Source organism: Rhizobium ruizarguesonis (assembly GCF_012349115.1).
Taxonomy (GTDB): Bacteria; Pseudomonadota; Alphaproteobacteria; order Rhizobiales; family Rhizobiaceae; genus Rhizobium; species Rhizobium ruizarguesonis.
In genome coordinates this window covers 1-54,844 of sequence record NZ_PQIG01000086.1, presented here as the reverse complement: position 1 = coordinate 54,844, position 54,844 = coordinate 1, and the positions used below count along the sequence as shown (strand labels likewise).

The following is a 54,844-nucleotide window of genomic DNA, read 5'->3' as shown; positions in this document are numbered from 1 at the left end:
CCGACTATCCCGTCACCGAGTTCTGGCAGGTTTTGACGGGACAGGCGACCGGCCGCCGCGATGCCGATCAGATCACCCTGTTCGACAGCGTCGGTTTCGCGATCGAGGATTTTTCCGCTCTTCGTTATGTCCGTGACAAGCTTAGGGGGACCGGGCTTTACCAGGACCTCGATATCATCGCCGATCCGGACGATCCGCGCGACCTGTTTGGCATGCTGCAGCGAGCAAAGCAGGCATAGGAGCACGATGATGCCAAGACACGTCACATATTCCGTCCAGGCGCCCTCTGCAGTCGTCATGGTCCGGCCGCACCACTTCACCGTGAATACCGAGACAGCCATCGACAACCTTTTCCAGTCCAGCCCGGATACGACGGAAGACCTTTCACTGGCGGCCTACGACGAAATCACCCGGGCGGCCGATGTGCTCAGAAGCCATGGCGTGAACGTGCATCTTTTCGACGACACCGGTACCGAGACACCGGATTCGGTCTTTCCCAACAACTGGTTTTCCACCCATGCCGGCGGTCATGTGGCGATCTATCCGATGAAGGCCGTCAGTCGCCGGCGCGAGCGGCGCAGCGACGTCATCGAAATGCTGAAGAGCCAGTATCGGGTGCAGGAGGTGATCGACTATTCCGGCCTCGAGCCGGACCGACTGTTTCTCGAGGGCACCGGCGCCATGGTTCTCGATCACATCGATCGGGTGGCCTATGCCGTCCGCTCCGACCGCACCGATCCAATCGCGCTGGAACGCTTCTCGACTCACTTCAACTTCGAGCCGATGGTATTCGACGCGCGGGATGGAAACGGCGTCGCCGTTTATCACACCAATGTCCTGATGTGCATCGCCACCGACTTCGCCATGATCGGACTGGAGATGATGACCGATGCAGCAAGACGGCGGGAGGTCGTTCTAAGACTGGAGCGCTCCGGCCGCGGCGTCATCGCACTCACCAACGATCAGATCGCCTCTTTCGTCGGCAACGCTCTCGAACTCCAGGGAAATGCGGGGCGTATCCTTGCGCTCTCGACCACGGCGTTTGCATCCCTGAGCCGGGATCAACGCAACACGATCGAAGAAAGCGCCGAACTGGTCGCGCTTGATATCCCGACGATCGAGCGCGCCGGTGGATCGGTCCGCTGCACGCTCGCAGGCATCCATCTGACGCCGCGATGATTGCGTGATGGCGGTGGAATTTTGCGACTGCCGTTTGACACTCTCATGAAACTCAGCGAGGCATCTTGTATGAAGTCGACATCCTTTCGATAACGGGCGCGCGGCCAAGTTTTTTGACCTCGCAAATGGGGGAGGAAAAATTGGGGGGAACAAGCATGGAGCAAACCAGCCGCCGACAAGGAACCCGCAAAATTGCAAGCCTCGGCTTGGCGGCGTGGGTGCTGCTCCTGCCGATCGCACTGGTCTCTTTCGGGATTTGGCAGACACAGCGTGCAGCCGAAACGCTTGAACATGCGCGCCGTTCTTCGGTCGAACTCTCGACGACCCTGGCTCAGGTGAAAAACATCGCGGCATCCAATCCAACAGCCATTCTGACCTTCCAGGGAGCGGGCGAGCCCACCTCCCTTGCTGCCCTGGTCGCCGTTTCGCAAATCGAGGAAGCCCTTTCTCAAGCCAACGAGGAGCTGGAAATCTCGCAGATCCGCCGGCCATTGGTTTGGGGAACGATCGGCGGAGCCGTGCTTGCGTTTTTCGGCGGTGCGGTGGGACTGATGGCGGCCGGCATTTCCGGGATCCGCGCGCGCGCCTCCCAACGCCAACTGATCACGAGCTTTCAACGTCTGCGGTCGCTCCTTCCGTTCATTCTTGCGACCGTTGTGATCGGGTTTTCTATCGGCGTCATTTCGGCGACTCTCTTCGAAGCAGTCAGCATGGGCCTATGGGCAGATTTTACCACGGGCAGTGCCAAGCTTTTCGCGGTCGCCGTCGTCCTCGCCGTCATCGCAGCCTACAGCGCCTTCATGGCGCTGCGTGGCTTAAAGGATGTCTTTGCCCTGTTCACACCCGAACCGCTTGTCGCGGCGGGACGAGTCATCGAAGAAACGCAGGCTCCTGAACTTTGGCGTTTCGTGCGCAGCCTGGCCGGGCGGCAACACGCTTTGTTGCCCGACACGATCATCGTCGGCCTCGGCCAGGGCTTTTTCGTAACGGAGAGCCAGCTGCGTCTCTGGCCTGAGGACAGACTGGTGACCGGACGGTCGCTCTATCTGCCTGCGGCCTATCTTGATCTTCTCGACCAGGCCGAAATCGCGGCAATCATCGGCCATGAGCTCGCCCATTTTTCTGGCGAAGACACCACCTATAGCCAGCAATTCACGCCGATTTATGCGGGCCTCTGGCGTGCTCTTGCAGCTCTTGGACGCGCCGACGGTGGTCGCTTCGTCCTGTATCCAGCGGTGAAGCTCGGCTTTCACGCCATGCAGCGGTTCGATCATGCCGTCGCACACTGGAGCCGGCTGCGAGAATTCGATGCTGACCGTAGCGGCAGCCTGCTGGCGACGCCGGCAGACGCCGCCTCGGCTCTCATCCGTACGGGGATTATCGCTCCCGCCGTCGCCTATGTTCTTCAGCGCGCATATGCCGGATCTGATGATACCGCTTCCGATGATGCCTGGCCTGACCTCGTCGCGCAGACGACGGAACTGGTCACCACCAATGGATGGAGCGATCCGATGCCCCTTTTGGGAGATCGGCAACCGCATCCGACCGACAGCCATCCGCCGACGATCCAGCGGATATCGGCCCTCGGTGTGGAAATTGGCGATGACCTCCTGAGACGAGCGATGCGTCAGCCGCAGCCGGGAGCTCGCTCTTTTGCGGACGATCTGTTTTCGGATTGGGCCGGACTATGCCGTCTGTTGAGCAAGGATTTCATCGACGACGCGCGCATGATGCGTGACCGCCGTCGCGAAGTGCTTGAAAAGGTGGTTGCCGGGGCCTCACAGGAGACCGTTGTCTACGACAACGTCAAGCCGATGATCTGGACGATGGTGATCGTCGCCATGATTTTCGCCGGATTTGGCCTGACGGTCGTCTTCCTCAGTGGCCAATTGGGCCTCGGCTACGATGAATTCGCGCAGTCGCTGATCGCCGCGATCACCGCCGTGGGTGCTGTTACCTCCCTTCTCTATGCGGCCTTTCTCTATCGAGGCGCAGCACGACCGCTCATGGTTCTGACCCCGGATGGATTGCTTGCCTCCAGATTGGACAGGCCGATTGCCTGGACGGGTGTTGCCGGCTACGCGGTCTATGCATCGAGCCGTTTTTCCCTGCGCCTCTGGCTCAATCAGGACGCATCACTGCCCAAAAAAGATTGGCGTGCGATCTATAGTAAAATCGATCGCCGGCAGCGCATTGTCACGCTGGGTGCCCTGGGGATCAAGGGAATGAAGGCTGCTGACTTCAGCGCACTCGTCGGCCGGTATCACGAAGCCGCCTACGCCCGAGAGGAACTCGCCGCCGCTATGCCGCACCCGCTGCCCCGCGACACGTCCGCAGGCGAGATAGATGGAAAACCCTGAGCAGCAATGAGCTCAAACCGATGGCCTCTCTGGGCTAAGAAGGAATCGTTAAGCATTTCAGGCCATCTAAGACCATTGCCGGGGCCGGCATCGGACCTCGGTCCGATGTGCAACGCGCGATCACCGTCTAACCTCTCGTATCTGTTCAAGCCGTGTATCTGCATGGCGCTTGATCCGACTCGGAGGAAAACAATGCGGATAGCAACCTTAGCGTCCCTGGCCGCGCTTTCGCTGGCTCTTGCAGCAAGCCCGGCAACGATTGCCGGAATCGACATGACCGCACAGGCAAAGAGCGGTGGAAACGGTGGCGGCAACGGTGGGGGCAATGGCGGCGGTCACGGCGGCGGCAGTGGAAACAGCGGCAACCATGGCAGCAGCCAGGGTAGCGGTTCAACCCATGGCAACTCCAAATCTCAAGGCGTGAAAGGCAAGTCCACCGAGGCGGCAAGCAAGTCCAAGTCCGTTAAGGCAGACGAGACCAAAGAAAAGAACCTGTCGGCGCAACTTGCGGGCCTGAACTCCTTGAAGCGAAACTACAAGGCGTTGATGCATACGTCGGACCCACGCATGACGGCCATCGCGGCCTATGCCGTGGCTTATGCCCAGTATGAACTCGACAATGGAATCGAGCCCGCGGCTGATGACCCTCTGTTGGGGGATCAGGCGCTGGAGGACGCATTGGCTTCAGCGACGAAAACCGGTGAAGTCAGCCCGGCGGTTTTGGATGAAGCCAAAACCATCTTGGGGGTTGGCGACGCAAACGGGAAGATCGATCAAATCCGTACCTCTCTGGAGGACGCTGCGCCGGCGACATCAGACGAATAACCGATAAATCAGTTGCGAGCGGTGTGGAGCCGACAAGTATGGCTCCGCACTAAACTACGAAGAGCATTTCCGTTTTGTTTGAGTACGGAGATGCTCTTTTTTTATCAATTTCAGACGCAGAACCCTTTGCTCGAATTGCTCCAAGATGTCGGTCGATCACCCACCACCTCAAAGTCCCTGTGTCGTGATGAGCCTTCGAGCGTGCCGAATTCGTTTCACGTCGGCAGTCATGTTTGTCGACGTCCCGACCAGATCGTAGCCATCGACCGATCCCGTTTGCGGACAACGGTGTCGCCGCATTGAAAACCATCGATCGTTCGCGAACCCGCCTTGATCGGACAGAGGCCGGTCTGCGGCCCCTGCCTTGCACGTGAAAGCCGCGTCACTCCGCAAGCTCGATGATCGCGCAGTCGTAGCCTTCGAGATCGAGCCTGCCGGCAACCGCCTTTTCGTCATCGAGAAGGTCGCGGCCAGCGGGAACGCCGCCGATGGCGGCCGGCTGGTCGGTGTAGTTCTGGATGAACAGCAGCCGGCGCTCGTCGTTCATCCGCATGGTCACCTCGACGCCCTCGGGAAGCTCTCCGATCAGCGGCTCGATGCCGACGGGTGCAAACAGCCGCTCGGCAAGCGCTGCCGTCAGATCCGGGGTGAGATAGGTGCCGACATAGACCACCTGCCCCTTGCCGAATTTGCGCGACGTCGCCATCGGCTGGCCCTCGGCATAGCGGTTGGACCAGGCCGCGACCACGTCGACATCGCTTGCGATCGCCAGGTTTTCATAGAAATAACCGCCGACCAGTTCGCGGTTGCCGATCTTGAAGCGGCGCTCACGCCGGTGCGATTCCGCCGGCTTGTTCGGTGGAATGACAAGCCCGCCGGAACGTTCCATCACGTCGAAGAGCCCGTTGGCGCCGGGGGCGGCGAGACGGCCGAAATCCTCGACGCGCACGCCCGTGAGCTGCGACAGCGACGTGCCGGGAGCGGTCTCGCGGATGACGTGGTTGTCTTCGTCGCGGGTACCGGTGCGCGCGCCGATGACGACGGTGCCGCCCTGCTCGGCGAAGGATTTCAGCCTTTCGGTCCATTCGTCCTTCCACATCACCCAGTGGGGCACATAGAGCAGCTTCAGCTTCGAAAGATCGTCCTCGGGATGAATGAAGCCGCAGGCAATGCCGCGGTCGTAGCAATATTGGTGCAGCAGGATCGCATCGTCCTGCGGGCTCGGCAGGCCGATCGGATAGGTCTTGTGAGCTTCCTGATTATCGAAGTCGGATCCGGCAATGCCGACATCCATGCGCACATAGGTGCCGAGGATCTTGGGCGCTAGCGCGGTCATCTCGGTTGCGAAGCGTTTCGCCTCGTCATAGCGATGGCGGGCGACGTCGTCGTGGTCGATGATGCCCATCCAATAGATCTCGGCGCCGAAATGCGCAGGGCGCCAGCGGAAGAACATCAACCCGTCAGCGCCATGGGCGACCGAGGAAAGCGCCATGCGACGAAGTTCGCCCGGCTCCGGCGTCAGCGTGCAGAAACCCGGCTGACTGCCGAAGCCCGATTGCTGCTCGGGAACGATATAGTTGCCGGAAAAACCGCGGCAGATATCGAGGTGCAGCGCCTGGACCTTGGCGTGGTTTCCGAGCCGTTGGAACTCGTCGTAGAGCATCGGATAGATGTCGTAGCCGACGAAATCGAGATCGGTGGTGAACTGGCCGCGAAAGTCGATATCCCTAAGGCCCCCGAGATTGTGGAAGACGAACCACGAGGGTTGGACGGCGCGCAGGATTTCCACTTGGTCGTGCTGGAAGCGCGCCGTCGAAAAGGCCAGGAAACGATGATAATCCTGGAGGTGGCCGGGGCTCGGGAAGGTCGGGCCAAACTCGATCGGCAGCACGACCTGGTCGAAGCTGTCATAGGCCGTCGCCCAGAAATCGCCGCCCCACGCCGTGTTGAGCTTGTCGATCTCGCCATATCTGCCGGCGAGAAAGGCCTGGAATTCGGTGAGCGTCGCCTTCGAAAAGCTCTCCGGCATGCTGGTGTTCAACTCGTTATCGGTCTGCCAGCCGACGACAAAAGGATTGTCGCGATAGTGCTCGGCCATCGCTTTGGTGATACGCCGGCTGTGCTCGCGAAAGACCGGGCTTGCCGTGTCGCAATGCTGGCGCGAGCCATGGCTCATTGGCCGACCCTTGCCGTCGACCCTCAGAATCTCTGGATGCGCCACGGTCAGCCAGCGCGGCGGCGTTGCCGTCGGCGTGCACATGATCGTGTCGATGCCGTAGCGCCCGAGCATGGCGATGGCGCGGTCGAACAGATCGAAATCGAAGGTGCCGAGCTTCGGCTCGAGAATATGCCAGGCGAATTCGGCCATTCTGACCACGTTGAAGCCGGCCTTCGCCATGCGCTCGGCGTCGCGTTCCCAATAGCTTTCATCGACATGTTCGGGATAGTGCGGCGCGCCGACGAGAAAGCGGTCGGTCTTGACGGGGTTCCATACGGAGAGGGTCTTGTCGGACACGGTGGTCTTTCCTGTGTTTATCTGTCGAGGATGGTCTTGCGGGTGCTGATCGTGCGTCCGCCGTCGGACGAAAAGAGATAGAGTTCACTGGCGTCGAGCTTCAGCGCCACGTTCTGGTCGGTGGCAAAAGGCGCGACGTAGCTGAGCTGCACCGTGATGTTGCCGGTGCCGCTTTCCGAGGCGATGGTCCTCAGGTTGCCAGCGTCGACATAGAGAATGGTTTCGCGCCCGAGATGCTCGACCAGCCGGACCTGACCGTTGATCGCTCCGCCCTGCGCCCCGTCGGCGACCATCGATATGTTTTCCGGCCTCACACCGAGAGTCAGGCTGGCGCCCTTCGCCAGCACCGTCGTCTCCGCCAGTTCCACCGTCACCGGCACGAGGCCAGGTGCGGAGACCGTGACATTGCGGCCGGAAACATCGTCGACGGTAACGCCCAGGAAGTTCATCCGCGGGGCGCCGAGAAAGCCTGCGACGAAGAGATTGTCTGGGTTGCGGTAGAGTTCGAGCGGCGAGCCGACCTGCTCGATCACCCCCTGGTTCAAGACGACGATCCGGCTTGCCATGGTCATGGCCTCCACCTGGTCGTGGGTGACATAGACCATGGTGGCGCCGAGCTCGGCGTGCAGGCTGCTAAGTTCGACACGCATCTGGGTCCGAAGTGCCGCATCGAGGTTCGACAGCGGCTCGTCGAACAGGAAGACGTCGGGCGAACGGGTGATTGCCCGGCCGATAGCCACGCGTTGCCGCTGACCGCCGGAAAGCTGCTTCGGCCGCTTTTCCAGCTGATCGGTGATCCTCAGGATCTTGGCGGCGCGCGCCACGGCCGCCTCGATCTCTGCTTTCGGGCGCTTGGCCATGCGCAAACCGAAGCCCATGTTCTCCGCCACCGTCATATGCGGATAGAGCGCGTAGGACTGGAACACCATGGCGATGCCGCGGTCCCCAGGCTCCTGTTTGCTGACGTCGCGGCCGTTGATCAGGATCTGTCCGGAGGAGATCTCCTCCAGGCCGGCGATCGACTTCAAAAGCGTGGACTTGCCGCAGCCGGAGGGGCCGACCATGACGATGAACTCGCCCTGCGCTACGGAAAGATCGATGCCGCGCAGCGCGTGATAGGCGCCGTAGTTCTTGTTGATCTGTCGGAGTTCGAGACTGGTCATGCGTCCTGGCTCTCTGCTGTTGAATGGAGGTAGAGGAGATTGCTCATCCCTTCACCGCTCCCATCGTCAGACCGGCGATGAAGTGCCGTTGCATCAGGAAGAACATGACGACGGGCGGCACGGCGACGACGATGGTCCCGGCGGAAATCAGGTTCCAGGCCGAGACCCATTCACCGCGGAGATTGGCAAGGCCGGCAGTCACAGGCTTGACGGAGTCGCTGACGGTCAGCACCACGGCCCAGAAGTAGTCGTTCCAGATGAAGGTGAAGATGAGGATGGCGAGTGCGGCAAGCGCCGGCCGCACCAGCGGGATCGCCACATGCCATAACGTCTGGAAGGGAGACGCCCCCTCGGCGCGCGCCGCCTGGAACAGCTCGTCGGGCAGTGCGGCGATGAAATTGCGCATGAACAGCGTCGCAAAGCCGGTCTGGAAGGCCACATGGAAGATGATCAGCGCCGCCGTGGTATCGATCAGGTCGAGCCGGACCATCAGGTCGCGCACCGGGATCATCATGATCTGGTGCGGCAGGAAATTGCCGCCGACGAACAGCGCGAAGATCAGCATGTTGCCGGGAAAGCGGTAGCGCGACAGCACGTAGCCGGCGAGCGTGGAGAGCACCAGCACGCCGATCACCGAGGGAACGGTGATCGTCAGGCTGTTGAGGAAGTAGCGGGCCATCGGCGTCTGCGTGAAGACATCAGTATAGTTGTCGATGACGCCGATCCCGGTCGGCCATCCCCACAGATTGCCGCCCATGACATCCTCGGTCGAGCGGAAGGAGGTGAGGATGATCGCAAACAGCGGGCAGAGCCAGAGCAGAAGGACGATGACGACGGCGAGCACATAGAGGCGGCGCTGCCAGATGGCGGCATCGGGAATGGGACGAGGATACATCAGCCTCCCCTTTCTTCGGTATGGATGATGCGGCTGAGGTACCAGACGATGAAGGCGGCCATGATCACGAACAGCACCGAGGCGATAGCCGCGCCGTAACCGAAGCGGTAGGAGAAGATCGACTGTTCGAACATCTGGTAAGCGAGAACCGAGGACGAACCGAAAGGGCCGCCGTTCGTCATCACCGACACCATGTCGAAGGACCTGAGTGCCCCGACGACGGTGACGGCAATGGCGATGAAGGTGACCTGGGTCAGCTGCGGCAGCACGATGTGCCACAACATGTTCCAGCCCCTCGCCCCATCGACGCGCCCTGCCCCGATCAGCTCTTCGCTCAAATTGTTGAGGCCGGCGAGATAAAGCACCATGCAGAAGGTGATCTGTGGCCAGAGTGCTGCAATCACGATCGCGAAAGTGACGAAATGCTCGTCGGAGAGAACCGCCGGCGCCGTCGCCCCGAATGCCCTGAAGATCAGCGCGAGCAACCCGAACTCCGGCGTATAGACCCAGGTGAAGACGACGCCGACCGTCACCGAGGCGAGCACCAGCGGAATGAAGAACAGCGACTTCAGGAAGCGCATGCCGCGGATTTTCTGGTTGACCAGCAGCGCAATGGCGAGCCCGATCGGCGGTGCCGCCATGAACATCACCAGCCAGATCAGGTTGTTCTTCAACGACACGTAGAATTGCGGGTCGTCGTAGAGTTCGACGTAATTGCCGAAGCCGATCCACACCATCGGGCCGAAGCCGTCCCAGTCGTGCAGGCTGATCCAGAGGCTCCTGACGGCCGACAGCAGGATGACGGTGAAGAACAGCAATATCGCCGGCGCGATGAGTAAAGTCGGGGTGAGCCACCAGCGCTGGCGGCGCCATAACATCAACATCTCAAGAACCTCATTAATACAGGAGCAGACTTATGCGTGCTCCGGGAGCAGAGGCGCACCTCCCCCAAGGGGTGGAGGCATACAGCCTCCACCCCTTGGAAGCAGCGGTTCGCCGCCGCCCCTGGGAGAGCTGCTAGATCTTGTAGATGCGCTTGCGCGTGCCCTCGAGGCGCGTCAGGATGGCCCTGCGCCGGTCGGGTTTGGCCATGAACTCCTGGAAACCGACGAGGCCGGCCTGCGCCATATCGGGATCGCTGTCGCGGTCGTAATATTGCGACGTGCCCTGCACCGTCTTCATCGTCTCGACAGCGACGTTGACCAGCGGGTCTTTGCTTGGCGGCAGGTCGTGGCGCGGCGGAACGTTGCCGCCCGGCTCCAGATAGGCCGCCAGATTCTCGGGCTTGTAGAAGTAGGCGAGGAATTCGCGCGCGCCCTGCTTGTTCTTAGCCTTGGCGGGAATGTGGATCGAATTGACCGAGAACTCCTCGAAGTGGCCGACCTTGGCATCGAGCACCGGGAAGGTCGCATAGGAGAGCTGCGGTAGATCTTCGGCGGTGAAGGCCGAGCGCAGGAAAGCGCCGAGGTTCATCATGCCGGCCTTCTTCTGCGCCAGGAGCGCCGCGGCCTCCTGCCAGCCGAAAGACGTGTGATTCTCCGTGAAGAACCCCTTCGAAATCATTGCCTCCCACTGGTCGAAAACCGCCGTCAGCGAGGGATCGAGATAGCTCATCTCGCCGTTCATCAGCGCCATATGCTTGTCGAGGCCGTTGATGCGAAGGTTCATCTGGTCGAACCAGCCGGCCGCCGGCCATAATTCCTTGGTGCCGATCGCGACCGGCGTGATGCCCGCGGCCTTGCACTTGTCGCCGTAGGCCATGAACTCTTCGGCCGTCTTCGGCACGGTCAGGCCATGCTGCTCGAACACATCCTTGCGATAGAACATGCCCCAGAGCGTGCCGCCTGTGGGAAGGCCGTATTGCTTGCCGTCTTCGGTGACGGCCCCTGCCGTCGCGCCGAGCACGTCCTTATATTTCTCTTTCTCGAAAAGGTCGGAGATATCGTCGAACAGGCCGCGCTTGACGAAGGCGCGCATGCGGTTGCCCGAAAACCAGGAGCAGACGTCAGGCGCGCCGGCGACGAGATAGTTGCGAATGGCCGTCTTGTGGGCCTCGTGGTCCATATTGTTGATGACGACGTTGACGCCGGCTTCCTTGCTGAAGCTCGCGGCGATCGCCTTCAGCGCTTCGAGCGCAGCGCCATTGTTTTCGGCCGAGATCATCGTGACCTCCTGGGCCTGCGCGATCGCCGGGATCGGAAAGCTGCCGGTAGCCGCTGCGGCAGAAACCAGCCCCGCGCCCTTCAGGAAGCGTCTGCGGGTGGTCGATGGAAATTGCTTCAAAAATGTCATTGAATTCCTCCCAGTTGATCGATCAACATCTCCCGACCGTCGCCTCCTCCATGAAACGACCGACCAGGCATTCAACGCTGCGATCCGCTCGGCGATTCCAGCGATAATCCGCTTGGCTGAGTTGATCCGCGGCCGAACTTATGCATAGATCTTAGCAGCTCGCAATAATTAATTTACAAAATTAAGGAATGACTCGTGAAGTTAAAAGGCGACCAGACCACGGCGAGAGCCATGAACCGACGCCTCATCCTCAACCTTCTGCGGCGGGAGGGGCCGAGGAGTCGTGCCGACATCGCCACCGTCATCGGCTTGAGCCCGGCCGCCGTCACCTTCGTCGTCGCCGACCTTCTGGAGGAAGGCATCGTCATCGAAGGGAAGACCGTGCCCGGCCTCACCGGCCGCCGCCCGATCCCGGTGGATATCAATTACGAACACGCGCTTGCCGTCGGCTTTAAGCTGATGGTCGATTCGGTAGAGTGCGTGGCGACCGACCTTGCCACCAACCCCGTCGCCGCCATGCGGGTAAGCCTCGACGGCCATGACCCGGATAAGGTGGCCGACCTGCTGGCGGGCACCGTTCCCGAACTGGTGAAGCTCGCCGGCCGGCCCGACGCCAAGCTCGCCGGCATCGGCATCTCCATGCCGGGCGTCATCAACCACGAACAGACGGCCTGCGTGCGCAGCTACCGATTCAAATGGGACAATGTCCCCCTCGCCTCGCTCGTCGCCAGCCGCGTCCATGTCCCGGTCTGGCTGGAAGACGACACCAACGCCTATGCCATTGCCCAGCAGCTCTTCGGGCTCGGTCGCCAGCATCGTAACATGGCCGTTCTCGCCGTCGGCGTCGGCATCAGCTGCGCGCTTGTCATCGACGGCAAGCTCTATCGCGGCGCCAATGGTGCTGCCGGCAAATTCGGCCACACTCTCTATGAGGAGAATGGCCGGCTCTGCGAATGCGGCAAGCGCGGCTGTCTGATGGCCTATCACTCCCAAATCTCGATGCTCCGGCGCTGGCGGGAGGCGACCGGCCGCGAGGAACTCGGTCTGCCGGAATTGTCGGGCGCGCTCGCATCAGGCGATGCCACCGCCCTCGCCCTCGTTGCCGATTCCGGCCGCGCCCTCGGCACCGCCCTTGCCAATCTCGTCAACATTACCGATCCCGAAGTCATCGTCGCCGGCGGCGAAGCCGTCTCGCTCGGCGACCCTTTCCTGACGCCGCTGCGCGAAGCGCTTTCCGCCCGGACCTTCCGAACCGCCCCGCCCCTCTTGCCCGACTGGGAGGACAATTCCTGGGCCCGGGGTGCCGCCGCCCTGGTGACCCAAAAAATCTTCGACTTCGAATCCTCCGGCGGCATCACGGACATCGCCAGTCTCGTCGGCGTCAGAACCGCGGGCTCATCATCGGCGGCCTAATTCAGTCAATGGCATCGCCCACGTTTCCTCACCTGTGCTTGTCACAGGAATCCAGCCGCGGCGCGTCCGCGCCGTGATTGACTCTGTAAGAACAAGTCTCCCACGCCCAGGGACCTGGGCGCACTGGATCTCTGTGACGAGCACAGAGATGAGGGAGATTGGGTTGGCGGTCTCGCTAACCCCGCGCCGCCCTCCAAATAGGACCACGTCAAAGCAGCCTCACGACCGATCGTGCCGCAGATACACTGGCTTACAAAAATGCGGGTTTGCCGACACATCCCTGGTTCAATCATCGACTTAAATCCCGATACGGCCAACCGGTCGGAAATGGTCAATTCAGGAAGGATGACGACATGAAAATGATCCAGGCTATCGCGCTCGCCCTTGTTCTCGGCGGCGCAGCCGCAGCACACGCAGAACAGCCGCTGCAGCGCACCGATCTCATCAAGAACGATATCGATGTGCCCGGCCACGAGGCCGTTCAGGTGCGCGTCGATTTTGCGCCCGGCGTTCTCGCCCCCAGTCACACGCATCCCGGCGAGGAGATCGCCTTCGTCATCGAAGGAACGCTGGAATACCAGCTCGAAGGCAGACAGCCGGTTACCCTTAAGGCCGGCCAATCACTGTTCATTCCGTCGGGCATCGTTCACTCGGCGAAGAACGTCGGCAGCGGCAAGGCGTCGGAACTGGCAACCTACATCGTCCGCAAAGGGGCGCCGCTCGTCGTGCCTGCGAAGTGACACTTCGTAGAACCCCTCGCCGGATCGGGAGCGGCCCGCTGCACGAAGCGCTCCCCCCCGAACCTTCATCGCGGCTCGCTGCGGCGTACCTGTCGCACTTGCCCAACAACACCAATAACCAGCCCTACGGTATCGTCGGATGGAAGCTACAGCCATTTCGGCACCTCGACGCGTGCATAGCTGCGCAGCTTGTCGATCAGGACGCTCGCATCCGTATCGACTGAAATCGAGTGCCGGTGCGCCGCCGGCAGGAACTTCGTTTCGACCATATGGTCGATGAGGCCGAGGAAGGCGTCGAAGAAACCGGCGGAGTTCAAGAGCCCGACGGGTTTGTCGATCTCCGAGAGCTGGTTCATGGTCCAGACCTCCATCAGTTCCTCGATCGTGCCGATGCCGCCCGGCAGCGCGATGAAGGCATCGGAAAGCGCGACCATTCGTTCCTTGCGGCTGCGCAGCGTCTCGACGATCTCATGCCTGGTCAGGCCGGCATGCGATTGGCCGCGCTGATGCAGGCTTTCGGTAATGACGCCATGGACGCTGCCGCCGGCCGCAAGGGCGGCGTCGGCGACGACGCCCATCAGGCCCTTGACCGTTCCGCCATAGACGATGGCTATCCCCGCCTCCCCCAGTGCCCGGCCGAGGGCGCGGGCGCCGTCGGCAAAGGCCTCCGATGCGCCGAAATTGGAGCCGCAGAACACCGCGACGGACTTGATTGAACGTATCGTCATCTGAACCTTCTATCTCCAACAGGCATTCGCATCCATCTATCCGATTCCAAGCTGGAGATGAGCGCAGGGCGAAGAGAAATGCTCCTCCAGCGCCCGACGTGTACTGATTCTGGTTTCCGCTGTGGCATCGGGGCCGGCACCTGTGCCCTGCACCGAGAAGAAGGTCAGGTCATGCAGCCCGATCGTGGCGAGGATGGCTTTCAGATAAGGCGTCAGGAAATCCGGCTGGCGGGCGCGCTCCCCGGAAAACCGCCCGCCCGAGGCGATGGCGATGAAGACGGGGCGGTCGCGTAGCGTGCCGACCTTTCCGGCCGGGCCGATCGTGAAGGTTCGCCGCGCCCGCACGACATGATCGATCCAGGCCTTCAGCGCCGAGGGGACGGTCAGATTGTGCATGGGCGTTCCGATGACCACGAAGTCCGCAGCCTCCAGCTCGCGGATCAGTTCCTCGGACTGGGCCATCGAGCCCTCGCGCGAGACATCCGCCGCCGATGCCTGGGAGATCGCATAGGCCGCGTCGACATGGGCAATCGTGCCATTGCCGATCACCCTCTCGACGACGGTCGCCCCCGGCTCCCTCTGCAGGAGAAAGCCGATAATCGCTTGGGAGAGCCTGTAGCTCTCGGCCGCCTGCCCGCGCGGGCTGCAGCTCACATGCAAGATTGTCTTCATTGACCCACTCCGAGGTTCTGTCCAAATCCCTTCGCCGCGTTGAAAGAGCGCGATCCGATTTGAAGCGTGGAATTGGCAATGGTTTACGAATCTTATGGTCTATCCCCAAGGTCCATGAAGAGAGTTTGCAACTGAGCCATTGATTGTGCCGACCGGGCCGATATGGCATCATCATCCGTCCATCCATGTGAGAGGTTGACCAGTCCATGACCGGCGCAAGGCCTGGCAATATCCCGCCGCTGGATCCAGCGGCGGCCACACCGTTTTACCGGCAGATCTACGATCGCTTCCGCGGCGCCATCGCCAGCGGTGTGCTGAAGCCCGGCGACCGGATACCTTCGGCACGGGCGCTGACCAAGGAGTTGGGTCTCGCCCGGGGCACCATCGAGGCCGCCTATTCCCTGCTTGCCGCCGAGGGTTATATCCAGGCCCGCGGCCAGGCCGGCACCATCGTCACGCCGGATCTCAAACCGCAAATGCCGGCTCCGCGCCCGATCCCGCCGGCCGATAGCGGCATCGCGCCGACGAGTTTTCGTCCCGACTCGATCCTGCCGTTCCAGATGGGCCTACCCGCACTCGATGCCTTTCCCCGCAAGATCTGGGCGCGGCTCGGCGCGCGTTGTGTACGGGCCATGCTGCCGGCTGACATGGTTCACCCTGCCGTTTCCGGCCTGCCGGCCCTTCGCGCCGAGATCGCCGCCTATCTGCAGGTCTCGCGCGGCATCGACTGTTCGCCATCCCAGGTGTTCGTCACCTCAGGTTATCGCCACACCATCGCGCTGATCGTGCACGCCTTGCTGAAGGCTGGCGATCGGGTCTGGCTTGAAAACCCCGGATATCCGCCGACCCGGGAGCTGTTCCGGCATATGCACATCGAGAGCATTCCCGTGCCGGTCGATCGCAACGGTTTGGTCGTCTCCGACGGCATCAGGCAGGCGCCTGGGGCCCGTGCGGCGGTGGTGACGCCGGCGCACCAGAGCCCGCTCTGCGTCTCGCTCTCCCTGCCCCGGCGCCAGGCGCTGCTGGATTGGGCTGCCGGCAACGAGGCATGGATCATCGAGGATGATTACGACGGCGAATACCGCTATGTCAGCCGTCCCCTGCCGGCCTTGAAGAGCCTGGATCGAGAGGGCCGCGTGCTCTACGCCGGCACCTTCAGCAAGGTGCTGTTTCCAAGCCTCCGGCTTGCCTATCTCGTCGTGCCGGAAGCCGAGGTGGCGCGGTTCGAAGAGATGACCGAGGCGATGGCCGCCGGTAGTCCCGAGCTGACGCAGGCAATCGTCACCGCCTTCATCACCGAGGGTCACTTCGCCAGGCATATCCAGCGCATGCGCAGGCTCTATGCCGAGCGCCGCGAGATGACGGCAGCGGGCCTGGAAAGCGTCCTCGCCGGCCATATGCGCATCGATTCACAGCCCGGCGGCATGCACCTGATCCTGCGGCTGTTAGGCGAGCATTCGGACCGCGAGCTCGTGGCGCGTATGCTCAGAGAAGGCCTCTATGCGGAAGCACTGACCGACTGGATGATCGAGGGCGAAGCCGCCCCGGCCCTGCTGCTCAACTTCACCAATATCGACTCTCAGCGCACAGCCGAAACGCTGGCAAGGCGGATTTTAAAACTGCTGTAACCCGACATCATGGCCTAACGTAGAATGCCATTCATGGACCTTCTGATGTAGGCCAAGATGCACGACGATGAAGTCCTTCAATCAGAAAGGAACAATCGTCATGACCAATCGCATCGACTACGCAAAGGTTTCTCCCGAGGGATACAAAGCTTTTGGCGGCGTCTACGTCACCGTCCAGAAAAGCGGCCTGCCGAAGGAGCTGATCAACCTCGTCTATCTCCGGGTGTCTGAGATCAACGGCTGCGCCTTCTGCATCGACATGCATTCTCGCGATCTGCTGAAATCAGGCCTGACGGTGGACAAGCTGGTATTGGTCGCGGTCTGGCGCGATGCCGGCAACCTGTTCAGCCCCCGCGAACGCGCAGCCCTTGCCTGGGCGGAAACGGTCACGCGCGTCGCCGAAACCGGTATTCCCGATGCGGATTATGCCGCCGCTGCTGCCGAATTCGACGACAAGGAACTTGCCGATCTCACCTATGCGATCGGCCTGATGAACGCCTTCAACCGCTTCGGCATCGCCTTCCGCTCGACACCGGCGGCTGTCGCCAAGGCCTGAAGATGTCAGGCGGGCGCTCACATATGCGGGCGCCTGCTCCCCTCAGAATAAAGCTCGCCGGCCGCAAGGTTCGGCCCATCAAGGGATTCACAACTATGGCTTGGACGCTCCTCAGCATCGCCGGCATCCTCGAAATCGGCTTTGCCTTCTTCATGAAATCATCGCTAGGCTTTACCCGGCTGATCCCCACTTTGCTGACCGTCGCAACCGGCCTGTCGAGCGTCTTTCTCCTGTCGATGTCGCTCCGCACCCTGCCTGTCGGCACCGGCTACGCGGTCTGGACCGGCATCGGCGCGGCCGGCACCGCGATCCTCGGCATGGTCGCGCTGGGCGACGCCGCTTCACCGATGCGACTCTTCTGCATCACTCTCATCCTGGCCGGCGTGATCGGCCTCAGGCTGGTCTCGGGTAGCTGATTGTCGTGCCGGGCCGAAACCGATCCGAGCGGGCGCGATATCGTAGGGATCGCCGTCGCAAGCTTTAGCTCTTGCTGCATCATCGAAGATGTAGCTTCCGGACGTTTGGTCCGAGCAGCGGTCGATTTGGTCGTTTGCGATGAACCCCGACCATACGATGAGGCCGAGACCGGCGACAAAGACCAGTCCGGCCGCAATTCCCAGCGCCTCGAGAACCCGTCGCACCATCCCGCCTGATACCTTCGCTCACTCTTCCACCGACCCGACCCGCCAGGCGCCGGTAGCGGCACCTTCACTGTCGAGCCGGGCTGTCGGATTGATGAACAAGCATATGTAGGAGCGACGACGATTACGTGGGCCATTGCCTTTATCTGGAATGCTCCATGTATTGAATTCCTCTTCAAATTTATCGCCCAAATTCGTGAGGGTAACGTCGACGATGAAGACCGCCATCATATTCGACTGTGAATTTCTTTGCCTGGAAGGCTCGCAACGCAGATTTTGGTGCGCGGCCCACGATCCCGATCCTGTCATTGCGCAGATCGGAGCCGTCAAGCTTGGCCTCGAAGACGAGTTTCCGATCCTCGATACGTACAAGTCCTATGTTCGACCCATCGATCGCTTCGGTAAGCAGTATCCGCTCGATCCTTATTTCACCAATCTGACCGGCATCACCGAGGAGGATATCGACACCCATGGCATGGCGTTGGAGGATGCCCTTTCCGGCGTCGACAGCTTCTCGGGCGGCGCCCGGTTTTGGTCCTGGGGCAAGGACGAGCTGAACATGTTGGCCATCAGCTGCTATGTCGCCGGCATTCAGCCTTCCATCCCGGCCCGCCGCTTCGACAACGCCGTCAAGCTTCTCGTCGCTGCGGGCATGCCGATCGAGGATTTGGCAAAGACACCCAGCAACAAACTGGTCGACTATTACCAGGTCGAACATCCTCCATTGCGAGGGCATGACGGGCTCGACGACGCTCTGTCGATATCATACACGCTGCAGCATCTGATGAAGATCGGGAAATTGCAGCCCGAGGTTTTCGACCGAACCTGAGGACAGAGAGAGCGTCATGATCCTCCCTACCGCGCAAACTTGCGGGCGCCGGCCACACACAGGATGACGGCAACAGTCACGGCGAGCATGGCCCAGGTCACGGGCTCGTGCAGCAGGGTTGCGGCAAGCGCCAGGCCGAAGAACGGCTGGAGCAGCTGCAATTGCCCGACGGCGGCGATGCCGCCCTGCGACAGGCCACAATACCAGAAGATGAAGCCGATCAGCATCGAAAACAGCGAGACATAGGCAAGGCCGAGCAGCGCCGGCGCTTCGATGCCGGAGAAGGTTGCCGGCCGATGGAAAAGCGCGACCGCGACCGTCACCGGCAGCGACAGCACGAGCGCCCAGGAAATCACCTGCCATCCGCCGAGCGTGCGTGAAAGCCTGCCGCCTTCGGCATAGCCGAGGCCGCAGACGATGACCGCCGCCAGCATCAGCAGATCGCCGATCGGCGAGGCCGTTAGCCCCTGCGTCAATGCGAATCCCGCCACCAGCGCGCTGCCGAGAACGGAAAAGGCCCAGAATGCCGGCTTCGGCCGTTCTCCGCCACAGATCACGCCGAAGATCGCCGTTGCGAGCGGCAGCAGGCCGATGAAGACGATTGAATGGGCTGACGTGACATGCTGCAGCGCCAGCGCCGTCAGCAGGGGGAAGCCGACAACGACGCCGAGCGCGACGACCGCCAGGGAGAGGATATCACCTCGGCTCGGCCGCTTCTCTCTGAAAGCGATCAGCAGGCCAAGCGCGAGAAAGCCGGCGATCGCCGCGCGCGCGACAGTGAGGAAAACCGGATCGAACTGCATCACCGCCACGCGCGTGGCCGGCAGCGATCCGCTGAAGATCACCACCCCGATAAAACCATTGATCCATCCCGATGCCATACGGTCCATGATGTGCTGCACTCCTTCATTCTCTCACTCTTATCGGCCAACACGGATGGTCACGACAGTGACAATCTGATACGATTTTGCGAAACTGTAATGGTTCAGAAAGCAATACAGATGAACGAGGGACGCACACGCGTGGAGATGGTCGCCGCGACGATCAGGCAGCGCATCGCCGGGCGCAGCCTGACGCCGGGCGCAAAGCTACCCTCTGTTCGAGGGCTGGCCGCAACGTTGAAGCTGTCGACTTCGACCGTCGTCGACGCTTATGAGCGGTTGGTCGCGGAAGGCGCGATCCTGGCAAGGCCGGGCTCGGGATTCTACGTCGCCAACCAGGCAGCGCCCTTTGCGCTTGCCGAGGTCGGGCCGAAGCTCGACCGCGCGGTCGATCCGTTCTGGATATCGCGGCAGTCGCTGGAGGCCGGCGAAGCCGACCTGAAGCCCGGCTGCGGCTGGCTGCCGCCCTCCTGGCTACCGGGGGACGGCATGCGCCGCGGGCTGAGAACGCTTGCCCGCGCCGACGGGCCGGCGCTCGCCGATTACGGCTCGCCGCTCGGCTTGCCACAACTGCGCCAGCTGATTTCCCGCCGCATGGGTGAACGCGGGATCGAAGCCTCTCCCGACCAAATCATGCTGGCCGATTCCGGCACGCAGGCAATCGATCTGCTCTGCCGTTTCTTGCTGGAACCCGGCGACACCGTGCTGGTCGACGATCCCTGCTATTTCAATTTCCATGCGCTGCTGCGCGCCCATCGGGCAAAGATTGTCAGCGTGCCCTACACCGCGTCCGGTCCCGATATCGAACTGTTTGCGCAAGTCGTCGCCGATGAGCGTCCACGGCTCTACATCACCAACTCCGCCATCCACAATCCGACCGGCGCAACGTTGTCTCCCGTTACGGCTCACCGGGTTCTAAAACTCGCCGACCAGTTCGATCTGACCATCATCGAGGACGATATCTTCGCCGATTTCGAGCACACGCCGGCGCCCCGCCTTGCCGCCTTCGACGGGCTCGACCGGGTCATCCACATCGGCAGCTTCTCGAAGACCCTGTCGGCCTCGGCCCGCTGCGGCTTCGTCGTGGCGAAACCGGAATGGATCGACGGACTGACAGACCTGAAGATCGCCACCTCCTTCGGCGGCGGCCGGCTGACGGCGGAACTGGTGCTGAACGTCTTGAGCGACGGCAGCTATCGCAAACACATGGAGACGCTGAGACACCGGCTCTCCCGGGCGATGAGCGAGGTCTCGGCCAGACTGAAGCACCTCGGCATAACGCCCTGGCTGGAGCCTCAGGCCGGAATGTTCCTCTGGTGCCGGCTGCCCGACGGCATCGATGCGGCTGATGTGGCGCGCGCTGCGCTGGAAAAGAGGATCGTTTTGGCTCCCGGAAACGCATTCAGCCTGTCGCAATCGGCAACGAATTTCATGCGCTTCAACGTGTCCCAGACACTCGATCCGCAGGTGTTCGAGGCGCTGGGCGACATCCTGCCGAAAGAGAGGCACTAGACACAAGGGTCCTCTTCGGCGGCAACCGTCCTCGTACTCGTGGCTATCCGCGGAAGACGCAGGGAACACCGCCGCCTGCCCGTTATGCCTCATACATATATTCATTTTTCTTTAAATGCAGAGAGTTAGAATCCGCACACGCCAAACGATCACCAAGTCTAGAACTTTGGCCTGATCATTGCTCCGAAGAAGGTATTGCATGCGCAAGCCAAACGTTCGAACCTCGCTGACAATTATCAATGTAACGTTTGCATTCATCTTCCTGAGCTTTGGGCTGTTTTCCCTCAGGAGCGTGCAGCAGGTTAACCAGGACACGACGGCAATCGCCAAGAACTGGCTGCCGAGTGTTTCGGTAGCCCGCAATATCGGCTTCCAGTTGGAACGCATGAAGTTTGACTACGCCAACCATATCATGTCGATCAGTGACCAGGCCATCGCCGCCGCAGAAGCAAAGATTACCTCTCAGCGCACTGAGCTTGACAACGCGATTGCAGCCTATCGGCCGCTTATATCCTCGCCGCGCGAAGGCCAATTGCTGCAGCAGATCGAGGAGCAGGCCGTCAGTTACCAGAAATCGTCCGAGCCTATGCTGGAAAAGTCCCGCAAGAACGACAACGAAGTTGCCAAGACGATCTTCTATTCCGACATGGAGCCATTGGTCGACCGCGCGGAAGAATTGGCCAATGAATTGCTGACGATAAACGTCAATGGCTCCGAGGCGTCCTACGAAAACAGTCAATCCACGTACTTGGACATTCTCTGGACGACTTGGGCGTTCACGGCACTCGTGCTTGCAATCGTTGCTGGCGCGATCTCCTATGTGGCAATCCAGATCTCGCGTCCGATCAAGAAGATCACGCAATCGATGACCGGCCTGGCCGCTGGCGACACCGGCACGCAGATTCCCTATTCCAGCCGCACGGACGAAATCGGTGCGATGGCGGCAGCGGTTGAGGTCTTTCGGCAGACGGCGCTTGCCAAAATCAGAGCCGATGAAAATATTGAAACGAATCGGGTGCTGACGGAATCCGAGCGGCAGCGCCGCGAGCAAACCGAGCGCGCGCGGGCTGCGGCTATGGCGCAAGCCACGAACGGATTGGCAGAGAGCCTGAAGCAACTTGCCGGCGGCGATCTCACCGTTCAGATCAGCGAGCCTTTCGATGCAGATTTCGAGGGCCTGCGCCAGGATTTCAACGACGCCGTCGCAAAGCTCTGCCAGACCCTCGTCGAAGTGGCGGGATCGGCCGTCAATATCGACGGCGGCTCGAATGAAATCGCCAATAGTGCAAACGACCTGGCGAAACGAACCGAACAACAGGCAGCGGCGCTCGAGCAGACAGCCGCGGCTCTCGATGAAATCACAGCCAATGTCGCATCCGCCTCCAAGCGTGCCGAGGAGGCGCGTGAGGTAGCCGCGCAAGCGAATGCCGGTGCGACGACATCAGGTGAAATCGTCAGCCAAGCGGTCCAGGCCATGAGCCGGATCGAGCAGTCCTCCAGCCAGATTTCCAAAATCATCGGGGTGATCGACGAGATCGCGTTCCAAACCAACTTGCTGGCCCTCAATGCCGGTGTCGAGGCGGCGCGGGCCGGCGAGGCAGGCAAGGGATTTGCAGTAGTGGCCCAGGAAGTCCGCGAATTGGCGCAACGCTCCGCGCAGGCCGCCAAGGAAATCAAAACGCTGATCCAGGCATCAGCGGGAGAAGTCGCGGCCGGCGTCGGATTGGTCTCGAAAACCGGCGAGGCGTTGAAAACCATTGGCGAGCTGATCGTTGCCATCAACCGCCATGTCGAGGCCATCGCCGTCTCCGCCCGGGAACAATCCGCCGGGTTGGCGGAAATCAACACGGCTGTCAACAGCCTCGACCAAACCACGCAGCAGAACGCCGCCATGGTCGAAGAGGCGAGCGCCGCTTCCGCATCGCTTGCCGACGAAGGCGCCACGCTTCGCCAGTTGATCAGGCAATTCAATCTGAACGATATCGTGCAGGACAGCGCTTACGCGCGTCGCAGAACGGCTTGAGCCGGAGGACGATCGCATCGCGAAGCACGGAGTCTACCGGCTTCGCGAACAGGAATGCGGGCCGCTGCCTCCCTGCGCGACCTTCGATGCTGGTCCTAGCTGACGTTACTGAGCAGGCGGGCTGTCGCGATAGCGTCGCGAGAGAACAAAGTGATATCGTTCGACATTCGCGTATTTAGGGAATTTGAAAATGTCTGATTTCGATCTCGAAACCATTCTGGGCGAACTCCTGCAGAGGGAGCCGATATTCCATCGGCATGCCTTCGGCACGAGCCGTAACGATTTGGAAGCCATGACGACGGAGGATTTCTTCGAGATCGGCGCAAGTGGCAAGATCTACCGGCGCGACTTCGTCATCGCCAACCTGTTGGAGCGCTATGAGCAGCCGGAGCCTCACGACTGGCCCTGCCGGGACTTCTCGATCCGCCGACTCGCCGAAAACCTCTATCTGCTGAACTACACGCTGGATGAACCCGGCAGGACGACGCTCAGAACGACCATCTGGCAAAGCTCTGGCGGGAGCTGGAAGATCGTCTTCCATCAGGGAACCATTGCCGGCTGAGCCGGCAATGTCAAAATCGCGCGAGGCGTGGAATTGAGCGTAGCCGGCACCCCTAACCCCGCCGTCGATCATCAAAACGACCGGTGGACCGCCTTGTCATTGGCAAGACGGGTCACGCAGCCTTCGAGCTTGGCGAGCAGCAGATCGAAGTCGAGCGGCTTCGTCAGATAGTCCGCCGCTCCGCCGCGCAGGCCGGCTAGCGTGTTTTCCCGGTCGGTCAGTGCCGTCAGCAGGATGAAGGGAATGTTGGAGAGCTCGGGATGATTGATCTGAATTTCCGCCAGAAGCTGGTGCCCATCCATAACAGGCATCGAAATATCGCTGATGACGATATCGGGCCATTTCGACAGGATCATTTCCAGTCCCTCGGCGCCGTTCGAGGCCTCGAGTGTCTTGTAGCCGGCTTCGCTCAATTCTTCGACGAGCAGGTTCCGGATCTCGACTTCGTCTTCTATGCACAGGACTGTAACCATGAGCTCTTCCTTAAGCTGCGACTTGTTGATCCGACAATAGAAACTCTATTGGCAGAAGAATGGTGAATGTTGTGCCTTTTCCGAGCTCGCTCGTCACCTCGACGGTGCCGCCATGCAGTTCGACGACCTGCTTGACGACGTTGAGGCCGATGCCCGTTCCGGCAATGCCCGTCGCGCTGCGGGCGCGATAATAGGGCTGGAATAGCTTCGGCAGATCCTCCGCATCCATACCGATGCCGCTGTCGGAGATGGCGATCTCCACCGTTTTCTCGTCGGCCCGGGCGCGAACATGAATGTCAGGCGCGTTGGGCGAATATTTGACGGCGTTCGAAATCAGGTTGGTGAAGACCTGTTCCATCGCGCTGCGGTCGAACGTCAATACATCCGGTATGGGCTCGAGATCGAGATGGAACACATGCGAGCGGCTGAGATGGCGCTGTCTGTCGCAGCAGCTGACGAGCAGGGCTTTCAGATCGCCTTCGCTGCGCTTCAGTATGATCTTTCCGGTTTCGAGCCGGCCGCTGGCGAGAATACTCTCCATCAGATCGACCATGCGCACGACCGCGCTGCGGATCACGCCGGCTTTTTCATGAACGTAGTCACCGCTGACGTTGGTCGTCGAGCGGCAGAGCCGCTGGGCAGCGGCGTCGATGATGGCGAGCGGCGTGCGAAACTCGTGCGAGGCCATGGCGACGAACTGGCGCTGAAGCGCATTCACCTGCCGTTCGTGCACCAGCAGGCGGTCCAGTTCCTCTCTCTGCCTTTCGATCTCGGCCGTTCGATCGGCCACCATCTCTTCCAGATGGTTGCGGTGGTGGGTGAGCTGCGCCTGGCTGTCCAGCAGGGTCAGCGAGGTACGATGCAGACCTCGTCCGAGCCAGAACACCACGGTGATCAGCAGCGCTAGACAACCGAGCCCCGCCGGCGCGATCTGCTGAAGCAGCATGTATCCGGGCCGGATGGGAGGCCACACGAAATAGCCGATCGTGCCGCCGTCATGGGACGATACCGGCACTTGCGCCCGCTCGTCCTCGCCTTTCGAAGGCGCGAAATGCAATCCTTCGAGCAGCGCATGTTGGGCGATACTTTCAGCAGCCTTTCCATCGATGAACTTGACCGAGATGGCGATGAATTCCTGGCCCGCCTCGATCTGCATCCTGGCCGAACTCGGCAGAATGGGACGCGCGCTTGTTATCGCCGGCCTGTTGCCGATCATGATCGTCCGAACCGTGGCCAGTTGACCAAGCGCTTCGGCGCCGGGTTTTGCAGCCCGCTCGACGAGAGCGGCGCGCATCTCTCCAGCAAGAGCGGTCATTTCATGGCCGTCGTCGTCACCGAGCCGCGGCGGCATGGCATCCGCGCCGTCGCGGAACGCAAACATCAGGCGATTGGTATCGTCGAAGATATAGGTTCTGTCGTGCCCGAAATACTGGCTCGTCCACCGACCGACATTGTCGAGCAGCCATTCATGGTTTCGCTGCTTGGCATAGAGGAAGGCATCATCCCATTTGGTGACGCTTTCCTGCTCCCGGGGAAGTGCCGCGATCTGCTCTTCCAGTCCCTGCCGAACGAAGTCGGCCTGCCGACGGAGCGAGAGATCATCGACCTTCATGGCGGCGAGCCACGCAAATCCGCACAGCAACACAGCCGCCGCGCAGGTGAGCGTCACCAGGACGAATGTAATGTGGGATGTGAGCCCGACCTTCAATACCTGCAACCTTTTGATGGCGCCCGCTGCCGAGAAATTGACACGCAAAGGTTGACGGACCGTGAATTATGCGCTCCCGTGCGGGTCTGCGGCAGGTCTCCCATAGGCATCGCAATCGTTGAAGGAGAAGCACATGGATGCAGCAGCATCGTCGGATACATCAGGCATCAGGATCGAGCCGATCGCTGCCGCCCATATCGACAGCTTTCATGATGCGCTCGACGTGGTCGCGCGGGAGAAAAAATACCTGTCCATGCTGGAAGCAACTCCCCTGCCGCAGACGCGTGAGTTCGTGATGGGCATGATTGCAAAAGGCAATCCGCAATTCGTTGCCACCGCTCAAGACCAGGTCGTCGGCTGGTGCGACATCAGCCGGCATTTTTTCCCGTCGCACGCCCATCGCGGAAAACTCGGAATGGGGATCCTTTCCGCCTATCGAAGCAAGGGTCTCGGACGCATGCTCATCGAGACCACATTGAGAGCTGCGCAGAAAAGCGGTTTTGCCAGGGTTGAACTCGATGTTTATGAAGACAACGCCCGTGCTATCGCTCTCTACGAAAAGATGGGATTTGCCCGCGAAGGCATCGTCCGACGTGCGGCACGCATCGACGGTCGGTTCATCGATGCGATCAGCATGGCGCTTTTGTTCGACGAGCGCGGTGCGGCATAGTCCTGGTATCGCCGAGATTTTTTGAACGAGTCCAGTTGCCTCCCGTCCCCTGGACGCCCATCATTTCCACCGGGAGTTGGAACAAATGCTCTTTCACGCGATTAGTCCGATGCGAATACGCCGCCATGCATCGGGCTCAGCGAGGAGGCAGCCATGCACATCACCCGCCGGCAATTTGCAGCCCTTGCAGCCTTGCTTTTCCTGGCGGGGATGCCGAAAGCGGCAGACGAGGAGAACGCCGTCGTCTGGCGCGCCAAGTCCCCCGCGAACGACCATGTGCTTTTCGGCTATGTGCGCATCCGCGCCGACACTTTTCCTGACATCGTCGCCGAGGGAAAACGCCTGATCGATCAATCGAAAACGGTTCTGATCGATGTCAATCCCAGCCTTACCCTGTCGACCGCCAAGTTCAAGAACAGCGATCTCAAGCCCGTCTTCGCAGGTTTGACGCCATCCGATCAGGACGAGTTCAAGACCATCCTCTCAAAATCCCCGGCAAAGGGAGCAATCGAAAAACTTTCCGGTTTCGAGGCGAGCCTGCTTCTCATCGGCGAAGGGCAGCACGCCTTCGGCCCCGACGCGCCGAGCATCGGCCTGGCGCTTGCGAAGTACGGCGCATCGATCGGGCGCGATGTGAAGACGCTTGCCGCCGACGGCGAGATGCGGGCCATGCAGAAGCCGCTGACCCTGGAGACGGTCAATTCCGTCGGCCCGGACTCGATCACCTACCTTCTTGATCTGCGCCGCCGGATCGGACCGATCGGCGCCTATTTCGACGAACTCTACAAGGCTCGAAAGAGCGCAGAGATCGCAAGCCTCGGAGAGGAAATCACCGCCAAGGGCATCGTGACGCCCACCGATCTCATCGATGCGGACAGGCTACGCGCGCTCCTCATCGAGCGGATCGCAAACCTGCCGGCAGGCAAGAACGCTTTCATCATCCTGCCGATCGGGCTTTTGAACGGTCCTTACAGCATTCTCGGCGAACTCCGCTCCCGCGGAGCCGAGGTGTCGGCAATCGGCTGAACCGCGTCTTGGGCAATTCCAGATGTCGTGCTCATCCAATCAAGTGAAGATTATCCAATGTGGTCTTCGTGGCGTGTATCGCCACTGAGATGATGAGAACCACATGATCGCGGTTCGCTGATTGATCTAAGGATAGCGTCAAGCTGTCCGGAACGTCTTTTCGAATGAATCTTTCTGTCGCCAGAAGTCGATCTGTTGTCACACTCACTGATGAGATCAAGCTATCTTTCTCCAGCAAAACGAAAAAGGGATCTTCGTCAGATGCTGGAGTTTCAGGCAATTGCGATTGACTCGTTGGAATTTGGAGAGCGTCAAAAAGCGTCTTGAGCCTGTTGTCTATGTCCGTATCGATAATGAGGCCGCCAACTTTGCCAGGCCGCAACATTAGAACGTCTATAGAACAGTGGGTAAAGGTCTCATCGCTTACAAGCGGCACCCAATGGTAGCCCAATTTACCATGGCGATCGGCAATCCGCTGAAACTCAGGGACAGCCTTATGGGCCGCGTAGTCCATCCATTCATTTAGATTTCCGTCCACTCGCCAAAGTTCTCGGAATTGCTTGTGGAACTCGCGGCGAATGTCGTGCTTGTGGCCTGGCCGCTTCGAATTATTACCAGAGGAATGCAACTCGCCTTCATAAAACAACCTAAATCTCACTTACCAGCCCTCCCATTCTATTTATCTTTCTTGAGGCACAACCACCTGGGACGGAGCCGCAAACGCTGATTTCGAATGCTGATATAGTGCGGGGCCTCTTTCGCCCGGCCACTCCCCTATCGGGCGAAAGCCTCGAACGGATTGTCGTGGGTCAGGCGCATCAGGGTCCCGTCGTCTGTGCCGCGCCGTTTCAGCTCGGGCAGCAACACCGTGGAAAGATGGGTGTACGGCTTGGGTATCCCGCCCATCGGCAGCGCCGGATCGAACCAGCCGCGGTCATGGCTTAACAACAGGCGATCGCCGCAGCCCGCCTCCAGCGCCTTGATCACCAGATCCGCTACCTCGTTGTCTCCGCCCCGGCCGACATGGTCATATTCGATCCAGGCGCCTCGCTCAGCGACGGCAACATTATAGGCGAAGTCGTTTTCTTCCTGCGTATGGATCGAGATGAACCTGTCGGCCCTGTAGCCTTCCGCCTCGATGACATCGAGCTGATCCATGACGACCCGTCCCCTGATCGTATGACTGCCGATGACGGCGTCTGTCTGCGCTGCGGCGCGCGCAGCTGCCCGCAGGATTTTCGTCTCGAGCGCCGTCATGCCGTCATCGCCGGCGCTGAGCTTGATCCAGCCCGCCTGGAACCCGGTCTCGTCGATCTGCTCCGTCAGCTCGCGAAGCATCCACGCCTCCAGTTCCTTCTCGGAAGCATGGCGGACCCATTCGGGAATCCAGGGTTCACGGTAATTGCCGGTGGGAACGACGATCGGAAAATCCGTCGCGAGCGACACGGCAAGATCGATATCCGCACGGCGTCCCACGCCGCCCGTCGAGCATTCGACCAGTGCCGTGACCCCGAGCTTCTTGATCCGCTCGATTTCGGGGGCCATCAGCCGGACGACGTCCTTGATGTCTGCCTCGGCATAACCGGGCTGGTCCGGCGTCCTGAGGTCGACGAAAACGTGCTCATGCGGGAGGATCATCCCAAGTTCGGATTTGCTCTTAGGCCCGAGCGTCGTGCGCAGATGTTTCAAAGTCTCTCCCCCTACCGTCGCACCGGCTTGGTGCACAGCCCCCTCGACCGACACCGAAGCCTCGACACTGCCCGCGAAAGTAGATCGTCACGTGACGAAATCAATCGCTCACTCGATCGAAGTTCCCACATCTTGACCCTTGATGTCGGCTTCCCACTTGGCGTCCAGATTGCTGGCGAGCTGACTGTCGCTTGGGAGAGATATGCCGCACGGCTACTTTCCTTCCCATCCTTGCCTCTCCCGGCCCTTCGCATAGCTCAGGGCGTTCGGCCCTGCGATCGATCCACTGGATCGATCACTCCCGCTTTGCGGGACCGGGCCTCACCCCGGCCGGCGCACCGCACGGACCTTGCCGCTGGCGCCGCCACCGCAGAAGAAGCAGTCGGCGCCGTCGGATTCGAGGCCGGAGACGCCGGTGCCCTCGGGCATCTCCAGCCGCTCCAGCACCTCGCCGGTTTCGGGGTCGATGCGTCTGATATCGCTGTCGTCGCCTTCCCAGGTGCCGTGCCAGAGCTGGCCGTCGACCCAGGTGACGCCTGTCACGACGCGGTTGGATTCGATGGTGCGGAGGATCTTGCCGGTTTCCGGGTCGATCTGATGGATCCTGCGGCCGCGGTGCTGGCCGACCCAGAGCGAGCCTTCGGCCCAGGCAAGGCCGGAATCGCCACCATTGCCCGGCGCCGGGATGGTGGAAAGGATACGGCCGGTCTTCGGGTCGAGTTTGTGAATGACATCCTCGGCGATCTGATAGAGGAACTCGCCATCGAAGGCCGTGCCGGCATGGGATGCGACCTCGATCGAGCGCACCACCTCGCCGCTTGCGGGATCGAGCGCATTCAGCCTGTCGCCCGAGGCGAACCAGACGTGCTCACCGTCGAAGGTGACGCCGTTGACGCGCTCGGCACCGGGAAAGGGTCCATATTCGCGGATGATAGTCGCCGCCGATTTTTTCATCTCTTCCATCCTGTTCGCCCGTAGGGCCATCCTCATCGGTCAGGCCATACTAATCGCTTGGCAACGGTCCCGGGAGTAACAAGATCGTCGGGAAACCGGGTAGCGGCGGGCTCATCCAGCGCCGCGCCCGCCCGCGCCCGAAGGATTGCACCTTGCCGTCCCCGGCAAGTGAATCCAACGCCCGCTGCACGGTGCGCGGGCTGGCGCCGAGCGCGATCGCCAACGCCGAGCTCGACCACGCCTCGCCATCGGCGAGAAAGGCAAGCACCGCCCCATGCTGGCCTTCGACGAGCGGCGCCAGCACGGCGGTCTCTTCGGCACGCCGCGGCGAAAGCGCAAAGCCGCGTTTCGTCGCCGAGACCTCCGCCAGTCCCCGCATTTCGGCACGCAGCCGGCCGATCTCGACGCGCAGCCGGGCACGATGCGATTCATCGGCATGTTTGCCGCGAAAGGCGCGCGCGATGAGTGTGCCGCGTGCCACATCCGCCGGCCAAGCTTCGGCAAGCGTCCGGGCGAGCGTGAAGAGCACCGGCCGCGTTGCCAGCGACACCGAAAGCTGATCGTCGCGCACGACATGGCGGCAGGCATCGACGACGAGCGTGCCCGAACCTAGCAGCTCTTCCACCTCCTCGAGCAGCAGCGGGCTTTCCCGCCAGCGCGAGATCAGCCGCGCCACCGGCGCGCTGAGCACGTGGGCGGCATTTTCCACCTCCGCCGCCAATACGGGCATACCGGCCTCGCGCGCCGCCTGCCTCGCTCGGTCGAGAGCCTCGTGCGCCGATTTCGTCTGCAGGCGCCGGATCGCGATGCCCGCGACCACCAGCTCATGAGCGGCCCTTGCCGCCGGCGGCAGCGGCGTCGGGTCGAGTGTTTCGAGCGCCCTCTCGGCCTCGTCGAGCCGGCCGATCAGCACCAGCCGGCGAAGCTCGACATTCCTGGCATGGGCGGCATTGACCCTGTCGCCATGCGCTTCGAGCACCTTGCGCGCCGCTTCCAGCGCCTTGGGTGGCCAGGTGAGATCGCGCGAAACGAGCGCGATCTCGGCCTCGGCGACCACGCAGCGGGCCCGCGCCATCGCCTCCCGCGGGCCGAAGGCGCGCGCCGCGCTCTTCAGCAGCGCCTTGGCGCGGACGAGATCGCCGAGCTGCGCCATCGCGATGCCGCGCAGCGCCAGCGCCGGCGCATCGTCGCGAAGCGCCACCCGCTTCAGCGCGCCGAGCGCATCTCCCACTGCCAGCGCCCGCGCCGCTGCCGTGATCAGCGAGTCCATTCAAATCCCGTCACACTTGTCACTCCCACCATTTCCCCACCTGGCCTTAGATTTATCGTCGACCGGCAAGCAAGCCTGCGCCGGATGCTACGACGAGACACAGGCAAAGGAGAAGACCCATGACGGCACAGCTGAACGCAACACGCCAGCAGTGGCTGGCAGCAAGGCTCGATCTGCTCGAGGAGGAGAAGGAACTGACCCGGCAGAGCGACGCGCTGGCGATGAAGCGCCAGCAATTGCCGCGTGTGAGGATCGACAAGCCATATCGCTTCGACACTGACGGCGGCAACGTCTCGCTGAAGGATCTCTTCGGCGGCCGCTCGCAGCTGCTCGTCTATCACTTCATGTTCGGGCCGGATTATACCGCGGGATGCCCGTCCTGCTCGTCGATCGCCGATGGCTTTAACGGCTTCTTCGTTCACCTGGAGAACCACGACGTCGCCTTTTGGGCGGTCTCCCGGGCGCCGTTGTCAAAGCTCGAAGCATTCAAGCGACGAATGGACTGGAGCTTTCCTTGGGCCTCCTCCTTCGGCAGCGACTTCAACGGCGATTTCAGCGTCTGGTTCTCTGCCGAGCAGCAGCACCAAGGCGATGTAGACTATAATTACCGCCGCGAACCGCCCGCCCCCAGGACTGTCCAGGAGTGGCAGCCCCGCGGCAACGAGGCCCCTATCACCCAGATCGCCGCCATGACCGGCACCGATGTCCCCACCTATACCCGCGACCGCCCGGGTGTCAGCGCCTTCGAGCTCATCGACGGCGCCGTCTACCACAGCTATTCCAGCTATGCGCGCGGGCTGGACGGGTTATGGGGCATGTACCAGTGGCTCGACCGCGCCCCCAAGGGCCGCAACGAAACCGGCATCTGGTGGCGCCACCACGACCGGTACGGCAAGGAGTGACGCCGATGCTGCTCTCCGCCCACACTCCAAGCAGAGGCGACGGCAACGCCGCTCTCAACGCCGCCGAATGGCTCTCGCTGGCTGCCGCCGCAGACGGATCATCTGGTAATCCGAGCGGTGGCATGGCTAACCCAGGCGGCCGGATCGTCGCCCACGCCGCCGATTGGCTGTCGCTCGCCGCCGCTCCGACATTCGCGATCATGGCGCTGTTGACGGCCATGACCGACAGCGTCGACATGATCTGCACGACAACGCCGGATGCCTTCCCGATCGGCGGAATGGTGCCCATGTACCTGCTGATGAGCGGCTTCCACCTGGCGCCCTGGCTGCGGCTCGCCGCCGGCTGGCGGGGCATAAGCCCCCGATAACGCTCCGCGACGCCACCGGTACCTCTTCTCCCCAGCCGGGAGAAGAGGGAGCAAGCGGCACTTCCGCTCGACCGCGTCCGGCCTTACCTCCTTATCGGCGCGATCAAGTTCATGCCCTCACCTCGATAAAGTCGATCGGCCCGCCGGCAATCTCGTCATCGAAGACCGCGCAGGAAAGCTTGCCGCCGAAGACGCAGCCGCTGTCAATGTTGGTGCGGTTTCCTGTCGTCACCGGGTTGGATAGCGACGGTGTATGGCCGTGGACCAGGTGCTTGCCCCAATAGTCGCTGGACTCACCGGGAGGGAACCGTAACCAGAGAAGATCGTGCTCGCTCTGCTGCTCCAGCGGAAATGCTGGATCGACGCCCGCATGGACGAAAATGCGATATCGATCGACATGCATGAGGGGACGATCGGCCGCCCATTGCAGATGCTGGGGCAGAACTCTGCCGCCATAGGACATTTCGGTTTCAAGTCCGCCGATGCCGCTGCCGATCCACACGTCTCTGCTATCGCTATCGCTATCGGCATAGGCAGCGACCATCAGGTCCTCATGATTGCCTTTCAGGGAGATCCATCGCCACGAGTCCGATGGACCGGCAATGATCCGGTCGAGGACGCTTTTGCTGTCAGGCCCGCGATCGACATAGTCGCCAAGGAAGACGACCGTCCCTCGTGGCGCATAGGCCGCGATCCGATCGATCATCCTGTTCAGCGGATCGATACAGCCATGGATATCACCTATGGCGAACGTGTAGCACATGCTTCGACCCTCTCGGCTGCAGTGCGACGGCGCGCGGCCAAGACGAGAAGACGCGCCAGGGCATTATGCCGAGGCTCACGCCCCACGCCGTCCACCGCATCATAACAAACGAAAGCCCGCAGCCATCGGGAAAACCGACTCAATCTCCGGTATTTATGGCGGTTGGCTCTCCTTCCGCTTGAGGCAATCGCCACAACACTTACGCCTGCTCAGTGGGGTAGAGCGTCAGGATATTGACATTGACCCTGCGCGGCTGCGTCACCGCATAGAGAATGGCCGCGGCGATGTCCGCGGCCTCCAGTTGCTCCATGTCGCCAAGCCTTTGTTCCACCGCCTCGCGGACACTGGCGCGCATGTGGGAGGTAAACTCGGTCCTGACGGCGCCAGGCTCGATGCAGGTGACGCGAATGCCATCCCGGCCAATCTCCCGCCGCAGCGATTCCGCCATAGCGCTCGCCGCATGCTTGGTGCCGGAATAGACCGTCGAGGGATGAATGTACCGGCCGGTGCCGGAGGAGACGATGACGATATGGCCGGCCCCCTGCCGCTGCATCGTCGGCAACGCCGCATGGATCGGGTAGAGCAGCCCGAGGAAATTGACCTCGACCATCTCCCGATACTCGGCGGTGGTCGTGTTCCGGAACGGCGCGGCAACGCCGACGCCGGCGACGCAGAGCAGCATGTCGAGCCTGCCGAAATCGCCGATTGCCCGCTGCACCATCGCCGCAGCCTGTGCCTCGTCGGACACGTCGGCCTCGATCGGTAGGACCTCACCGCCGCGCTCGCGGATGCGCTCCGCCAACGCCTCGAGGCGCGGCATGCGGCGCGCGGCGATCGCCACGCTTGCCCCTTCCTCCACCAGCGCCAGAGCGGTCGCCGCACCTATGCCAGACGAAGCGCCGGCAATGAGGGCGACCCTGCCACTGAGCTTTTTGTCTGTCTGCATACCGGCTCTCCCGTCTTTTGGTTCAGGGCTGGCGAAATTATCGGCAATTTAGGCTGCGATGATCATGACAACAATGCTATATAAATCGAACAGACTATGTGGACTTGGAGGCATAATGCGCGGCAGCGACTATGCGGAGCTCAAGGCGTTCGTGACCATCGTCGCCCACGGCAATTTCGCGCGCGCCGCAGCCGAGCTCGGAATGTCGGCATCGACGCTCAGCCAGACGATCCGCGCGCTGGAAGCCCGCCTGGGGCTTCGCCTATTGAACCGCACGACGCGCAGCATATCGCTCACCGACGCCGGCGAACGGCTGCATGCACGCTTCAGGCCGGCCATGATCGAGATGGAGGCGGCGGTCCGCAATGTCGTCGACGCACGCGACACGCCGGCGGGAACGCTCCGGGTGCATCTGCCGAGTGTCGCCGCCGCAACCTTCCTCGAGCCAACCCTCGGCCGCTTCCACGCCGCCTATCCCGATATCGTCCTTGACGTGACGATCGATGATGCAGTCACCGACATCGTCGAAGCCGGTTATGATGTCGGCGCACGGCTGGGTGAGTTTCTCGAAGCCGATATGATCGCCGTCCAGCTCGGCGGCGAGCAGCGCCAGCTGGCCGTCGCTTCGCCGGAGTACATCGTCCGGCACGGCCGCCCAAATGTGCCGGGCGACCTGCTCCAGCACCATTGCATCAACTGGCGCCGGCCGGGCGGTAAAGGTCTCTACAAGTGGGAATTCCTCAAAGAAAACACATGGTTCTCCGTCGCGGTCAACGGCCCGCTGATCGTCTCGCACCGCGAGATGGCCCTTGCCGCCGCCGTCCAGGGCGTCGGCATTGCCTTCTGGGCCGAAGACCTCGTGCGTCCGCTGATCGAGGACGGCAAGCTCGTGCCGCTGCTTGAGGAGTGGTGCGGCACCTTCCCTGGCTGGTTCCTCTGTTATCCCTCACAACGCTACACACCGCCGAGCCTACGCGCCTTCGTCGATTTCCTCAGGCGCGATTCGGGGGCAGCAGAGACCGCTCGACGAAACCGCAATGGATCGTAGGATGACAACTAGACAGGGCACCCGTCGGCGATCGCCGTGACAGTCGCCGAAGATGCCGATCCACGAACGATTGTCGCATCAATAAAAGCCAGGCGTTACGTACCATCAAGGGCAGCTTGTCGCCCGAAGGCGACCTTGCATTGTGCGATCGTCAACGGCTATGCCTTCATCCCATGAAAAAATACGGACGAACCTATCACCTGCCGATTTCGCCCGGAGCGACAAGCGACGACAAGGTCATGACGAAGCTTGACGGGCTGATGATCGCCGATCTTGTCATCACCGAGAAAATGGATGGTGAGAACACGACCATTCATCGGGGTGGGTCTCACGCCCGCAGTCCCGACAGCCGTTACCATTCGTCGCGCGATTGGCTTAAAGCCTTTGCCGCCGGGATCAGCCCGCAACTGGCAGACGGCGAACGCATCGTGGGCGAGAACCTCTATGCCCGGCACTCGATCGGTTATGATGATCTGCCGTCATACTTCCTCGGCTTTGCATGGATTATCGAAGGCGAAGTTCAATCCTGGGATCTGACTCTGGCTCGGTTCGAAGAACTGAGCATCGTTCCCGTGTCGACTCTGTATCGGGGACCATACAATGCCGGCCTGTTCGAGGATACTGCGGCCTCGCTGGATAGGACCAAGCAGGAGGGATTTGTCGTTCGGATCGCTGATGCGTTCCCAGAAACCGAAATGCCAGTTCGCATGGGCAAGTATGTGCGGGACAACCACGTTCAAAGTGAAACGCATTGGATGCGGTCGGAACTCATTCCCAATTGCTTGGCAAGTTCCTGATAGTCGCTCGTCTCTCCTCCGTCCTGTGCTTGTCACAGGAATCCAGCCACGCCGTCCGCGGGCCTCACACATCGCCCGCGGGGTCTTGCCCTGCCGCGCCTGACTTATCATACTGCCCGGGATGAGCGGAAATGAGAGCCCTATCGAGTTCTACACGCGACCCGGCCGGATGACCTCGGCCGGGTCGCATGCGCCTGCCCTTGCCGCGCTTCAGGGCGTCGGCGCCGTTGCCGCCGCCGTGCACGGCACGCTGCTGCATGATGCCTGGGCGCAACACTACGATCAGGTGCTGACCCCGGAGCGAAGGGCGCAATCGCACACGCGGCCGGCGGGCGAGATACTCGATACGATCATGGCGATCGATCCCGCGCCCCTCGACATCACGCGCCCGCCTGACAAGCGCAGCATCGGCACATGCCGCAATTTCACCGTGCTTGCCTGCGCAGCACTCAAGGCCCAGAGCCTGCCGGCACGCGCCCGATGCGGCTTCGGAATGTATTTCGAGGCCGGCAAGGGCATCGATCACTGGATCGTGGAATATTGGGACGGAGAGCGCTGGGTGTCTGCGGACTTCCAGATCGACGATCTCCAGCGTGCTGCCTTGAAACTCGATTTCGATCCTCTCGACCAGCCTTCGGGCAAATTCCTGAGCGCTGGCGAAGCCTGGCAGCGCTGCCGCGCCGGCACCGCCGACCCCGGAAAATTCGGCATCTTCGACGAGTCCGGCTTCTGGTTCATCGCCATGAACCTCGTCCGCGACTTCGCCGCCCTCAATAACATGGAGATGCTTCCCTGGGACAATTGGGGATCGATGCCGGAACCCGAAGAAGAGATGTCTGCGGATGGTCTCGCCCGCTTCGATCGCCTCGCTGCCCTGACGATGGCAGCGGACGAACGCTTCGGGGAGTTGCGGGCGCTCTATGAGGACGATGCCGCGCTGCGCGTGCCGGCGCAGGTCTTCAACGGCGTGCGCCAGCAGATGGAGGATGTGGGCAGCGCGTGATTTATGGAATGGCTGAGATCGCCGCTTGTTCCCTCTTCTCCCCGCCGGGGAGAAGGTGGCCTGAAGGGTCGGATGAGGGGGTTACACGGCACACCATTCATTGCCCCTTCGTTTGCGCTCAGCGCATTCGCTCCTGTCGTCGCTCACCCCCTCATCCGCCTGCAGGCACATTCTCCCCACCGGGGAGAAGAGATACGCGGCGGCGCCTTGGTTTCCCTCTCCTCGACTATGGCGAGAGAGGTAAGGCGAGTATGCCGCAACGCCTCTGTCTGCCACCCACCCCAAATGTCCACTCTTCTCAGATCGGCTTGATTTCGCCCCAGACAATCCTGGTGCACACGACAAAGCTCAACCGATCATCATTCGAATAGGAGCGCAACAGCTCCGAGAGTTCCGCATCAAACCTTGCGATGCGGTCGCCCAGTTTTGAAGGCGCAAATGTATCCCGCGAATGCTGGCAGGATACGAAGTCTTCGACGTTCTGCTCGAAGGGACGCTCTGATACGAAGTGTTCGCTGCCATGGAGGTTGAGATAGCTCTGATAGCTTCGCATGCCCTCGGACCTTTTATCGTGATCGAAAGGCTGGCCTGTCACCTCCGGAACCCACTTCCCCAGGAAAGAATGCCAATCCGATTGCCATGGAGGTTCGAACGGGTCGTCTCCGGAAATGACGGCCATGACATGGCCTGGCGCGGCGTTTGCCAGAAGATGCGGAAACAGCCTGCTATGATCCATCCAGTGGATGCTTGCCGCAGCGACCGTCAGATCGAAAGGTCCACCGTTGGCCGGGAAATCCTCGGCGAAACTTTCTATCCACCGGATATTCCCCGCGTTACCGCCCGGCAGCGATCTGCCGAGAGCGATCATATGCTCAGAGGGGTCAACTGCCGTAACACTTGTAAACGCACCCGCCAGAGCGCACGAGATTTTTCCAGGTCCGCAACCGATATCCAGGAGATGCTCCGACCGTGGCGCAATTGCCAGAAGCTTTCGAAATACGGCATCGGGGTAAGGCGGGCGATACCGGTAATTTGCGACAACGTCGGTTTCCGAAAAGGAGGAGCCCCTGCGCTGATCCATCAAAACTCCATGCTCTCGCGGCCTAAGCAGACGCTGTAACACAAGTTTATGTCAATGGGTTTTCATCGGTTCGGCCATCCGGTTCCGATTGTCTTCCGGGCCGAAACTGTGCCATGACCGATCGACCCCAGATACAACAGATCAAGGTGCGGCATCGGCATGAAGAAGATCGGTTTCCTCTCATTCGGGCACTGGACGCCCTCGTCCCAATCGCAGACGCGCTCGGCCGGCGACGCGCTGCTGCAGTCGATCGACCTTGCCGTCGCGGCCGAGGAGCTCGGCGCCGACGGAGCGTATTTTCGCGTTCATCATTTTGCCCGCCAGCTGGCCGCACCCTTCCCGCTGCTATCAGCCGTCGGCGCTAGAACCAACAGGATCGAGATCGGCACCGCGGTCATCGACATGCGCTACGAGAACCCGCTCTATATGGCTGAAGATGCCGGCGCGGCTGACCTCATCGCCGGCGGCCGCCTGCAGCTCGGCATCAGCCGTGGTTCGCCCGAACAGGTGATCGATGGCTGGCGCCATTTCGGTTATGCCCCGCCCGAAGGCCAGAGCGAGGCCGACATGGCCCGCCACCACGCCGAAGTCTTCCTCGAAGTGCTGCGCGGCGAGGGTTTTGCCAAACCGAACCCGCGGCCGATGTTTCCGAACCCGCCCGGTCTCCTGCGCCTCGAGCCGCATTCCGAGGGCCTGCGTGAGCGGATCTGGTGGGGCGCAAGCTCGAATGCCACCGCCGTCTGGGCGGCCAAGCTCGGCATGAACCTGCAGAGCTCGACGCTGAAGGACGATGAGACGGGCGAGCCCTTCCACGTCCAGCAGGCCGACCAGATCCGCGCATACCGCGAGGCCTGGAAAGAAGCCGGCCACACGCGCCAGCCGCGCGTCTCGGTCAGCCGCAGCATCTTTGCGCTGGTCGACGACCGCGACCGCGCCTATTTCGGCTATGGCAATGACGGTGAGGACAAGATCGGCTTCATCGACGAGAAGACCCGGGCGATCTTCGGTCGCAGCTACGCCGCCGAGCCCGACTCCCTGATCAAGCAGCTCGCCGAAGACCAAGCCATCGCCGAAGCCGACACCCTGCTGCTGACCGTCCCCAACCAGCTTGGCGTCGACTACAACGCCCATGTCATTGAAGCGATCCTCACCCACGTCGCGCCTGCGATGGGTTGGCGCTGAGGCCCCTTCCCGGCAGGCGATCTTCGTCGACCAGGCTGCGGCACACTATGGCTCATGCGCGGTTTGATTTGCCGCAGCCAATTTCCCCATGGCCTGCTGGATGGCCGAGAAGAAAAGCGCCGTCGTGATCCCGAACATCATCAGCCCATTGGCTGCCTGCAGCGGCGCTAGCAGCCGGATACGGCCATCCAGCACGACATCGCCATAACCGAGCGACGTGAAAGTGACGCCCGAAAAATACATTGCCGTTTCGAAGTCTTCGAAGGCACCGAGCACGCGATATAACACTGCCCAAAAAGCGACCTGGAAGATATTGCCCAGCATGAGCACGATCATCAGGACCGAGAATTGCACGAAGATCGTCCGCCAGGGCTTTCGGCCTACGGGTTGCGTGCGCGCGTGAGCAAAATAACGCGCAGCCAGCACCGAAGCCAGCGCCTGGAGTGCGAGGCAGATCGCCATCGCAAGCAGGCCGAGACCAATGACTTTGATCATGGGGCCGGACCTTCGATCTGGGGGCCGTCCTCGACCGGGCGCTGATGCAACCATTCCATCAGCAAAACGAAGCCGACGGCCAGCAGCACGGGGCCGACAAATATACCGAGAAGGCCGTCAGCTATCATCCCTCCGATGACACCGACCAGGATGACCGGCATCGGCACATCAGATCCGCGGCCGAGCATCAATGGTTTGAGAAAATTGTCGCTCAGCCCGGCGATGAAAGACCATATGGCGAAGATGATTGCTGGTGTTGTCGCTTCCGTGACAAAGACATAGGCCATGACAGGCAGCGTCAGCAGCAGCGGCGGTATCTGCACGACTGCCAATAGAAACGTGACGAGCGTCAGGGCACCGGCCGCCGGAACCCCGATGGCGAAGAAGCCAATGCCAACGAGCATCGACTGGATTGCCGCCACACCGACCACGCCGACAGCAACTCCCCGGATCGTTGTGGCGGTCAGGTGGACAAGCCGGGCACCCCGCGCCCTGCTGTTGGTGACGAGTTCCAGCAGACTGAGGGCAAAAGCCGCAGCACCCTTGGCGTAAGCGACAAGCACGGCGGCGATCGCGATGGAAAGAACGAAGGACAGGCCGCCAGAGGCCAGGCCGCCGGCGAAGGATGCGAGCCACGCAGCAGGCTTGCTCAGCATCTCGCCGTATTGACGCAATGCCGAGGGCAGGTTGGCTGCAGCGAGCGACCAGCCGTCCGAGATCTTCGCTCCGACCACCGGCAGGTCGGCAAGCCACGTTGGAGGCGGCGGAATTGTCAGGCTTTGGTTCTGCAAACCGGACACAAGCCAGTAAATGGATGACCCAAGCGACGTGATCACGACGAACATCGGCACCAGCACGACGGCAACGCCGACGATCCCTATGAGCGATGCCGACCAGCGATTGCCGATCCGATCGGACAGGCGCAGATGTAACGGATGAAGCATGACCGCCAGGATCACTGACCAAAGCAGAATGCCGAGGAACGGCGACATGATCCTGGCGCAGACATAGACCAGAAGCGCGACGACTCCCAATTGAACCGCTGCATGGATGATGGACGGTCTCGACGGCGCGAGATCGACATTCGATGCGCTGGACGTCATTTTCCCCTCCCGGCCCGACCTCCGCCAACGAGCGAAGCCGGACGCTCACGCATCGGACAGCGAAACCTTCCACCCGGTATCGGACCTGCGCGGCGAAGATTTTGCCGACGCCGTGAAAGATCGTCTCCAACGCCCCATCATCATACACGACTTCGTGAAAACGGGATACGGCCACTGCTGCCGGGCTCTCAACCCCTGGTGTACCTGGCGCGAAATTCGCGAGGACTGCAGCCCTCGCGTTCGTGAAAGACACGCGAAAAATAAAACGGGTCATCCAGGCCGACCATGGCGGCGATGGTTTCGATCTTCTCGTCGGTGGTTGCCAAGAGCTGTTTGGCGTGGTCAATGCGCGCACGAAGCTGGAATGCCTTGGGCGGCAGCCCGGTTTTGAGCGTGAACCGCCTGCGCAGCGTCGCCGGCGACATCCCGTGCTCGGCGGCGAAGGCTGTAAGGTCCAGCGGTTGCATTGCGCGTTGCCGCAGCGTTTCGACGATTTCGGCCATGTCGGGCCTGTCTCGGCGGTGATCGGCAGCAACACTTACCTGTTTTGCCGCTGATATGACGATGCGATGCAGCATCAAGGCCGCCGATGCCTGCCCGAGGTTGGTATCGTCGAGCAGGTCGGCATGCAGGGTGCCGAATAGCCGCGCCATCTCATCTACGTGATGCAAGGCCACGACGGGCTGTCGCTCGGTCATGAGCCTCAGCCGGACGAAGTCTCGCGTGAACGATCCTTCGAAAAGCGCCCAGCGCTCGTCCCAGCCGCCTTCATCGGGGCCATAGGAATGCGCGCGGTTCGGAAACAGCCAGAAGAGGATCGGCCCGGTGAGGCTCAGGCGGCCGCTGGCCGCGGTGTCCAGCCAGCCCTGCCCGCGCTCTACCAGCACGACGGCGAAACTCGGCAGTTTCCGGTCCGTCACCGCACGGCGGGCCTGCTGCTTGCCGCTGCCGGTAACAGCAAGTCCGCCGGCAGCGGCAAGCGGCGCCCTATAGATGGCCTCTGGGTCTCTCATGGTGAGCGAAAAGTCCAGCTATGAATTTCCTCTATGTCGGTTGGCGCGCCGGATCAGGTAATTGATGGCAAGCCAACTCAAGCGACGGAGGAGTGAAATGTCAATTGCCGCGGAGGCCGAGCAGATCTGCAGGCCGGAATTTCCCCTTGCCGCCCATGGCAAAACCTTGCCTGCGGAGCGGACGGGCTGGCTCATGCCGACCGATCCCGTCATCGGCGTCGACGCCATCCGCCGCCGCTACCAGCACGATGGCTATGTCTGGCTTAAAGGCCTTCTGCCGCGGGCCGATGTCATCGATTTCCGCCACTGGGTCTTCGAGCGCCTTGCCGAAACCGGACTGGTCGAGCCGGGCAGCGATTTTTCTCTGGGGATCGCGTCTGCCGGTGGCTTCGACAGAAGCCTGGCGGACCGGCGCCTGATGTCGCTCGTCCGCTCCGCCGCCTATGAAGGCTTCTGTGCGCAACCACTGCTCGTCCGCTTCATGGACGATTTCCTGCAGGGCATCTCCTATCTGCACAAGCGCAAGATCATGCGCTTCGTCCAGCCGGGATCGCTGACAGCCACGCCCGCCCACTACGATCTCGTCTATCTCCGAGGCGGCACCAGCCGCCTGGTGACGACCTGGATACCGATCGGCGACACCCCCGCCGAGATGGGCGGCTTGGTCTATCTCGAAGGCTCGCATGCTCTGGGCACCAAGATGGAGGCCGAATTCAGGGCGGCAAGCGGCGATCTTTCTCCGGAAGAGCAGATCAGTGCCTATAACAGCCACATGAGCGAAGGCGGCTGGGTCTCGAAGGATCCCCCCGACATGGCAGAGCGTTTCGACACCCGCTGGCTCGCCGCCGATTATGAGGCCGGCGACGTGGTGCTCCACTCGCCCTACATGATCCACGCTTCGACCATCAACCAGGACCGCAGCCGGCGGCTGCGCCTCTCCACCGACATAAGATATCAGAATGTCGACGACGAGATCGACGTCCGGTGGAACAACCACTGGAGCCTCGGCGATATGCTGTAGCCCGGCTTCCAGTGCCCATCTTTGACCGGCGATCCGGTGCTATGGCTGCCATAAAAGGTTGATTGGAGAAGAGACGTCGACACAGAAGCGGAGCGTCGGGACCTTACTGCCGCGGTAGCCGTTGATGGTGCGAACCTTGAATCGATCCCATGACTGACCGACTTATTGATGTAGCCGAACCGCTCGAGTTGCCTCATGCCGCGTACGAACCTGAACGATATCATGATCTTCATGGCCGTCGTCGATGCCGGAAGCTTTATCGCCGGCGGCCAGGCCATGGGCCTGTCCCGTTCCGCGGCAGGAAAGGCCGTCATCCGCCTGGAAGACCGGCTCGGCGCGCGCCTGCTCAACCGCACGACAAGGACACTGAGCCTAACCGACGAAGGCCGGATGTTTTACGAGCGCGGGCTGCAGATCCTCGCATCGGTCGACGAGGCGGAAGCGAGCGTGGCAGGGCAGAACAGCACGCCGCGAGGTGTTCTCAGGCTCACCGTTCCAGATGCCTTCGGGCGGCTCGTCGTGCTGCCCCTGCTTGAAAAATATCTGCGGGCCTGGCCCGACATCCAGGTCGAAGTGAGCTTCACCGATCGTTTGGCCGACATCGTCGAGGAAGGCTTCGATCTGGCGATCCGGATCGGCGCGACGGCGACGGCGTCGGACATCCGCCTCGTCTCGCACGTGATCGCCACCTATAAGGCGCGGCTCTGCGCCTCGCCGTCCTATCTCGCCGAGCGCGGTGAGCCGGGCGACATCGACGATCTCGCAGCCCACGACTGCCTGATCTTCGCCGGCCGCAATCAAAGGCAGGGCTGGCGCTTTCGCGGTGAAGGCGGTCCCTGGGTCAAAGCGCAAGGGCGCAGCCGCCTGAGGCTCGACAGCGCCGAGGCAATCCGCGACGCCGCCCTGGCGGGGCTGGGCATCGCGTTGCTTCCCGATTTTCTCGTCGCCGACGATCTCGTCACCGGCCGCCTCCGGCAGATCCTGACCGACCTCGAAACCGACGACGCAAAGATCGTCACGCTCTATCTCGACAAGCGCCTGCTGGAACCACGTGTCCGACGCTTCGTCGATCTGATAGTTGAAGAGCTTGGGCGCCGGGGGCAAAGCACGGGGCCGCGACGCTAAAACAGTAGACGCACGCTTTCATGCGCCGGCATCGGCGACCGCCTTGTCGAAGCCGCGGAAGCTTTTCAGCGCCAGGGGAAAGAGCGTTGCGGCGAGATAGGCGAGCCCGGTGAGCGAGAGCGCCGCGGCAAGGCCGATCGTACTGATCAACGCGCCGCCGACGAGGCCGCCGAAGGGGATGAGGACAAAGCAGAGGGCGGCGTTCATCGCGGTGACGCGGCCGGTCAACGGCTTGGGGATGCGCTCGAAGATCACCGCAGACAGGATCGGATTGAGGAAGCCCGAGGCAAATCCTGCGATTGCCAGGGTGATGAAGATGAGGGCGAGCGGCGCATCCAGCGCAACAACGAGAAAACGCGGAAACCCGGTCAGCAGGAACGCCACGGTATAGACCATCAGGCGCGGCATCCGCTCGCCGATCGCAGCGGCAATCGCGGCACCCGCGATCGAGGCGCCGGTGAAGGCCGAAAACATCGCCCCCAACAATTCCGGGCCATGGCCTGAGCTCTGCGTCCAGACGGGCAGCAGTACGGCGTGATAAGCCTGGTCCAGCAGGTTGGTGGTCGCCACCATGGTGACGATGCTGACGAGCACCGCGTCGCCGCGCAGAAAGCGCCAGCCTTCCCGGAGATCGCTGAAATAGGAGGACATCCCGCCCGGCCGAGCCTCAGGCGCGCCGCGCGGTTCGGGCATGCCGCGTGGCTCGGGGACGCGCCGCAGCCCAGGAATGCCTACTCCCACAATCAGCGCAGCGGCGGCGAAGGTGACGGCATTAACGACGAGCGCCTGGCCCGGGCCGATCAGGCCGATCAGCGCGCCGGCGCCGGCTGCCCCCGCCGTCGAGGCCAGCCGCTCGATAGCACCGACGACGCCGGTGACCCGTTCGAGCGGCATGGCCGCCAGCGTGGCGATATCAGGCACCATCGCCTGTTTGGCGGCATCGGAAGGGCCGCGCAGCACGCCCATGGCAAAGACAACAGGCAGTAGCAGCGGCATGGTCAGCAGGCCAAAGAGATCGAGCAGCGGCACCAGCCCCACCACAGCCACCGAGGCGGTATCGCAGACGACGGCGATGCGCTTCGGGCCGACGCGGTCGATCAGCGGCCCACTGAGCGCCTTGGCGGCGACATAGGGCAGCATTTCCATCATAGCCGTCAGCCCGGTCAGAACCGGGCTGCCCGTCGTGCTCAGCACCAGCCAGGGAATGGCGATGGTCGACAGCCGCGTGCCGGAAAGCGAAAGCGTCTCGGCTGCGGCAAGCGCCAGGAAAGGTCCACCTCTTCTCATGGCCCACCATCCCCATCGCGGTGCGGGAGCCGGCCCGGGTAGGGAAAGGCGTGCAGCATGATCGAGAAGGGAACCATATCCGGGGGTGCCAGCTCCCCCAAAGGCGGAGCTACCCGCATCGCTTCGAGAATGATATCGGTCAGCCGCTTGGTCAGGGCTTCGGCCTGTTCCGCCGTCATCGGGATGATGATGTCGCTGGCCGTGCTCGCCTTGCGCCATTCCGCCGGCAGCTCGGTATATTCCTCCAGCGCCTGCTGCATCTGACCGACCTGCAGCGAGAGCGCCGCCTGGTTGAAGGCAAGATCGAGATCCAACGCTTCGCCCTCAGCCTCGCTCGCCGGCACCGAGGTGAGTTCGTGGCTTGCGCGCCACCAGCGATCGCGCCGCGAGGGATGCGGTGCTTCCTCGATAAAGCCATATTGGGCAAGCTGGCGCAGGTGATAGCTGGTAGCGCCGCTGTTCAACCCGAGCCGCACCGCCAGCTGCGTCGCCGTAGCGGGTCCCTCGACCCTGAGCATGCCGAGCATGCGCAACCGGACTGGATGCGCCAGCGCCTTCAGCGCGGTCGGATCGGGCACCACGCGGCTGATGGTGCGGGGTGCGGTGACGGATTGAGCAGGCTGCGGGCGCGGTGTTTTCATGCCGCAAGCCTACTATTGCAAACATATCTTTGCAAATCTTACTTTGCAAAACTGCGTCATCCCTGCCCGCAGCTCAATCCGTCGGCAGGGCAAAGACAGCGCAAGGGTCGGCGATGCCGCGCAAGGTGTGCTCCCCGAGCGGCGTCAGCGCCGTCGCCGTATTCGCTGCCACCGCGCCCGAGATCAGCACGCTTCGGCCGAGCGGCTTGCAGAGCCCTTCCAGCCGGCTGACCAGATTGACGGCGGGGCCGATGGCGGTAAAATCCAGCCGGTCGGCCGCGCCGATATTGCCCCACAGGATTTCGCCGAAATGAAGTGCTGCGCCGAAGGGCAGCGGTGCCAGTCCCTGCGCCTGGCGCAGTTGATCGAGATGGGCCATGCCGGCACGGCTGGCGGCGACCGCCCGAAGTGCGGCCTCGCAAGCCTCGCGATCCCCTCGGGCTGCGTCGCCCTCGCCTGACGTAGCCGTGACCGGGAAGATCGCCAGCACGCCGTCGCCGATGAATTTCAACACCTCACCGCCGAAGGCATGCACGGCGCCAGCGACGCGGTCAAACCAGGCGTCCAGTGCTGATATCATCACGTGAGGTTCGGTCACCTCGGAGAGGGCGGTGAAGTCGCGCAGATCGGCACAGAGAAGGGCCGCGCGGATGGTCTCGCCGGTGCCGCGGGCAAGCGCGCCGGCCTGCACCCGCGCGGCGCTACGGCGGCCGAGATAGGCTTCAAGCAGCGCTGCCCGCGCCTCGCGCGCCGCCAAAGCGGCGAGCGGCGCTGCAGCAAAACGCGCGACCTCGCGCAGCAGGCCGGCCTCGGCTGCGCCGAATGCACCTGCCCCTACCCCGCTGGCAACCCTCGCCCAGCCGAGCAGCGGGCTGTCCGACCGATTGTCCTGTGAAGGCCCGATCCTGTCTTCCCATACCGGCCCGAGCCCGGCCAGCCACTCGCGCCCGGCCTCGCTCCGCGGAGCGGCGGCAAAGGCCAAAGCCTCAATAACAGCGCCAGTCTCCGCCCGCCACAGCCAGGTGCGCCGCGCGATGATCGGATGCGGCACCGAAAGCGTCAGCGCGCCGCCCAAAAGCGGCAGGCCATCGGCCAGCAGCCGGCGCCCGAGTTCGGCCAGAAACCATTCGGGACTGGGCGAGGCACCGGCCTCATCAACCAGCCAGGCAAGGGGAGATGGCAGATCCATGGCTTAACATCGCACGCTGACCGGGGCGGCCGCAAGGATGTCCCCGGGTGAGCGCAAGCAGCCATTCCGAATGTCCATGAGGACGTTTCCACCGGCTCAACCTTTCATCCCCAAAAGGACGTTCCACTCCCTGTCGAAAACCATTCGCCGCGGTGGAAAACAAAAAATAAACACTTTAAACTTGCGCGGCTTTGATTCCATTATGGGGCCGTTCGTCATCGTGTGATTGAGGGGTACGATGGGCACGATTTTCTGGCCGAAAGTTCCGCTGGATGGGAATGACATGACGCTGCTGACGTCGATCCTTCGGCGATGGTGCGAAAGATATCAGGTCGAGCTGACGGCGGAGGAGAGCAGCCGCAAGGCGAAAGAACTCGTCGAATGGTTCGAATTCGGCGTCAAGGATCCCGTCGAGCTCGAGGAATTGATCGACGACAAGCACTGGCTCGTCAGCAGGATCTGATCCTCTCGGGCGAATCGGGAGAACGCTGGCTGTCAGCGTCGGCGAAGCATTAGAAAAGGCCGGGCGAAAATCGCTCCGGCCTTCGTCCATCTACATCTAAGCCAGACCTTTAGTCATCATCCCGCCAACGCCGGTCGCGATCCCAGCGCCTCTCATCGCGCCAGCGCGGACCATCCCAATCCCGGTGACGCCGCTCCCAGCCCCAGCGGGGCGGACCACCGTAGAAAGCTACCGGCGGCGGGCGTCTCCAGTTTCGCCGGCATTCGCCCCAGCGCGTCAGATGCCAGCCGCGACCGCAGGCGTAGTCGACCCTTGTGACATTGCTCTGGACATTGATTGTCCCCATCGGCATTGCCTCCGCGGTACCGATCGAGAGGCTGCCGGCAAGCAAGGCAGCCGCGATAGAAAGTGCCTTCATCGTGAACTCCATTTTCAATCCAGCCGTCCGCAGATTAGGACCGCTAAATTGAACTGGAGATGAACTGCGCGTTCATGTTTGCGGTAGCAAAAGAAGCGCTTCCGCACGACCGGCTTGGGCGCTCGCCGACCGTTGTTGTCGCAACGGCAAGCGCTTCACAGACGCCCCGCTGCCGGCAAAATTTGTTCATGTCCTGCCGTAAAAAGGGTCGGGACCCGGATCATGCCCGGCGGCGACCTCGGTCAACCGCCCGAGGTAATGCGCCCAGCCTTCCGCATGGCCGGCGCATTGCTCGGCGCTCGGCAGGCCGCTATGGGTGAGCCGCAACAGCGTTCCATCTCCTTGCTCGATCAGGTCGATCTCGACCAGGCTCGACCCCGGCGGCACCACCTCACTGCCGTCCCAGCCGAAGCTGTAGGCAAGGCGATGAACCGGAACCACTTCTCGAAACGAGCCGCGCGCAAAGCGGGCGCCGGTGACGTTGACGAGATAGAGCCCACCGGGCTGCGGCTCGACCTGCGCCTCCGTTCCCATCCAGCGCAGGATCTTTTCCGGGTCGGTCATCAGCGCGAACACCGCGGCCGGCGGCGCCGCGATATGCGCCTCGCGGTGGACGACGAAGGGGTCTTGCATCTCTCTCTCCCGTGGTTGCCACGGCCCTGCCCGTCTCCGCTGGAGACGGCGCATCCTGTCTTGCCGTGCTATTCTGACGTGAATGTCCTCACTGGAAGCATGTAGGCGCAAGCCCATCCTCCACAAGAGGGCTTGCCCGTCGCGATCGACGAACAAGCAAAATCGCCGCGTCGGGAGCCCTGATCCTGCATCGGCGCTTTCATCGGTCATGAAAGCTCTTTCCGGACTATTGCCAGCCCGTCACCTTCCACCTATTGTTCGCGCCGTTCTCAGGGCGGGGTGCAAGTCCCTACCGGCGGTATGCAATTTGGATTGCGAGCCCGCGAGCGCCTTCTCAGGAAGGGTCAGCAGATCAGGTGAGATGCCTGAGCCGACGGTCATAGTCCGGATGAAAGAGAACGCGCGTTCCTGCCGCCCTTGCGGCTGTCGGGGACGTTCGTGATCGCCTTGGGTGATGTGTCTGTTCGCCAAAGGAGATTACCATGACACCCACCCGCTATGCCTTCATCAAAGCCAGCTGGCATGCCGATATCGTCGACCGTGCCCTAGATGGCTTCCATCAGCTTATTCCGCCCGAGCAGGTCGATGTGTTCGATGTTCCCGGCGCATTCGAGATGCCGCTGCTGTCACGCGATCTTGCGGCAAGCGGGCGCTATGCTGCTGTCGTTGCCGCCGCCTTCGTCGTCGACGGCGGAATCTACCGGCACGAATTCGTCGCCCAGGCCGTCGTCGATGGGCTGATGCGCGCCGGCATGGATACCGGCGTGCCGGTGCTGTCGGTTTCGCTGACGCCGCATCAGTATCAGGAAACCGAGCATCACCAGCAGATCTACCGCGCACATTTCGTCGAGAAAGGGCGCGAGGCCGCAAAGGCGGCTTTGACGATCGGCAAAACCCGCGCCGCTCTCGCCGCGTGAAAGCGGCTCGACGAGCAGAGGAACAATAGGAGATGAAGACGGCGGGGCACTCCCGCCGTCGACCGCATCAGATCGACTTCACCTCGCCGCCATCCATGCGCAGCGTCGAGCCGGTCATCCAGCGTGCGCCCGGCGATACCAGGAAAGCCATCAGTTCGGCGATTTCTTCCGGTTCGCCGTAGCGGGCGATGCCGGCCTGCTTGGGGAAATGCGCGATCGCCTCTTCCACGCTCACGCCATGCAGCGGCGCCCAGTAATCGAGATAGGAACGACGCCGGCCGGTCATGACGGGACCGGGCAGCACGCTGTTGACCTGCACGCCATCGGTGATGCCGCGATCGGAAAAGGCCTTGGCGAGCGCGACGATGGCAGCATTGATGGTACCGACCGCCGCATACGGCGCCTTCGGAAACACCGCCGAATTGCCCGACATCAAGACGACGGAGCCCTTTGCCTCTTTCAGCGCCGGCCATGCCGCTATCGTCAGGCGCCTCGCGCCGTGCAGCTTTAACGCCAGCCCGTCTTCCCACTGCGCATCGGTCATCTCGAAAAGATCGATCTGTGGCACCCCGCCGGCGATGTTGAGCAGCGCATCGATGCGGCCGAAGGCGCCAAGCGCCTGATCGACCACGGCCTGCGCCGTTTGCGGCTCGGCAAGGTCGGCGCCGATGACGAGGGCTTGCGCGCCGGCCGCCCTCACCGCCTGCGCGGTCTCCTCAAGATTGGCGCGGTTGCGGGCGACCAACACCAGCGCCGAAAAATCGCGCGCGAGGCGCCGCGCCGTCGCCTGGCCGATACCCTGGCTGGCCCCGGTGATGATCGCTACTGAGTTCGACATGTCGTTTCTCCTCTCTGCTTCGGCCACCGCCCGCCCATTCCGGCGGGGCGGCGCCGGGTTGCCGTCAGCGGGCCAGAAAATCCCGAATCTCGGCAGCGATCTCGGCAGCATGCGTTTCCAGCGCAAAATGGCCCGTGTCGAGGAAGCGCACGACCGCGCCCGGATTATCGCGCTTGAAGGCCTCTGCACCGGGCGGCAGGAAGAACGGGTCATTCTCACCCCACACGGCCAGGAACGGCGGCTTGTGGGTGCGGAAATACGCCTGGAAGGCAGGATAGAGCGCGACATTGCTCTTGTAGTCGCCGAAAAGATCGAGTTGCACATCCTCGACTTCAGGCCGGGCCAGATAGAAATTGTCGAGCGAATAACCATCCGGCGAAACCGCCGTCGGATCGGCGACGCCATGGGTATATTGCCAGATCGTCGCCTCCGGCTGGAGCATCGCTTTCAGCGCATTGCGGTTCTCTTCGGAGGCGTCCTCCCAATAGGCCTGGATCGGGTTCCAGCCGTCGCTGAGACCTTCGACATAGGCATTGCCGTTCTGCGAGATGATCGCCGTGATGCGCTCGGGATGTTTCACCGCCAGCCGGAAGCCCGTCGGCGCGCCATAGTCGAACACGTAGACGGCGTAACGATCGAAGCCGACGATTTCGGTGAAGCGGTCGATCGTGGCCGCGATCCCGTCGAAGGTGGCAGGCCGGGCCGGCAGGTCGGATTGTCCGAAGCCCGGAAGATCGGGCGCGACGATGTGGAAGCGGTCGGCCAGCAGCGGAATCAGGTCGCGGAACATGTGGCCGGCGCTCGGAAAGCCGTGCAGCAAAAGCAGCTTCGGAGCATCCGGCGAACCCGCTTCGCGATAGAATATCTTGAAGCCGTCGACGTCGCTCGCCCGATGCGCTGCTGCTGCCGGTCGGCGAAGCGCTGGCGCAATTCGTCTGCACGGAGGATTTCTCTACCGTGAAGGCCTGCGAGGGACCGGTCTGCACGTTGCTTTTTGCCGACCACACCCGTGGCCACCGGCGGCGCTGGTGCAGCATGGCCATGTGCGGCAACCGGGCAAAGCAGGCAGCCCACAGGCATCGGCTGAAGGCGGATCACGAGTGATGCGCTGTCAGCCGGATCTTTGCATGGCCGGGTCGGAATCTGTCTTCAACCGGTATAGGCATGGAATCCGCCAATACCGGCCAAATCAGACAGAATAATTGATTCGACGGCCTCACAGCGCTGTGGTCCACTGGCTGGTGACATGTATCGCCATTCTTAACGCATCCAAAACCTCAAGGAGCTGAAGATGAGCAATGCCATGCGCAGTGAAACCCCCATTGAGACCCCGAGAACACAGCCTGTCGACACCAAGCTCGAGGTGGTCGTCATCCCCGTTTCCGACGTCGACCGCGCCAAACGTTTTTACGACGGCCTGGGCTGGCGGCTCGATGCCGACTTCGCCAATGATGCCGATTTCCGTGTGATCCAGTTTACCCCGCCCGGCTCCGGCTGTGCGATCATCTTCGGCAAGAACGTCACCGCCGCGCCACCCGGCTCGGCCCAGGGCCTTTACCTTATCGTCTCCGACGTCGAGGCGGCCCGCCGCGACCTGATCGCCCGCGGGGTCGAGGTGAGCCAAGTGTTCCATGACGCGGCCGGCGTCTATGCCGGCAAGGACGAGCCCTACCTGTTCGGACGGCTGCGGATCGCCGGCCGCGATCCCGATCACCGCAGCTATCGCTCCTTCGCATCTTTCAAGGATCCCGACGGCAACGGCTGGCTGTTCCAGGAAGTCACCACGCGGTTGCCGGGACGCATCGACGCCGACGAGACGAAATTCACGACGTCGACCGAGCTTGCGTCAGCGCTCCGCCGCGCGGCGACCGCCCACGGCGAACACGAGAAGCGAAACGGCGGCAAGCACGACGAAGGTTGGCCGGACTGGTACGCCGAATACATGGTCAGCGAACAGGCCGGCAAGCAGCTGCCCTTATAGGCAACAGCGGCGACATCCTCTGAGAAGCAACGGCATTTCGGTATGGCGCGCGCCATACCGAAATACTCTATTGTGTCTTCGCCTCACCAATTTCACCGATCTCCTTGCCGACGTCAGGTCGAGGATCGGAATCCACCAGAAGCTGTCATTGAGATGCGGAAGACATCTGCGACGTTATCCAATCGGAAAATGCGAGCATGGCTGCTGTTGGCGGCCTTGATTGAAGTCGGGTCAGCCAATAGCTCCCCAACGATATGGTCGTAGGAAAAGGTTGTCTAATAGCCCCCGAGGATAGATGTCTGGAAAACATCGACGGCGGTGCCAGAGCGATCCCCAGTCCTTGCAGGGCCGCCTCCATCATCGCGAGGGAAGAGTCGAAGACGATACCGGCGTTTATCTGCGCCGCCGGAGGAACGTTCGCTGCCGCGAACCAGGCGCTCCATTCGTCCGCCCTGTAGCTCCGCAAAAGCGTCGCTTCGACCAGGTCTGCAGGCGACCTTAAACGCTCGGCCAATTTGGGCGTGCACAGAGGAGAGAGCGGAGCGTCGAACAGACGCAGCGCTTCTGTGCCGTGCCAGGAGCCGCTGCCGAAGCGAATGGCTAAGTCCAGTCCCTCGGCCGCCATATCGACGCGATTATTGTTTGTCGAAACGCGCACATCGATGAACGGATGCTGCCGTTGAAAATCCGAAAGCCTCGGCAACAACCAGCCAACGGCAAACGTCCCGACCACGCCCAAGAACAGCAATTCCCGAACCTGCCCGGCTTCAATCCGGTCCAGCGTGATCGCCATCTGATCGAAGGAATTGGTCAGGGTCGGCAAAAGGGCTTCGCCTTCTGCGGTGATTTTCAAGCCTCTGGGGAGACGCTGAAAAAGGGCAGCCCCCAATCGCTTCTCCAGGCTTTTGACCTGCTGGCTTACAGCGGCCTGGGTAACACAAAGCTCGATCGCGGCACGGGTGAAGCTGAGATGTCTTGCCGATGCCTCGAAGGCCCTCAAGCCGTTTAAAGGGAGGAATTGCCGAACCATCTTAGCCCTAGATTTTCTTGGATCTCCTCCGAGATATCATCGTTTGCTGCCGTAAAACAGTGCCGTTAAATGCCGTCCTCATGCGCCTTTGCGTTGATGAAAAGCTGCCTGCGGAGGATGAAAATGAATCGTAATTGGATAAAAATTCTATCGGCCACCTTGGTCTCGACATGCATTGCCACAAGTGGCTTTGCGGCCGACGAGATGAAACTGAAAGCCATCTCGGACGCAGCGGTAAAGCCGATTATGGATAAAAACGGCATTCCGGGCATGGCCGTTGCCATCGCCGTTGACGGAGAGGACCACATCTTCAACTACGGTGTCGAGTCGAAGGACACAGGCAGGCCCGTCAGCCCGGCGACCATGTTCGAACTGGGATCGATCAGCAAAACGTTTACAGTCACCCTCACCTCCTACGCGGACGTGACCGGCCGACTTTCGCTGTCGGACAAGGCACGCAAATATCTTCCGTCGATGAAGGGAAGACCCTTCGGCGATGTCGAGCTGATGAATTTGGGCACGCACACGGCTGGCGGATTTCCGCTGCAAGTTCCCGATGAAGTCAAAACCGAAAAACAGCTGATGGAGTATTTCGCAAGTTGGAAACCTTCATATGCCGCCGGAACGCACCGAACATACGCCAATCCGAGCATCGGCGTGCTCGGATACATAACGGCGAAAAGCATGGGCAAAGATTTCACAGCTCTTATGGAAGACCAATTGTTTCCTTCTCTCGGGTTGACGAGCACGTATATCAATGTGCCGAAATCGAGAATGGCCGACTATGCCCAAGGCTACAAGCGAAGCGGTGAGCCGGCTCGGATGACACCCGCCACTCTTTCGTCCGAGGCCTATGGAGTGAAATCCACAGCAAGCGACATGATCCGGTTCATCGACGCGAACATGGGACTGGTCAAGTTGGACGGAAAGCTCCATCAGGCGATCACGAACACGCACATGGGATACTTCGATGTCGGCGCGATGACGCAAGACCTTATTTGGGAGCAGTATTCCTATCCCGCGACGTTGACGACGTTGATGGACAACAATTCCAGCGCGATGCTCAAAACCATTCCCGTCAAGCAGCTGACGCCGGCGATGCACCCGCGCGACGACGTGTGGATCAATAAAACCGGCTCCACGAATGGTTTCGGCGCATATGTCGCGTTCATCCCGAAAGAGCGAGTTGGTATCGTCATTCTGGCCAACAAAAACTATCCCAACGAGGACCGTGTCTCTGCCGCCTACCAAATACTGACTGATATAACTTCGGCGCGCTGATCCGGTAGAGCATGATGCCGAAAAGTGTGCGCGGTTTTCGGACGACATCATGCTCTAACTATATAATGCAGAACAGGATTGAGATTTTAGGCCGACCCGGCCTAAAATCATCCTG

General features: G+C 61.8%; 56 protein-coding genes, 1 pseudogene and 1 riboswitch (1 of these 58 cut by a window edge). Of the genes and pseudogenes, 28 read left to right on the top strand and 29 right to left on the bottom strand.

Annotated elements, in window-relative coordinates; all coding sequences use genetic code 11:
* From ocd to C3Y91_RS20615, 4 genes are all read left to right on the top strand, one after another.
* On the top strand, positions 1-239 hold the final stretch of the coding sequence (gene ocd, locus C3Y91_RS20630) for an ornithine cyclodeaminase (protein WP_018074329.1). The gene continues 817 nt to the left of window position 1, outside the view; the window shows 239 of its 1,056 coding nt (coding positions 818-1,056); its start codon lies off the left edge, out of view; the stop codon is at positions 237-239.
* A 7-nt stretch (positions 240-246) separates the two neighbouring features.
* The gene (ctlX, locus tag C3Y91_RS20625) at positions 247-1,179 is read left to right on the top strand and encodes a citrulline utilization hydrolase CtlX (RefSeq protein WP_029767754.1); all 933 of its coding nucleotides are present in this window, start codon (positions 247-249) and stop codon (positions 1,177-1,179) included.
* 155 nt (positions 1,180-1,334) lie between these two features.
* Positions 1,335-3,539, top strand: coding sequence for a M48 family metallopeptidase (locus tag C3Y91_RS20620; protein WP_168575742.1), 2,205 nt, complete (start codon positions 1,335-1,337; stop codon positions 3,537-3,539).
* 192 nt (positions 3,540-3,731) lie between these two features.
* Positions 3,732-4,364, top strand: coding sequence for a hypothetical protein (locus C3Y91_RS20615; protein ID WP_018074326.1), 633 nt, complete (start codon positions 3,732-3,734; stop codon positions 4,362-4,364).
* A 382-nt stretch (positions 4,365-4,746) separates the two neighbouring features.
* Here C3Y91_RS20615 and C3Y91_RS20610 read toward each other — a convergent pair whose 3' ends face one another.
* The 5 genes from C3Y91_RS20610 to C3Y91_RS20590 all read right to left on the bottom strand — a co-directional run bounded on the left by C3Y91_RS20610 (position 4,747) and on the right by C3Y91_RS20590 (position 11,229).
* The gene (locus tag C3Y91_RS20610) at positions 4,747-6,879 is read right to left on the bottom strand and encodes a beta-galactosidase (protein ID WP_168575740.1); all 2,133 of its coding nucleotides are present in this window, start codon (positions 6,877-6,879) and stop codon (positions 4,747-4,749) included.
* A gap of 17 nt (positions 6,880-6,896) precedes the next feature.
* On the bottom strand, positions 6,897-8,042 hold the full coding sequence (locus C3Y91_RS20605; RefSeq protein ID WP_168575739.1) for an ABC transporter ATP-binding protein: 1,146 nt from the start codon (positions 8,040-8,042) through the stop codon (positions 6,897-6,899).
* Between the two features lie 43 nt (positions 8,043-8,085).
* Positions 8,086-8,937: a carbohydrate ABC transporter permease gene (locus C3Y91_RS20600; protein WP_168575738.1), complete on the bottom strand. Its 852-nt coding sequence runs from the start codon at positions 8,935-8,937 to the stop codon at positions 8,086-8,088.
* Positions 8,937-9,821 carry a carbohydrate ABC transporter permease gene (locus C3Y91_RS20595; protein ID WP_130692150.1) on the bottom strand — a complete coding sequence of 295 codons (885 nt, stop codon included), beginning with the start codon at positions 9,819-9,821 and terminating at the stop codon, positions 8,937-8,939. Before C3Y91_RS20595 ends, C3Y91_RS20600 begins: the two co-directional genes overlap by 1 nt.
* Positions 9,822-9,954: 133 nt before the next feature.
* Positions 9,955-11,229, bottom strand: coding sequence for an ABC transporter substrate-binding protein (locus C3Y91_RS20590; protein ID WP_168575737.1), 1,275 nt, complete (start codon positions 11,227-11,229; stop codon positions 9,955-9,957).
* A 195-nt stretch (positions 11,230-11,424) separates the two neighbouring features.
* On the opposite strand from C3Y91_RS20590, the gene C3Y91_RS20585 reads away from it, so the two are divergent.
* Both C3Y91_RS20585 and C3Y91_RS20580 read left to right on the top strand, forming a co-directional pair.
* Positions 11,425-12,642, top strand: coding sequence for an ROK family protein (locus C3Y91_RS20585; protein WP_131711950.1), 1,218 nt, complete (start codon positions 11,425-11,427; stop codon positions 12,640-12,642).
* 353 nt (positions 12,643-12,995) lie between these two features.
* Positions 12,996-13,382, top strand: a complete 387-nt coding sequence (locus tag C3Y91_RS20580) for a cupin domain-containing protein (RefSeq protein ID WP_131711949.1) — start codon at positions 12,996-12,998, stop codon at positions 13,380-13,382.
* Between the two features lie 146 nt (positions 13,383-13,528).
* Here the strand turns inward: C3Y91_RS20580 and C3Y91_RS20575 are convergent, their stop codons facing one another.
* Positions 13,529-14,110, bottom strand: coding sequence for an LOG family protein (locus tag C3Y91_RS20575; protein WP_168575736.1), 582 nt, complete (start codon positions 14,108-14,110; stop codon positions 13,529-13,531).
* A gap of 36 nt (positions 14,111-14,146) precedes the next feature.
* Entirely contained in the window at positions 14,147-14,782 is a 636-nt protein-coding gene (locus C3Y91_RS20570) for an FMN-dependent NADH-azoreductase (RefSeq protein ID WP_131711947.1), read from the bottom strand.
* A 206-nt stretch (positions 14,783-14,988) separates the two neighbouring features.
* Here C3Y91_RS20570 and pdxR point away from each other — a divergent pair, with 206 nt between their 5' ends.
* From pdxR to C3Y91_RS20555, 3 genes are all read left to right on the top strand, one after another.
* On the top strand, positions 14,989-16,410 hold the full coding sequence (pdxR, locus tag C3Y91_RS20565; protein ID WP_168575735.1) for a MocR-like pyridoxine biosynthesis transcription factor PdxR: 1,422 nt from the start codon (positions 14,989-14,991) through the stop codon (positions 16,408-16,410).
* Positions 16,411-16,510: 100 nt separating this feature from the next.
* Positions 16,511-16,966: a carboxymuconolactone decarboxylase family protein gene (locus C3Y91_RS20560; RefSeq protein WP_131711945.1), complete on the top strand. Its 456-nt coding sequence runs from the start codon at positions 16,511-16,513 to the stop codon at positions 16,964-16,966.
* A 95-nt stretch (positions 16,967-17,061) separates the two neighbouring features.
* Complete coding sequence (locus C3Y91_RS20555) at positions 17,062-17,382, top strand: DMT family transporter (RefSeq protein ID WP_131711944.1); 321 nt, start codon at positions 17,062-17,064, stop codon at positions 17,380-17,382.
* Between the two features lie 246 nt (positions 17,383-17,628).
* On the opposite strand, the gene C3Y91_RS20550 is transcribed toward C3Y91_RS20555, so the two are convergent.
* A complete protein-coding gene (locus C3Y91_RS20550; protein ID WP_163856663.1) occupies positions 17,629-17,835 on the bottom strand; it encodes a hypothetical protein in 207 nt (68 codons plus the stop codon).
* Between C3Y91_RS20550 and C3Y91_RS20545 the strand changes: the two genes are divergently transcribed.
* Positions 17,822-18,436: a 3'-5' exonuclease gene (locus C3Y91_RS20545; protein WP_131711942.1), complete on the top strand. Its 615-nt coding sequence runs from the start codon at positions 17,822-17,824 to the stop codon at positions 18,434-18,436. The two genes, C3Y91_RS20550 and C3Y91_RS20545, sit on opposite strands and share 14 nt — an antisense overlap.
* 26 nt (positions 18,437-18,462) lie before the next feature.
* On the opposite strand, the gene C3Y91_RS20540 is transcribed toward C3Y91_RS20545, so the two are convergent.
* Positions 18,463-19,326, bottom strand: a complete 864-nt coding sequence (locus C3Y91_RS20540) for a DMT family transporter (protein WP_168575734.1) — start codon at positions 19,324-19,326, stop codon at positions 18,463-18,465.
* 90 nt (positions 19,327-19,416) lie between these two features.
* Between C3Y91_RS20540 and C3Y91_RS20535 the strand changes: the two genes are divergently transcribed.
* The 3 genes from C3Y91_RS20535 to C3Y91_RS20525 all read left to right on the top strand — a co-directional run bounded on the left by C3Y91_RS20535 (position 19,417) and on the right by C3Y91_RS20525 (position 23,414).
* Entirely contained in the window at positions 19,417-20,829 is a 1,413-nt protein-coding gene (locus C3Y91_RS20535) for an aminotransferase-like domain-containing protein (RefSeq protein ID WP_168575733.1), read from the top strand.
* A gap of 199 nt (positions 20,830-21,028) precedes the next feature.
* Positions 21,029-22,852: a HAMP domain-containing methyl-accepting chemotaxis protein gene (locus tag C3Y91_RS20530; protein WP_168575732.1), complete on the top strand. Its 1,824-nt coding sequence runs from the start codon at positions 21,029-21,031 to the stop codon at positions 22,850-22,852.
* 190 nt (positions 22,853-23,042) lie between these two features.
* Entirely contained in the window at positions 23,043-23,414 is a 372-nt protein-coding gene (locus tag C3Y91_RS20525; RefSeq protein ID WP_233941302.1) for a nuclear transport factor 2 family protein, read from the top strand.
* Between the two features lie 71 nt (positions 23,415-23,485).
* On the opposite strand, the gene C3Y91_RS20520 is transcribed toward C3Y91_RS20525, so the two are convergent.
* A complete protein-coding gene (locus C3Y91_RS20520; RefSeq protein ID WP_003560657.1) occupies positions 23,486-23,887 on the bottom strand; it encodes a response regulator in 402 nt (133 codons plus the stop codon).
* A 10-nt stretch (positions 23,888-23,897) separates the two neighbouring features.
* Complete coding sequence (locus tag C3Y91_RS20515) at positions 23,898-25,643, bottom strand: sensor histidine kinase (RefSeq protein WP_128410061.1); 1,746 nt, start codon at positions 25,641-25,643, stop codon at positions 23,898-23,900.
* 85 nt (positions 25,644-25,728) lie between these two features.
* Between C3Y91_RS20515 and C3Y91_RS20510 the strand changes: the two genes are divergently transcribed.
* Together C3Y91_RS20510 and C3Y91_RS20505 are read left to right on the top strand one after the other, a co-directional pair.
* Positions 25,729-26,265, top strand: a complete 537-nt coding sequence (locus C3Y91_RS20510; protein WP_128410062.1) for a GNAT family N-acetyltransferase — start codon at positions 25,729-25,731, stop codon at positions 26,263-26,265.
* Positions 26,266-26,418: 153 nt separating this feature from the next.
* A complete protein-coding gene (locus C3Y91_RS20505) occupies positions 26,419-27,291 on the top strand; it encodes a TraB/GumN family protein (RefSeq protein WP_168575731.1) in 873 nt (290 codons plus the stop codon).
* A 31-nt stretch (positions 27,292-27,322) separates the two neighbouring features.
* On the opposite strand, the gene C3Y91_RS20500 is transcribed toward C3Y91_RS20505, so the two are convergent.
* The 4 genes from C3Y91_RS20500 to C3Y91_RS20485 all read right to left on the bottom strand — a co-directional run bounded on the left by C3Y91_RS20500 (position 27,323) and on the right by C3Y91_RS20485 (position 31,204).
* Positions 27,323-27,937 carry a hypothetical protein gene (locus C3Y91_RS20500; RefSeq protein WP_130809316.1) on the bottom strand — a complete coding sequence of 205 codons (615 nt, stop codon included), beginning with the start codon at positions 27,935-27,937 and terminating at the stop codon, positions 27,323-27,325.
* 128 nt (positions 27,938-28,065) lie between these two features.
* Positions 28,066-28,980, bottom strand: coding sequence for a phosphotriesterase family protein (locus C3Y91_RS20495; protein ID WP_168575730.1), 915 nt, complete (start codon positions 28,978-28,980; stop codon positions 28,066-28,068).
* 321 nt (positions 28,981-29,301) lie between these two features.
* Complete coding sequence (locus C3Y91_RS20490; RefSeq protein WP_130809318.1) at positions 29,302-29,934, bottom strand: Vgb family protein; 633 nt, start codon at positions 29,932-29,934, stop codon at positions 29,302-29,304.
* 49 nt (positions 29,935-29,983) lie between these two features.
* A complete protein-coding gene (locus tag C3Y91_RS20485) occupies positions 29,984-31,204 on the bottom strand; it encodes an ATP-binding protein (protein WP_168575729.1) in 1,221 nt (406 codons plus the stop codon).
* A 119-nt stretch (positions 31,205-31,323) separates the two neighbouring features.
* Here C3Y91_RS20485 and C3Y91_RS20480 point away from each other — a divergent pair, with 119 nt between their 5' ends.
* Both C3Y91_RS20480 and C3Y91_RS20475 read left to right on the top strand, forming a co-directional pair.
* Positions 31,324-32,106 carry a DUF899 domain-containing protein gene (locus tag C3Y91_RS20480; protein ID WP_168575728.1) on the top strand — a complete coding sequence of 261 codons (783 nt, stop codon included), beginning with the start codon at positions 31,324-31,326 and terminating at the stop codon, positions 32,104-32,106.
* Between the two features lie 5 nt (positions 32,107-32,111).
* Positions 32,112-32,474 carry a hypothetical protein gene (locus C3Y91_RS20475; protein WP_168575727.1) on the top strand — a complete coding sequence of 121 codons (363 nt, stop codon included), beginning with the start codon at positions 32,112-32,114 and terminating at the stop codon, positions 32,472-32,474.
* Positions 32,475-32,583: 109 nt separating this feature from the next.
* Here C3Y91_RS20475 and C3Y91_RS20470 read toward each other — a convergent pair whose 3' ends face one another.
* Positions 32,584-33,237, bottom strand: a complete 654-nt coding sequence (locus tag C3Y91_RS20470) for a metallophosphoesterase family protein (protein ID WP_168575726.1) — start codon at positions 33,235-33,237, stop codon at positions 32,584-32,586.
* 199 nt (positions 33,238-33,436) lie between these two features.
* Positions 33,437-34,183: an SDR family oxidoreductase gene (locus C3Y91_RS20465; RefSeq protein WP_024320884.1), complete on the bottom strand. Its 747-nt coding sequence runs from the start codon at positions 34,181-34,183 to the stop codon at positions 33,437-33,439.
* Between the two features lie 115 nt (positions 34,184-34,298).
* Here C3Y91_RS20465 and C3Y91_RS20460 point away from each other — a divergent pair, with 115 nt between their 5' ends.
* The 3 genes from C3Y91_RS20460 to C3Y91_RS20450 all read left to right on the top strand — a co-directional run bounded on the left by C3Y91_RS20460 (position 34,299) and on the right by C3Y91_RS20450 (position 37,031).
* Entirely contained in the window at positions 34,299-35,231 is a 933-nt protein-coding gene (locus C3Y91_RS20460) for a LysR family transcriptional regulator (RefSeq protein ID WP_024320883.1), read from the top strand.
* A 173-nt stretch (positions 35,232-35,404) separates the two neighbouring features.
* Positions 35,405-36,028 (top strand): RNA ligase family protein, encoded by a 624-nt coding sequence (locus C3Y91_RS20455; protein WP_024320882.1) that lies wholly within the window; start codon positions 35,405-35,407, stop codon positions 36,026-36,028.
* A 121-nt stretch (positions 36,029-36,149) separates the two neighbouring features.
* Positions 36,150-37,031: a transglutaminase-like domain-containing protein gene (locus C3Y91_RS20450; RefSeq protein ID WP_130655846.1), complete on the top strand. Its 882-nt coding sequence runs from the start codon at positions 36,150-36,152 to the stop codon at positions 37,029-37,031.
* Positions 37,032-37,329: 298 nt separating this feature from the next.
* Here the strand turns inward: C3Y91_RS20450 and C3Y91_RS20445 are convergent, their stop codons facing one another.
* Positions 37,330-38,112, bottom strand: coding sequence for a class I SAM-dependent methyltransferase (locus tag C3Y91_RS20445; protein WP_018074301.1), 783 nt, complete (start codon positions 38,110-38,112; stop codon positions 37,330-37,332).
* A gap of 159 nt (positions 38,113-38,271) precedes the next feature.
* Here C3Y91_RS20445 and C3Y91_RS20440 point away from each other — a divergent pair, with 159 nt between their 5' ends.
* Positions 38,272-39,294 (top strand): LLM class flavin-dependent oxidoreductase, encoded by a 1,023-nt coding sequence (locus tag C3Y91_RS20440; protein WP_018074300.1) that lies wholly within the window; start codon positions 38,272-38,274, stop codon positions 39,292-39,294.
* Positions 39,295-39,339: 45 nt separating this feature from the next.
* Here C3Y91_RS20440 and C3Y91_RS20435 read toward each other — a convergent pair whose 3' ends face one another.
* From C3Y91_RS20435 to C3Y91_RS20425, 3 genes are all read right to left on the bottom strand, one after another.
* Positions 39,340-39,789, bottom strand: coding sequence for a potassium channel family protein (locus C3Y91_RS20435; protein ID WP_018074299.1), 450 nt, complete (start codon positions 39,787-39,789; stop codon positions 39,340-39,342).
* A complete protein-coding gene (locus C3Y91_RS20430) occupies positions 39,786-40,892 on the bottom strand; it encodes an AI-2E family transporter (protein ID WP_024320880.1) in 1,107 nt (368 codons plus the stop codon). Before C3Y91_RS20430 ends, C3Y91_RS20435 begins: the two co-directional genes overlap by 4 nt.
* Before the next feature lie 188 nt (positions 40,893-41,080).
* Positions 41,081-41,905, bottom strand: a complete 825-nt coding sequence (locus C3Y91_RS20425) for a helix-turn-helix transcriptional regulator (RefSeq protein ID WP_168575725.1) — start codon at positions 41,903-41,905, stop codon at positions 41,081-41,083.
* Between the two features lie 97 nt (positions 41,906-42,002).
* Here C3Y91_RS20425 and C3Y91_RS20420 point away from each other — a divergent pair, with 97 nt between their 5' ends.
* The gene (locus C3Y91_RS20420) at positions 42,003-42,926 is read left to right on the top strand and encodes a phytanoyl-CoA dioxygenase family protein (protein ID WP_168575724.1); all 924 of its coding nucleotides are present in this window, start codon (positions 42,003-42,005) and stop codon (positions 42,924-42,926) included.
* A gap of 195 nt (positions 42,927-43,121) precedes the next feature.
* A complete protein-coding gene (locus C3Y91_RS20415; protein ID WP_018074295.1) occupies positions 43,122-44,051 on the top strand; it encodes a LysR family transcriptional regulator in 930 nt (309 codons plus the stop codon).
* Positions 44,052-44,069: 18 nt separating this feature from the next.
* Here the strand turns inward: C3Y91_RS20415 and C3Y91_RS20410 are convergent, their stop codons facing one another.
* The 3 genes from C3Y91_RS20410 to C3Y91_RS20400 form a co-directional block, all read right to left on the bottom strand.
* Positions 44,070-45,338, bottom strand: coding sequence for an MFS transporter (locus C3Y91_RS20410; RefSeq protein WP_131589986.1), 1,269 nt, complete (start codon positions 45,336-45,338; stop codon positions 44,070-44,072).
* Entirely contained in the window at positions 45,335-45,979 is a 645-nt protein-coding gene (locus tag C3Y91_RS20405; protein ID WP_130661897.1) for an ArsR/SmtB family transcription factor, read from the bottom strand. The genes C3Y91_RS20410 and C3Y91_RS20405 overlap by 4 nt, the downstream gene beginning before the upstream one ends.
* A gap of 73 nt (positions 45,980-46,052) precedes the next feature.
* Positions 46,053-47,168 carry an adenylate/guanylate cyclase domain-containing protein gene (locus tag C3Y91_RS20400; RefSeq protein ID WP_131589988.1) on the bottom strand — a complete coding sequence of 372 codons (1,116 nt, stop codon included), beginning with the start codon at positions 47,166-47,168 and terminating at the stop codon, positions 46,053-46,055.
* Positions 47,169-47,406: 238 nt separating this feature from the next.
* On the opposite strand from C3Y91_RS20400, the gene C3Y91_RS20395 reads away from it, so the two are divergent.
* The gene (locus C3Y91_RS20395) at positions 47,407-47,631 is read left to right on the top strand and encodes a hypothetical protein (RefSeq protein WP_131589990.1); all 225 of its coding nucleotides are present in this window, start codon (positions 47,407-47,409) and stop codon (positions 47,629-47,631) included.
* A 109-nt stretch (positions 47,632-47,740) separates the two neighbouring features.
* On the opposite strand, the gene C3Y91_RS20390 is transcribed toward C3Y91_RS20395, so the two are convergent.
* Positions 47,741-48,049: a GCG_CRPN prefix-to-repeats domain-containing protein gene (locus tag C3Y91_RS20390; protein WP_168575723.1), complete on the bottom strand. Its 309-nt coding sequence runs from the start codon at positions 48,047-48,049 to the stop codon at positions 47,741-47,743.
* Between the two features lie 186 nt (positions 48,050-48,235).
* Positions 48,236-48,682 (bottom strand): SRPBCC family protein, encoded by a 447-nt coding sequence (locus C3Y91_RS20385; RefSeq protein WP_018074290.1) that lies wholly within the window; start codon positions 48,680-48,682, stop codon positions 48,236-48,238.
* A gap of 261 nt (positions 48,683-48,943) precedes the next feature.
* Positions 48,944-49,086: riboswitch (FMN riboswitch) on the top strand.
* Between the two features lie 78 nt (positions 49,087-49,164).
* Between C3Y91_RS20385 and C3Y91_RS20380 the strand changes: the two genes are divergently transcribed.
* A complete protein-coding gene (locus C3Y91_RS20380; protein ID WP_075224048.1) occupies positions 49,165-49,599 on the top strand; it encodes a 6,7-dimethyl-8-ribityllumazine synthase in 435 nt (144 codons plus the stop codon).
* Between the two features lie 67 nt (positions 49,600-49,666).
* Here C3Y91_RS20380 and C3Y91_RS20375 read toward each other — a convergent pair whose 3' ends face one another.
* Both C3Y91_RS20375 and C3Y91_RS20370 read right to left on the bottom strand, forming a co-directional pair.
* Positions 49,667-50,437 (bottom strand): SDR family oxidoreductase, encoded by a 771-nt coding sequence (locus tag C3Y91_RS20375; RefSeq protein ID WP_075224049.1) that lies wholly within the window; start codon positions 50,435-50,437, stop codon positions 49,667-49,669.
* A gap of 64 nt (positions 50,438-50,501) precedes the next feature.
* The gene (locus C3Y91_RS20370; RefSeq protein ID WP_131711932.1) at positions 50,502-51,368 is read right to left on the bottom strand and encodes an alpha/beta fold hydrolase; all 867 of its coding nucleotides are present in this window, start codon (positions 51,366-51,368) and stop codon (positions 50,502-50,504) included.
* On the opposite strand from C3Y91_RS20370, the pseudogene C3Y91_RS20365 reads away from it, so the two are divergent.
* Both C3Y91_RS20365 and C3Y91_RS20360 read left to right on the top strand, forming a co-directional pair.
* Positions 51,311-51,541, top strand: a pseudogene (locus tag C3Y91_RS20365) (CGNR zinc finger domain-containing protein); the annotation flags it as partial. The gene C3Y91_RS20370 and the pseudogene C3Y91_RS20365 sit on opposite strands and share 58 nt — an antisense overlap.
* A gap of 187 nt (positions 51,542-51,728) precedes the next feature.
* On the top strand, positions 51,729-52,418 hold the full coding sequence (locus tag C3Y91_RS20360) for a VOC family protein (RefSeq protein ID WP_018074283.1): 690 nt from the start codon (positions 51,729-51,731) through the stop codon (positions 52,416-52,418).
* Positions 52,419-52,563: 145 nt separating this feature from the next.
* On the opposite strand, the gene C3Y91_RS20355 is transcribed toward C3Y91_RS20360, so the two are convergent.
* Positions 52,564-53,448 carry a LysR family transcriptional regulator gene (locus tag C3Y91_RS20355; protein WP_024320873.1) on the bottom strand — a complete coding sequence of 295 codons (885 nt, stop codon included), beginning with the start codon at positions 53,446-53,448 and terminating at the stop codon, positions 52,564-52,566.
* Between the two features lie 123 nt (positions 53,449-53,571).
* Here C3Y91_RS20355 and ampC point away from each other — a divergent pair, with 123 nt between their 5' ends.
* Positions 53,572-54,729 (top strand): class C beta-lactamase, encoded by a 1,158-nt coding sequence (ampC, locus tag C3Y91_RS20350; RefSeq protein WP_024320872.1) that lies wholly within the window; start codon positions 53,572-53,574, stop codon positions 54,727-54,729.
* Positions 54,730-54,844 lie beyond the last annotated feature (115 nt).

Excerpts from the sequence above, each read along its gene's own strand:
- C3Y91_RS20580 (WP_131711949.1), top strand. The coding sequence starts at position 12,996 with ATGAAAATGATCCAGGCTATCGCGCTCGCCCTTGTTCTCGGCGGCGCA.
- C3Y91_RS20420 (WP_168575724.1), top strand. The coding sequence starts at position 42,003 with ATGTCAATTGCCGCGGAGGCCGAGCAGATCTGCAGGCCGGAATTTCCC.
- C3Y91_RS20475 (WP_168575727.1), top strand. The coding sequence starts at position 32,112 with ATGCTGCTCTCCGCCCACACTCCAAGCAGAGGCGACGGCAACGCCGCT.
- C3Y91_RS20410 (WP_131589986.1), bottom strand. The coding sequence starts at position 45,338 with ATGAGAAGAGGTGGACCTTTCCTGGCGCTTGCCGCAGCCGAGACGCTT.
- C3Y91_RS20460 (WP_024320883.1), top strand. The coding sequence starts at position 34,299 with ATGCGCGGCAGCGACTATGCGGAGCTCAAGGCGTTCGTGACCATCGTC.
- C3Y91_RS20555 (WP_131711944.1), top strand. The coding sequence starts at position 17,062 with ATGGCTTGGACGCTCCTCAGCATCGCCGGCATCCTCGAAATCGGCTTT.
- C3Y91_RS20465 (WP_024320884.1), bottom strand. The coding sequence starts at position 34,183 with ATGCAGACAGACAAAAAGCTCAGTGGCAGGGTCGCCCTCATTGCCGGC.
- C3Y91_RS20620 (WP_168575742.1), top strand. The coding sequence starts at position 1,335 with ATGGAGCAAACCAGCCGCCGACAAGGAACCCGCAAAATTGCAAGCCTC.
- C3Y91_RS20615 (WP_018074326.1), top strand. The coding sequence starts at position 3,732 with ATGCGGATAGCAACCTTAGCGTCCCTGGCCGCGCTTTCGCTGGCTCTT.
- C3Y91_RS20430 (WP_024320880.1), bottom strand. The coding sequence starts at position 40,892 with ATGACGTCCAGCGCATCGAATGTCGATCTCGCGCCGTCGAGACCGTCC.
- C3Y91_RS20535 (WP_168575733.1), top strand. The coding sequence starts at position 19,417 with ATGGTTCAGAAAGCAATACAGATGAACGAGGGACGCACACGCGTGGAG.
- C3Y91_RS20375 (WP_075224049.1), bottom strand. The coding sequence starts at position 50,437 with ATGTCGAACTCAGTAGCGATCATCACCGGGGCCAGCCAGGGTATCGGC.
- C3Y91_RS20550 (WP_163856663.1), bottom strand. The coding sequence starts at position 17,835 with ATGGCGGTCTTCATCGTCGACGTTACCCTCACGAATTTGGGCGATAAA.
- C3Y91_RS20390 (WP_168575723.1), bottom strand. The coding sequence starts at position 48,049 with ATGAAGGCACTTTCTATCGCGGCTGCCTTGCTTGCCGGCAGCCTCTCG.
- C3Y91_RS20425 (WP_168575725.1), bottom strand. The coding sequence starts at position 41,905 with ATGAGAGACCCAGAGGCCATCTATAGGGCGCCGCTTGCCGCTGCCGGC.
- C3Y91_RS20480 (WP_168575728.1), top strand. The coding sequence starts at position 31,324 with ATGACGGCACAGCTGAACGCAACACGCCAGCAGTGGCTGGCAGCAAGG.
- C3Y91_RS20570 (WP_131711947.1), bottom strand. The coding sequence starts at position 14,782 with ATGAAGACAATCTTGCATGTGAGCTGCAGCCCGCGCGGGCAGGCGGCC.
- C3Y91_RS20600 (WP_168575738.1), bottom strand. The coding sequence starts at position 8,937 with ATGTATCCTCGTCCCATTCCCGATGCCGCCATCTGGCAGCGCCGCCTC.
- C3Y91_RS20450 (WP_130655846.1), top strand. The coding sequence starts at position 36,150 with ATGAGCGGAAATGAGAGCCCTATCGAGTTCTACACGCGACCCGGCCGG.
- C3Y91_RS20360 (WP_018074283.1), top strand. The coding sequence starts at position 51,729 with ATGAGCAATGCCATGCGCAGTGAAACCCCCATTGAGACCCCGAGAACA.
- C3Y91_RS20605 (WP_168575739.1), bottom strand. The coding sequence starts at position 8,042 with ATGACCAGTCTCGAACTCCGACAGATCAACAAGAACTACGGCGCCTAT.
- C3Y91_RS20395 (WP_131589990.1), top strand. The coding sequence starts at position 47,407 with ATGGGCACGATTTTCTGGCCGAAAGTTCCGCTGGATGGGAATGACATG.
- C3Y91_RS20385 (WP_018074290.1), bottom strand. The coding sequence starts at position 48,682 with ATGCAAGACCCCTTCGTCGTCCACCGCGAGGCGCATATCGCGGCGCCG.
- C3Y91_RS20400 (WP_131589988.1), bottom strand. The coding sequence starts at position 47,168 with ATGGATCTGCCATCTCCCCTTGCCTGGCTGGTTGATGAGGCCGGTGCC.
- C3Y91_RS20595 (WP_130692150.1), bottom strand. The coding sequence starts at position 9,821 with ATGTTGATGTTATGGCGCCGCCAGCGCTGGTGGCTCACCCCGACTTTA.
- C3Y91_RS20525 (WP_233941302.1), top strand. The coding sequence starts at position 23,043 with ATGTCTGATTTCGATCTCGAAACCATTCTGGGCGAACTCCTGCAGAGG.
- C3Y91_RS20540 (WP_168575734.1), bottom strand. The coding sequence starts at position 19,326 with ATGGACCGTATGGCATCGGGATGGATCAATGGTTTTATCGGGGTGGTG.
- C3Y91_RS20545 (WP_131711942.1), top strand. The coding sequence starts at position 17,822 with ATGAAGACCGCCATCATATTCGACTGTGAATTTCTTTGCCTGGAAGGC.
- C3Y91_RS20485 (WP_168575729.1), bottom strand. The coding sequence starts at position 31,204 with ATGGACTCGCTGATCACGGCAGCGGCGCGGGCGCTGGCAGTGGGAGAT.
- C3Y91_RS20560 (WP_131711945.1), top strand. The coding sequence starts at position 16,511 with ATGACCAATCGCATCGACTACGCAAAGGTTTCTCCCGAGGGATACAAA.
- C3Y91_RS20415 (WP_018074295.1), top strand. The coding sequence starts at position 43,122 with ATGCCGCGTACGAACCTGAACGATATCATGATCTTCATGGCCGTCGTC.
- C3Y91_RS20470 (WP_168575726.1), bottom strand. The coding sequence starts at position 33,237 with ATGTGCTACACGTTCGCCATAGGTGATATCCATGGCTGTATCGATCCG.
- C3Y91_RS20505 (WP_168575731.1), top strand. The coding sequence starts at position 26,419 with ATGCACATCACCCGCCGGCAATTTGCAGCCCTTGCAGCCTTGCTTTTC.
- C3Y91_RS20440 (WP_018074300.1), top strand. The coding sequence starts at position 38,272 with ATGAAGAAGATCGGTTTCCTCTCATTCGGGCACTGGACGCCCTCGTCC.
- C3Y91_RS20530 (WP_168575732.1), top strand. The coding sequence starts at position 21,029 with ATGCGCAAGCCAAACGTTCGAACCTCGCTGACAATTATCAATGTAACG.
- C3Y91_RS20590 (WP_168575737.1), bottom strand. The coding sequence starts at position 11,229 with ATGACATTTTTGAAGCAATTTCCATCGACCACCCGCAGACGCTTCCTG.
- C3Y91_RS20510 (WP_128410062.1), top strand. The coding sequence starts at position 25,729 with ATGGATGCAGCAGCATCGTCGGATACATCAGGCATCAGGATCGAGCCG.
- C3Y91_RS20435 (WP_018074299.1), bottom strand. The coding sequence starts at position 39,789 with ATGATCAAAGTCATTGGTCTCGGCCTGCTTGCGATGGCGATCTGCCTC.
- C3Y91_RS20445 (WP_018074301.1), bottom strand. The coding sequence starts at position 38,112 with ATGGATCAGCGCAGGGGCTCCTCCTTTTCGGAAACCGACGTTGTCGCA.
- ampC (WP_024320872.1), top strand. The coding sequence starts at position 53,572 with ATGAATCGTAATTGGATAAAAATTCTATCGGCCACCTTGGTCTCGACA.
- C3Y91_RS20380 (WP_075224048.1), top strand. The coding sequence starts at position 49,165 with ATGACACCCACCCGCTATGCCTTCATCAAAGCCAGCTGGCATGCCGAT.
- C3Y91_RS20355 (WP_024320873.1), bottom strand. The coding sequence starts at position 53,448 with ATGGTTCGGCAATTCCTCCCTTTAAACGGCTTGAGGGCCTTCGAGGCA.
- C3Y91_RS20405 (WP_130661897.1), bottom strand. The coding sequence starts at position 45,979 with ATGAAAACACCGCGCCCGCAGCCTGCTCAATCCGTCACCGCACCCCGC.
- C3Y91_RS20575 (WP_168575736.1), bottom strand. The coding sequence starts at position 14,110 with ATGACGATACGTTCAATCAAGTCCGTCGCGGTGTTCTGCGGCTCCAAT.
- pdxR (WP_168575735.1), top strand. The coding sequence starts at position 14,989 with ATGACCGGCGCAAGGCCTGGCAATATCCCGCCGCTGGATCCAGCGGCG.
- C3Y91_RS20520 (WP_003560657.1), bottom strand. The coding sequence starts at position 23,887 with ATGGTTACAGTCCTGTGCATAGAAGACGAAGTCGAGATCCGGAACCTG.
- C3Y91_RS20455 (WP_024320882.1), top strand. The coding sequence starts at position 35,405 with ATGAAAAAATACGGACGAACCTATCACCTGCCGATTTCGCCCGGAGCG.
- ctlX (WP_029767754.1), top strand. The coding sequence starts at position 247 with ATGATGCCAAGACACGTCACATATTCCGTCCAGGCGCCCTCTGCAGTC.
- C3Y91_RS20490 (WP_130809318.1), bottom strand. The coding sequence starts at position 29,934 with ATGAAAAAATCGGCGGCGACTATCATCCGCGAATATGGACCCTTTCCC.